At 64.1% G+C, this 55,708-nt stretch carries 57 protein-coding genes and 1 tRNA gene (1 of these 58 only partly in view); 12 read left to right on the forward strand and 46 right to left on the reverse strand.

From position 1 onward, the window contains the following. The 7 genes from prsR to HHL08_RS07745 form a co-directional block, all read right to left on the reverse strand. Positions 1-767, reverse strand: partial view of a PEP-CTERM-box response regulator transcription factor gene (gene prsR, locus HHL08_RS07720; RefSeq protein WP_169572066.1) — the 5' portion only. The gene continues 598 nt to the left of window position 1, outside the view; 767 of the gene's 1,365 nt are visible here — the first part of the coding sequence; it begins with the start codon at positions 765-767; the stop codon falls past the left edge of the window. Next, positions 767-2,839, reverse strand: a complete 2,073-nt coding sequence (prsK, locus tag HHL08_RS07725; protein WP_169572068.1) for an XrtA/PEP-CTERM system histidine kinase PrsK — start codon at positions 2,837-2,839, stop codon at positions 767-769. Before prsK ends, prsR begins: the two co-directional genes overlap by 1 nt. Positions 2,840-2,852: 13 nt before the next feature. Beyond that, complete coding sequence (locus HHL08_RS07730) at positions 2,853-4,241, reverse strand: TIGR03013 family XrtA/PEP-CTERM system glycosyltransferase (protein ID WP_169572070.1); 1,389 nt, start codon at positions 4,239-4,241, stop codon at positions 2,853-2,855. Between the two features lie 334 nt (positions 4,242-4,575). Beyond that, a complete protein-coding gene (locus tag HHL08_RS07735) occupies positions 4,576-4,839 on the reverse strand; it encodes a hypothetical protein (protein ID WP_169572072.1) in 264 nt (87 codons plus the stop codon). 52 nt (positions 4,840-4,891) lie between these two features. Next, positions 4,892-5,536 carry a sigma-70 family RNA polymerase sigma factor gene (locus HHL08_RS07740; RefSeq protein ID WP_169572074.1) on the reverse strand — a complete coding sequence of 215 codons (645 nt, stop codon included), beginning with the start codon at positions 5,534-5,536 and terminating at the stop codon, positions 4,892-4,894. A 117-nt stretch (positions 5,537-5,653) separates the two neighbouring features. Continuing rightward, entirely contained in the window at positions 5,654-5,785 is a 132-nt protein-coding gene (locus tag HHL08_RS25915; protein WP_268932690.1) for a hypothetical protein, read from the reverse strand. A gap of 76 nt (positions 5,786-5,861) precedes the next feature. After that, entirely contained in the window at positions 5,862-6,650 is a 789-nt protein-coding gene (locus tag HHL08_RS07745; RefSeq protein WP_169572296.1) for a response regulator, read from the reverse strand. A gap of 276 nt (positions 6,651-6,926) precedes the next feature. On the opposite strand from HHL08_RS07745, the gene HHL08_RS25540 reads away from it, so the two are divergent. Both HHL08_RS25540 and HHL08_RS07755 read left to right on the forward strand, forming a co-directional pair. Next, positions 6,927-7,181 carry a NepR family anti-sigma factor gene (locus tag HHL08_RS25540; RefSeq protein ID WP_235954978.1) on the forward strand — a complete coding sequence of 85 codons (255 nt, stop codon included), beginning with the start codon at positions 6,927-6,929 and terminating at the stop codon, positions 7,179-7,181. 88 nt (positions 7,182-7,269) lie between these two features. Further along, positions 7,270-8,772 (forward strand): sensor histidine kinase, encoded by a 1,503-nt coding sequence (locus HHL08_RS07755; RefSeq protein ID WP_169572300.1) that lies wholly within the window; start codon positions 7,270-7,272, stop codon positions 8,770-8,772. 8 nt (positions 8,773-8,780) lie between these two features. Here HHL08_RS07755 and tgt read toward each other — a convergent pair whose 3' ends face one another. Next, complete coding sequence (tgt, locus tag HHL08_RS07760; RefSeq protein ID WP_169572076.1) at positions 8,781-9,911, reverse strand: tRNA guanosine(34) transglycosylase Tgt; 1,131 nt, start codon at positions 9,909-9,911, stop codon at positions 8,781-8,783. A 56-nt stretch (positions 9,912-9,967) separates the two neighbouring features. Beyond that, positions 9,968-10,147 (reverse strand): hypothetical protein, encoded by a 180-nt coding sequence (locus tag HHL08_RS07765; protein ID WP_169572078.1) that lies wholly within the window; start codon positions 10,145-10,147, stop codon positions 9,968-9,970. Between the two features lie 238 nt (positions 10,148-10,385). Between HHL08_RS07765 and HHL08_RS07770 the strand changes: the two genes are divergently transcribed. Continuing rightward, positions 10,386-11,354, forward strand: coding sequence for a crotonase/enoyl-CoA hydratase family protein (locus HHL08_RS07770; protein WP_169572080.1), 969 nt, complete (start codon positions 10,386-10,388; stop codon positions 11,352-11,354). A 23-nt stretch (positions 11,355-11,377) separates the two neighbouring features. Here the strand turns inward: HHL08_RS07770 and HHL08_RS07775 are convergent, their stop codons facing one another. Both HHL08_RS07775 and HHL08_RS07780 read right to left on the reverse strand, forming a co-directional pair. Continuing rightward, positions 11,378-13,357, reverse strand: coding sequence for a putative bifunctional diguanylate cyclase/phosphodiesterase (locus HHL08_RS07775; RefSeq protein WP_206377767.1), 1,980 nt, complete (start codon positions 13,355-13,357; stop codon positions 11,378-11,380). A 56-nt stretch (positions 13,358-13,413) separates the two neighbouring features. Further along, positions 13,414-14,385, reverse strand: a complete 972-nt coding sequence (locus HHL08_RS07780; RefSeq protein ID WP_169572082.1) for a bifunctional helix-turn-helix transcriptional regulator/GNAT family N-acetyltransferase — start codon at positions 14,383-14,385, stop codon at positions 13,414-13,416. Positions 14,386-14,443: 58 nt separating this feature from the next. Here HHL08_RS07780 and HHL08_RS07785 point away from each other — a divergent pair, with 58 nt between their 5' ends. Beyond that, a complete protein-coding gene (locus tag HHL08_RS07785) occupies positions 14,444-15,136 on the forward strand; it encodes a GNAT family N-acetyltransferase (RefSeq protein WP_169572085.1) in 693 nt (230 codons plus the stop codon). A gap of 3 nt (positions 15,137-15,139) precedes the next feature. Here the strand turns inward: HHL08_RS07785 and HHL08_RS25545 are convergent, their stop codons facing one another. The 3 genes from HHL08_RS25545 to groES form a co-directional block, all read right to left on the reverse strand. Beyond that, positions 15,140-15,535, reverse strand: coding sequence for an excalibur calcium-binding domain-containing protein (locus HHL08_RS25545; RefSeq protein WP_235954979.1), 396 nt, complete (start codon positions 15,533-15,535; stop codon positions 15,140-15,142). A gap of 245 nt (positions 15,536-15,780) precedes the next feature. After that, a complete protein-coding gene (gene groL, locus HHL08_RS07795) occupies positions 15,781-17,427 on the reverse strand; it encodes a chaperonin GroEL (RefSeq protein ID WP_169572087.1) in 1,647 nt (548 codons plus the stop codon). A 50-nt stretch (positions 17,428-17,477) separates the two neighbouring features. Further along, complete coding sequence (groES, locus tag HHL08_RS07800) at positions 17,478-17,765, reverse strand: co-chaperone GroES (protein WP_007704439.1); 288 nt, start codon at positions 17,763-17,765, stop codon at positions 17,478-17,480. Between the two features lie 475 nt (positions 17,766-18,240). Here groES and yghU point away from each other — a divergent pair, with 475 nt between their 5' ends. After that, positions 18,241-19,110: a glutathione-dependent disulfide-bond oxidoreductase gene (yghU, locus tag HHL08_RS07805; RefSeq protein ID WP_169572088.1), complete on the forward strand. Its 870-nt coding sequence runs from the start codon at positions 18,241-18,243 to the stop codon at positions 19,108-19,110. A gap of 133 nt (positions 19,111-19,243) precedes the next feature. Here the strand turns inward: yghU and HHL08_RS07810 are convergent, their stop codons facing one another. Then, the gene (locus tag HHL08_RS07810; RefSeq protein ID WP_169572090.1) at positions 19,244-19,855 is read right to left on the reverse strand and encodes an NAD(P)-dependent oxidoreductase; all 612 of its coding nucleotides are present in this window, start codon (positions 19,853-19,855) and stop codon (positions 19,244-19,246) included. A gap of 108 nt (positions 19,856-19,963) precedes the next feature. Between HHL08_RS07810 and HHL08_RS07815 the strand changes: the two genes are divergently transcribed. Next, positions 19,964-20,359, forward strand: a complete 396-nt coding sequence (locus HHL08_RS07815) for a winged helix-turn-helix transcriptional regulator (RefSeq protein ID WP_169572092.1) — start codon at positions 19,964-19,966, stop codon at positions 20,357-20,359. Here the strand turns inward: HHL08_RS07815 and ligA are convergent. The 20 genes from ligA to rimP all read right to left on the reverse strand — a co-directional run bounded on the left by ligA (position 20,356) and on the right by rimP (position 40,039). After that, a complete protein-coding gene (ligA, locus tag HHL08_RS07820; protein WP_235954984.1) occupies positions 20,356-22,425 on the reverse strand; it encodes an NAD-dependent DNA ligase LigA in 2,070 nt (689 codons plus the stop codon). The two genes, HHL08_RS07815 and ligA, sit on opposite strands and share 4 nt — an antisense overlap. A gap of 393 nt (positions 22,426-22,818) precedes the next feature. Then, positions 22,819-23,193 carry a putative quinol monooxygenase gene (locus tag HHL08_RS07825; protein WP_169572096.1) on the reverse strand — a complete coding sequence of 125 codons (375 nt, stop codon included), beginning with the start codon at positions 23,191-23,193 and terminating at the stop codon, positions 22,819-22,821. A 148-nt stretch (positions 23,194-23,341) separates the two neighbouring features. After that, a complete protein-coding gene (recN, locus tag HHL08_RS07830) occupies positions 23,342-25,006 on the reverse strand; it encodes a DNA repair protein RecN (protein WP_169572098.1) in 1,665 nt (554 codons plus the stop codon). Between the two features lie 50 nt (positions 25,007-25,056). Then, positions 25,057-25,845: an outer membrane protein assembly factor BamD gene (locus HHL08_RS07835; RefSeq protein WP_169572100.1), complete on the reverse strand. Its 789-nt coding sequence runs from the start codon at positions 25,843-25,845 to the stop codon at positions 25,057-25,059. Between the two features lie 54 nt (positions 25,846-25,899). Continuing rightward, on the reverse strand, positions 25,900-26,922 hold the full coding sequence (locus tag HHL08_RS07840; RefSeq protein WP_169572102.1) for a sensor histidine kinase: 1,023 nt from the start codon (positions 26,920-26,922) through the stop codon (positions 25,900-25,902). Between the two features lie 160 nt (positions 26,923-27,082). Beyond that, complete coding sequence (pnp, locus tag HHL08_RS07845; protein ID WP_169572104.1) at positions 27,083-29,416, reverse strand: polyribonucleotide nucleotidyltransferase; 2,334 nt, start codon at positions 29,414-29,416, stop codon at positions 27,083-27,085. A 238-nt stretch (positions 29,417-29,654) separates the two neighbouring features. After that, positions 29,655-29,924, reverse strand: a complete 270-nt coding sequence (rpsO, locus tag HHL08_RS07850) for a 30S ribosomal protein S15 (protein WP_169572106.1) — start codon at positions 29,922-29,924, stop codon at positions 29,655-29,657. Continuing rightward, complete coding sequence (truB, locus tag HHL08_RS07855) at positions 29,925-30,962, reverse strand: tRNA pseudouridine(55) synthase TruB (protein WP_169572108.1); 1,038 nt, start codon at positions 30,960-30,962, stop codon at positions 29,925-29,927. Between the two features lie 31 nt (positions 30,963-30,993). After that, positions 30,994-31,572, reverse strand: a complete 579-nt coding sequence (locus HHL08_RS07860; RefSeq protein ID WP_169572109.1) for a thymidine kinase — start codon at positions 31,570-31,572, stop codon at positions 30,994-30,996. 10 nt (positions 31,573-31,582) lie between these two features. Beyond that, on the reverse strand, positions 31,583-32,485 hold the full coding sequence (locus HHL08_RS07865; RefSeq protein WP_408021761.1) for an alpha/beta hydrolase family protein: 903 nt from the start codon (positions 32,483-32,485) through the stop codon (positions 31,583-31,585). Beyond that, complete coding sequence (locus HHL08_RS07870; RefSeq protein ID WP_169572113.1) at positions 32,485-32,871, reverse strand: type II toxin-antitoxin system VapC family toxin; 387 nt, start codon at positions 32,869-32,871, stop codon at positions 32,485-32,487. Before HHL08_RS07870 ends, HHL08_RS07865 begins: the two co-directional genes overlap by 1 nt. Then, the gene (locus HHL08_RS07875) at positions 32,868-33,149 is read right to left on the reverse strand and encodes an AbrB/MazE/SpoVT family DNA-binding domain-containing protein (RefSeq protein ID WP_169572115.1); all 282 of its coding nucleotides are present in this window, start codon (positions 33,147-33,149) and stop codon (positions 32,868-32,870) included. Before HHL08_RS07875 ends, HHL08_RS07870 begins: the two co-directional genes overlap by 4 nt. A 31-nt stretch (positions 33,150-33,180) precedes the next feature. Then, positions 33,181-33,582 (reverse strand): 30S ribosome-binding factor RbfA, encoded by a 402-nt coding sequence (gene rbfA, locus HHL08_RS07880; protein WP_169572306.1) that lies wholly within the window; start codon positions 33,580-33,582, stop codon positions 33,181-33,183. A gap of 4 nt (positions 33,583-33,586) precedes the next feature. Continuing rightward, positions 33,587-33,961: a helix-turn-helix domain-containing protein gene (locus tag HHL08_RS07885; protein WP_169572117.1), complete on the reverse strand. Its 375-nt coding sequence runs from the start codon at positions 33,959-33,961 to the stop codon at positions 33,587-33,589. Further along, entirely contained in the window at positions 33,958-34,209 is a 252-nt protein-coding gene (locus HHL08_RS07890) for a type II toxin-antitoxin system RelE family toxin (protein WP_169572118.1), read from the reverse strand. The genes HHL08_RS07885 and HHL08_RS07890 overlap by 4 nt, the downstream gene beginning before the upstream one ends. A 77-nt stretch (positions 34,210-34,286) precedes the next feature. Then, a complete protein-coding gene (gene infB / locus HHL08_RS07895; RefSeq protein ID WP_169572120.1) occupies positions 34,287-36,875 on the reverse strand; it encodes a translation initiation factor IF-2 in 2,589 nt (862 codons plus the stop codon). 81 nt (positions 36,876-36,956) lie between these two features. Further along, on the reverse strand, positions 36,957-37,619 hold the full coding sequence (locus tag HHL08_RS07900; protein WP_169572122.1) for a DUF448 domain-containing protein: 663 nt from the start codon (positions 37,617-37,619) through the stop codon (positions 36,957-36,959). 63 nt (positions 37,620-37,682) lie between these two features. Then, complete coding sequence (locus tag HHL08_RS07905) at positions 37,683-37,919, reverse strand: tautomerase family protein (RefSeq protein WP_169572124.1); 237 nt, start codon at positions 37,917-37,919, stop codon at positions 37,683-37,685. A 6-nt stretch (positions 37,920-37,925) separates the two neighbouring features. Beyond that, positions 37,926-39,500, reverse strand: a complete 1,575-nt coding sequence (gene nusA, locus HHL08_RS07910) for a transcription termination factor NusA (RefSeq protein ID WP_169572126.1) — start codon at positions 39,498-39,500, stop codon at positions 37,926-37,928. Positions 39,501-39,514: 14 nt separating this feature from the next. After that, on the reverse strand, positions 39,515-40,039 hold the full coding sequence (rimP, locus tag HHL08_RS07915) for a ribosome maturation protein RimP (protein ID WP_169572128.1): 525 nt from the start codon (positions 40,037-40,039) through the stop codon (positions 39,515-39,517). A gap of 207 nt (positions 40,040-40,246) precedes the next feature. On the opposite strand from rimP, the gene HHL08_RS07920 reads away from it, so the two are divergent. Together HHL08_RS07920 and HHL08_RS07925 are read left to right on the forward strand one after the other, a co-directional pair. After that, complete coding sequence (locus HHL08_RS07920) at positions 40,247-41,380, forward strand: PQQ-dependent sugar dehydrogenase (RefSeq protein ID WP_169572130.1); 1,134 nt, start codon at positions 40,247-40,249, stop codon at positions 41,378-41,380. Positions 41,381-41,522: 142 nt separating this feature from the next. Next, positions 41,523-42,641, forward strand: a complete 1,119-nt coding sequence (locus HHL08_RS07925) for an NADH:flavin oxidoreductase/NADH oxidase (RefSeq protein ID WP_169572132.1) — start codon at positions 41,523-41,525, stop codon at positions 42,639-42,641. 34 nt (positions 42,642-42,675) lie between these two features. On the opposite strand, the gene HHL08_RS07930 is transcribed toward HHL08_RS07925, so the two are convergent. The 3 genes from HHL08_RS07930 to tpiA all read right to left on the reverse strand — a co-directional run bounded on the left by HHL08_RS07930 (position 42,676) and on the right by tpiA (position 45,784). Beyond that, positions 42,676-44,307 carry a CTP synthase gene (locus tag HHL08_RS07930; protein WP_169572134.1) on the reverse strand — a complete coding sequence of 544 codons (1,632 nt, stop codon included), beginning with the start codon at positions 44,305-44,307 and terminating at the stop codon, positions 42,676-42,678. A gap of 90 nt (positions 44,308-44,397) precedes the next feature. Beyond that, positions 44,398-44,775, reverse strand: coding sequence for a preprotein translocase subunit SecG (secG, locus tag HHL08_RS07935; protein ID WP_169572136.1), 378 nt, complete (start codon positions 44,773-44,775; stop codon positions 44,398-44,400). A 247-nt stretch (positions 44,776-45,022) separates the two neighbouring features. Beyond that, positions 45,023-45,784: a triose-phosphate isomerase gene (gene tpiA, locus HHL08_RS07940; protein WP_169572138.1), complete on the reverse strand. Its 762-nt coding sequence runs from the start codon at positions 45,782-45,784 to the stop codon at positions 45,023-45,025. A 199-nt stretch (positions 45,785-45,983) separates the two neighbouring features. Between tpiA and HHL08_RS07945 the strand changes: the two genes are divergently transcribed. Together HHL08_RS07945 and trpE are read left to right on the forward strand one after the other, a co-directional pair. Continuing rightward, complete coding sequence (locus HHL08_RS07945; protein WP_169572140.1) at positions 45,984-47,933, forward strand: SurA N-terminal domain-containing protein; 1,950 nt, start codon at positions 45,984-45,986, stop codon at positions 47,931-47,933. 1 nt (position 47,934) lies between these two features. Then, entirely contained in the window at positions 47,935-49,458 is a 1,524-nt protein-coding gene (gene trpE / locus HHL08_RS07950; RefSeq protein ID WP_169572142.1) for an anthranilate synthase component I, read from the forward strand. Between the two features lie 4 nt (positions 49,459-49,462). On the opposite strand, the gene HHL08_RS07955 is transcribed toward trpE, so the two are convergent. The 3 genes from HHL08_RS07955 to HHL08_RS07965 form a co-directional block, all read right to left on the reverse strand. Continuing rightward, positions 49,463-50,188, reverse strand: coding sequence for an extensin-like domain-containing protein (locus HHL08_RS07955; RefSeq protein WP_169572144.1), 726 nt, complete (start codon positions 50,186-50,188; stop codon positions 49,463-49,465). A 3-nt stretch (positions 50,189-50,191) separates the two neighbouring features. After that, a complete protein-coding gene (locus tag HHL08_RS07960; RefSeq protein WP_169572145.1) occupies positions 50,192-50,977 on the reverse strand; it encodes an NUDIX hydrolase in 786 nt (261 codons plus the stop codon). A gap of 64 nt (positions 50,978-51,041) precedes the next feature. Further along, positions 51,042-51,117, reverse strand: a tRNA-Ala gene (locus tag HHL08_RS07965). A 248-nt stretch (positions 51,118-51,365) separates the two neighbouring features. Here HHL08_RS07965 and HHL08_RS07970 point away from each other — a divergent pair. Both HHL08_RS07970 and HHL08_RS07975 read left to right on the forward strand, forming a co-directional pair. Further along, on the forward strand, positions 51,366-51,704 hold the full coding sequence (locus HHL08_RS07970; protein ID WP_169572147.1) for a DMT family protein: 339 nt from the start codon (positions 51,366-51,368) through the stop codon (positions 51,702-51,704). Between the two features lie 64 nt (positions 51,705-51,768). After that, positions 51,769-51,951, forward strand: coding sequence for a hypothetical protein (locus tag HHL08_RS07975; protein ID WP_169572149.1), 183 nt, complete (start codon positions 51,769-51,771; stop codon positions 51,949-51,951). Here the strand turns inward: HHL08_RS07975 and queA are convergent. The 5 genes from queA to HHL08_RS08000 form a co-directional block, all read right to left on the reverse strand. Further along, on the reverse strand, positions 51,948-52,988 hold the full coding sequence (queA, locus tag HHL08_RS07980; protein ID WP_169572151.1) for a tRNA preQ1(34) S-adenosylmethionine ribosyltransferase-isomerase QueA: 1,041 nt from the start codon (positions 52,986-52,988) through the stop codon (positions 51,948-51,950). The genes HHL08_RS07975 and queA overlap by 4 nt on opposite strands. A 29-nt stretch (positions 52,989-53,017) precedes the next feature. Next, a complete protein-coding gene (locus tag HHL08_RS07985; protein ID WP_169572153.1) occupies positions 53,018-53,749 on the reverse strand; it encodes a peptidylprolyl isomerase in 732 nt (243 codons plus the stop codon). Between the two features lie 229 nt (positions 53,750-53,978). Then, positions 53,979-54,491, reverse strand: coding sequence for a pantetheine-phosphate adenylyltransferase (coaD, locus tag HHL08_RS07990; protein WP_169572155.1), 513 nt, complete (start codon positions 54,489-54,491; stop codon positions 53,979-53,981). Between the two features lie 4 nt (positions 54,492-54,495). Next, positions 54,496-55,410 (reverse strand): polyprenyl synthetase family protein, encoded by a 915-nt coding sequence (locus HHL08_RS07995; protein ID WP_169572157.1) that lies wholly within the window; start codon positions 55,408-55,410, stop codon positions 54,496-54,498. 5 nt (positions 55,411-55,415) lie between these two features. Beyond that, the gene (locus HHL08_RS08000) at positions 55,416-55,670 is read right to left on the reverse strand and encodes an exodeoxyribonuclease VII small subunit (protein WP_169572159.1); all 255 of its coding nucleotides are present in this window, start codon (positions 55,668-55,670) and stop codon (positions 55,416-55,418) included. Positions 55,671-55,708: the final 38 nt, after the last annotated feature.

Consider the following 55,708-nt stretch of genomic DNA (forward strand, 5'->3'; position numbering starts at 1 on the left):
AGCGGAATGTCACCCACTTCGTCCAAAAACAATGTGCCGCCCTGCGCCTGCTCGATCTTGCCGGGCGTCGTCTTGATCGCACCGGTGAAGGCGCCCTTTTCATGGCCGAATAGTTCGGATTCCAGCAGCGTCTCGGGAATAGCCGCGCAATTGATCGCCACGAACGCCCCGCCCCGCCGCGGGCTGGCGTCATGCAGGCCCTGCGCCAGCAACTCCTTGCCGGTCCCGCTCGCACCCAGCAACAGCACCGACACCTGCGCAGCGGCAACCCGCTCGATCGTCCGGGCCACCTTCATCATCTCCGGCGCGCCGGAAATGAGGCGGCCCAGCACCCTCCCGTCCTCCGGCGCAGTTTCGGCCAGCCGTGCATTCTCCCGCTCCAGCGCATGAACGTGGAAGGCGCGGCGGACGATCAGGCCCAGTTCGTCGATATCGACCGGCTTCTGGTAGAAATCATAAGCGCCGCCGGAAATCGCATCCAGTGCGCTTTCGCGCGCGCCATGGCCGGACGCGACAATGATCTTCGTGTCCGGCTTGATCTTCAGCATCTCGGCCAGCGTCGCAAAGCCTTCGCTGGTGCCGTCCGGGTCTGGCGGCAGGCCCAGGTCCAGCGTCACCACATCGGGCGTTTCCGCCCGCAACATCTCGATCGCTTCCTGTCGGTCGCCCGCGATGAACAGCTGATAATCCTCATAGGCCCAGCGGAGTTGCCGCTGGAGGCCCGGATCATCCTCGACGATCAGCAATTTGGGACGGGTGTCGCTCATCAGGCGGCCTTCTCTTGTCTATCTGTCCGGGGCGCCAGCGGCAGGCGCAGCGTGAAACGGCTGCCCGCGCCGGGCTTGCTCTCGACCTCGATCCGCCCGCCCATGGCCTGCGCCAGGCTGCGGGCCTCGAACGCGCCCAGGCCAAAACCCGCCGCCTTGCTGGACGAAAAGGGCTTGAACAGGTCGCGGCGGACATATTCGGCGCTCATGCCCCTGCCGCGATCGATGATCTCCACCACCGCCTCGCCGCCGTCAGAGGACAGGCGCAACTCGACCGGACTGTCGGGCGCGCTGGCGTCGATCGCATTTTGCAGCAAATGGGTGACGATCTGCTCCACCCGCGCCGGATCGGCCAGCGCCATGGGCGCGTCACCCGCGACATGGACCGGATGCAGGCGCGCGCGGGTGCGGGCGACCTGCTGCAACAGGTCGATTAGCGCCATCGGCCGCGGCTCTTCCGCCCGCCCCTTATTATGCTGCGACAACCGGGCGAGCATATCGTTCATCTTGCCCACCGATTCCTTGAGCGTCAGCACCATGTCGGCGCGGAAATCGGGGTTGTCGGCATGGCGCTCGGCGTTGCGCGACAGCAGCGACAACTGGCTGACCAGATTCTTGACGTCATGAATGATGAAGGCAAAGCGGCGGTTGAATTCCTCGAACCGCTGCGCGTCGTCCAGCGCCTGCTGGCCCTGCGCCTCGCTGATATGGGTCGCTGCCTGCCGCCCGGCGGCGCGCAGCATGTCGAAATCCTCCCAGTCCAGCCGCCGGTCGATCGGCGGGCGCGCCAGCAGCAGCGCGCCGATCAGCCGGCCATAATGGATCAGCGGCACCAACGCCCATGCGCGGCGATCCTGCGTCATCCAGGCGGGCAGGTCCAGCGCGCCGTCCCCGGTCTTCAGCCGCGCCAGATCGACGATCCAGCCGCTCTTCTCGATTTGCAGCACCGTGGCCGGCGCGACCGCATCCACGTCGCTCAGGTCGCCGGTCCAGTTCCAATGCGTCTCGAACGACAGCGCATCCCGTTCGTCGCGCAGCAGCAGCATGGCGGCGGGCGAATCGGTGATGTCGGCCATCGCCTTGGCCACCCGCTCGCCCAGCGGCGCGGCGTCTTCGCCGGGCCGTCCGATCGTGTCGCCAAAGCGCATCCATTCGGTGCGATAATCATAGCGATGCTGGAAGAAATGCTTGGCGACCTGCACCTTCCACAGCGCCCGCACCTGCGGCGATGGCAGCAGCACCAGCGCGGTGACGGCGGTGAAGAACACCGCGCCGATCTCCACCACCCGCGCATAGGGACCGGCAATCAGTTCGATCAGCACCGCAGCGGCAGTCAGCACCGCGACATAGAGTCCCACCGCAACGATCGAGAGCGACTGGAAGGTGATGGCGCGCGACAATTGCAAACGCCCCGCCATCCCCTTGCGCATGCCCACCGCGATCACCGGCGCGATCAGCGCCATCAGCAGGCCGCGCAACGCATAAAGTTCACTCACCCGGTCCGACGCGAAATAGCAGATCACATAGAGGTTGAGGTCATAGGTCCACATAGCCGCCAGTGCGCCCAGCAGCAGCGCCACCCCGCCCCGCTCGCGCGACGGCCAGGCGGTGTAGAGATGATGGACCAGCAGCAAACTGCCGATCGCGGTCATCATCCGCAGGATCAGCGAGCAGGTGACGAGCGCGCGATGCAGGTCGCTGGCCGGCACCATCTGCCGCCAGGCCAGGTCGGTGAAGGTCTGGAGCAGGATCAGCCCGGCGACCGCTGCATAGACGGCGCAGATCGCCACGGTCGGCCCCGCGCGCCCCACCGGCCCGCGCCGCAGCATGACGAACATCGCCAGCAGCCAGGCGGCGTTGCGGATGCTTTCGCCGATCCCCGACAACGGCTTCGACACCCCGCCGAACGACACATAGAGCGCCCAGCAGGATGTCATCAACAGCGCGGCCGACAGCAGGCGCGGCTCTGGCGCCTCGTCGCGGCGGCGCAACAGGAAAATGCCCAGCGCCGCGAACAGCACCGCGGCGAGCGCATGCCCCCAGTCGCCGACAAATTGCAGGAGCGCGCCCATGCCCGCTATCGCCTCAGCGCGCGCCGTCGGGCCACAGCACGACCCGCAACGTCTGGATCAGGATCAACAGGTCCAGAAAGGGCGTGTAATTCTTGGCGTAGTATAGATCATATTCCAGCTTGTGCCGGCTATCCTCGATCGACGCGCCATAGGGATAGTTGATCTGCGCCCAGCCGGTGATCCCGGGCTTTACCATATGCCGCTCGGCATAATAGCGCAGATGCTGCTCCAGATCCTCGACGAACTGGCGCCGTTCGGGGCGCGGACCGACGAAGCTCATTTCGCCCTTCAACACCGTCCAGGTCTGCGGCAGTTCATCGATCCGCAGCTTGCGCAGCCAATAGCCCAGGCGCGTGATACGCGGATCGTCCTTTTCCGCCCATTGCGCCTTGCCGTTGACTTCCGCGTCCAGCCGCATGGTGCGCAGCTTCACGATCCAGAATTCCTGGCCGAAAAGGCCAACGCGCTGCTGGCGATAGAAGGCCGGCCCCTTGCTGTCCATCTTCACCAAAATCGCGGCGAGCAGGATGATCGGACCGGTCAGCGCCAGCAATATCGCGCTGGCGATGATGTCGAACAGGCGTTTTGCAAAACTCGATATGCGGCGACCGGCGGAAAAGCCGTCTGAAAAAATCAACCAACTGGGATTGACGCTGGCCAGGTCGACGCGCCCCGTCTCGCGCTCCAGAAAGCTGGACAGGTCGTTGACATGCACGCCGGTCGTCTTAATCCGCAGCAGGTCGGACATGGGGATGGCGTTGCGCCGCTCCTCCAGCGCCAGCACGACTTCGCTGGCGTTCAGCCGCACCACGAAATCGGACAGGTTGAAAATGGCGTCGCGGTTGATCGCTTCGGGGATCACCTGCGGCCCGTCATTCATGGCGATGAAGCCCACCACCAGGAAACCCGCGCCGCGCTTCTGCTCCAGATCCTTGATCCGGTTGGCGCGATTACCCGCGCCCAGGATGACCAGCCGCCGTTTGAACGCTTCACCGCCCAGCATCGACCCTAGCAACAACCGCACCGCCACCAGCAAGGCCATGGCCAGGCCCATGGCGTAGAGCGAATTGGACCGCCACAGCGTCATACCGGGCATCAGGAAATAGATCACCGACAGGAAGATCACGCCCAGCGACACCGCCACCAGCAGCCGCGCGAAGGCGAAACGAATCGATTGCAGCGATTCGACGCCATATACGCCGACCGCGATCATCCCGGTCTGGATCGCGAAGGCGAAGCTGAGCAGCGGCCCCATCCGCGTCATCACATGATCGACATCCATGCCGATCTGCCGCGCCCGCAATATCCAGCCGCCTTCGGCCGCGCACAGCAGCAGCACGAAATCGAGCAGCCCCAGCAACAGCACCGCATGCGGTACATAATGTTTGAACAGCCTGATCATCGTCGCGCATATCCTGCTGGCCGCCATGATGGCGCGCCTTCCGGGTTCGGAGTTTCTTACAATGGCTGTAAGATAATCCGACAGTGCGCGCACCCTGCCGGAAAATGGCAAAGAAATGCTGAATATCGGTCCAACCTTTTATCGGGTTAGGACCGGGGACCGGGTCGCAACCGCTTTGCGGCGCAAGTTGATTATGGCGGTTAACGATGAGCCAAACCGCTTCCTGCCCAATCGCATGGCACCAGCATCTAATGGTGCGCAACGATTCTGGGCCATGCCCCCGAATATGCGGCACCGCCTGGCCTAGACCGCGCCGAGGCTGGATGGACAGCGACTAATTATTATCGCGCAATGTGTCGGCTGCGTTCTTGGCGGCATCGCCCACGACGCGCGCGGCGTCATCCACCGTCCCGGCGGCGCGCGTGATCTTGTCGGCTTGGCGGTCTACCCGTCGTTCATTGGTCAGGTAAAAAAAGCCGATCGCCAGGATCAGCGCCAGCGCGACAAGAGCGAATACCACGCCGCTGCCGCGCGACCGTTCGACAGTGGCTATAGGCGGTGGCCGGTCATCCTCGCGGCCGGAGGGTGCGTCACCCATAATCCGTCTCCTCTGTCCGCCAACAACGGACGGGGCGACGCGATCGTTCCGGTTATTTATCCGTGCTGTCTATCGATCGTCCGCGGCTCAGGCGATCGACGTCCTCCATGATCTCATCGAGCACGGCGGTTTCGGTCGTTTCCTGGGTCCGGCGCGATGGCAGGTCTCCGCTCTCCAATATCTGTTCCAGCGCCGCGCGGCCGCGCGCGACCCGACTCTTGATCGTACCGACCGCCACGCCGCAGATTTCCGCCGCTTCCTCATAGGCAAAACCGCCTGCCCCAACCAGGATCAGCGCCTCGCGCTGGGGCTGGGGCAATTGCAGCAAGGCACGCTGCATGTCGGACAATTCGACATGCTTGTCCTGCCCGGCCGGGGCCGCCAGGATGCGGTCCGCCGTCAGGTCGTCCCAATCGCCGCGGAAGCGCGAACGGCGCATCTGCGAAAGATAATGGTTGCGCAATATGATGAAGGTCCAGGCACGCATGTTCGTCCCGGCCTGGAAGCGATTACGCGCCGCCCAAGCCTTCAACAGCGTTTCCTGCACAAGATCATCGGCAAGATCGCGATTGCCCGACAACGACCGGCCAAAGGCGCGGAGGTGCGGAATGACAGCAGCCAGTTCGCGCTTGAAATCCGAATCGGATAGCGCGGCACGCTCCTCGATCCCGTTGATTTCGCCAACGTCATTATCCATGGGAACAACCCCCGTGCCCGAAACCGCACTCGCCGCATGAACCGACGTCGTCAAAGCCATATGAACTTCCGTACTCTAAACCGATCAGTGTCAAAGACCAAACTTTCCACATGCACCTTAACGCCAGATCACCAGCAACATGGCGATGACTGCCAGCGCTAGCGAAATCGCGAGCACATACCGCACCACATTGGGCGTGGCACCGGCGCGCGCATCATCGGTGGCGATATGCTGTTCCTGCTCGACCATGACGGATCTCCCGATCGTTACGCATCATTAACGCAGCGCTCCGATCGGGGTTCCGTGACTTTCTGGTCGCCCGCGTTCAGGCAGGGGCAGTCGCCTCGTCAAAGAACAGCGCCTGGGAAATGGCGGCCTTGACCGTAGCGCGCTGGAACGGCTTGGTGATGAGGAAGGTCGGCTCGGGCCGCTCGCCCGTCAGCAACCGTTCGGGGAAGGCGGTGATGAAGATCACCGGCACCGAAAATTCGGCCAGGATGTCCTTGACCGCGTCGATGCCGCTACTGTCGTCGGCCAATTGAATATCGGCCAGCACCAGGCCGGGACGGTCGGCCAGCGCTTCGCGCACCGCGTCTTCGGCCGTCACCGCGATGGCGGTCACGTCATGGCCCAGGTCGCGGACGATCGTCTCGATATCCATCGCGATGATCGGCTCGTCTTCGATGATCAGCACCTTGGCACGGGTCTGCGCCTCGATCTCGCTCAACGCTTCCTCGACCAGCGCTTCGACATCGCTGCTGTCCATGTCGATCAGATAGGCTACGTCATCGACGGTAAAGCCTTCCAGAGCGGTCAGCAGCAGCGCCTGGCGCGGCAGCGGCGTCAGCCGGGCAAGACGCGCCTGGGCGATCGCCTCGCGGCCGCTCCCGCTCACCGGCACATCTTCCAGATGGGCGGACGACCAGATGGCATGAAAAGTCTTGTAGAGGCCAAGACGCGGATCGACGTCGCTGGGGAACTCCTCCGGCGCAGCGACGATCGCTTCCAACGCGGCGCGGACATAGGCGTCGCCATGATTCTGACTGCCGGTCAGCGCCCGCGCATAGCGCCGCAGGAACGGAAGGTGGGGGTGTAGTTGCTGTCCAAGCGACATCGTCAAGTCTTCTCCCTGCCCGTCAGGGCTACATTGTCCCGAAGCGCGGGGACATGGTGGAAGGATGGAATGTCCATGTCAGGATGACAACCCCCCGCCGCCCCATAGCTACGCAAAGTTGCGCAGCGTAAAAAATGCTTCGTGGGGCGGAACCATCGACAACCGAATTTGTTTCGCTCCCACATGGATTTTTAGACGATATCGTGAATTTCCCATGAATTGCATGATTGTGCGAATTGACGTCATGGCGCAAACCGGCGAAACGGGCGTGCCTATATGGCGGAAATGGCTGCAGAGGGGCTGATTTTGGTTTCTTCAACGACGGAGCGGGGCGTGGCCGATGACGACAAGAGTGCCGACGCCGCAACCCGGAAAGCAAAGATGACGGGTGCCGCCGAAAAGCAGAAAGGTCCGCCGCCCGCGGGTAAGGAGGACGCGCATGTGTCCCAGGCCCTGCGCACCGTCTATCAGCGCGCCGTGGATGAGGATATTCCGTCCGAAATGCTGGACCTGCTGAGCAAATTGGACTGACGCACAGATGAATGGGGGCAGCCTTCCTCCGGCAGCCCGCTCCTTGATCGAGCCATTGCTGCATTTTTTCCGCTCCACCGGCGTCAAGATGTTCCTCATCCTGACGCTGGCTCTGTTGCCGCTGGGGCTGATCGCGCTCGTCGCATCGCTTCAGGCGATCCGTACTGCCGACCTGGAAAAGGAAGCGCTGCTGCGCGTCGCCGTGACGCAGAGCGCGCGCAAGCTGACCGCCGACCTGCAATCCGACCGCACAGCGCTCGAACTCGTCGTCAACGCGCTGGCCAATAATGCCGCGGACAAGGGCATGTGCCGGCGGCTCGCCTTCTTCTTGACGTCCCACGATGCCGAAGGCGGGCATTTCTACATCTACGATCGTGCAGGCAACCGCTTGTGCAATTCGCCCAAACCCGAACCGGCAGGTGTCGTGCCCGCCGACCGTTTCGCCCGCCCGATGGCGCAATTGCTGCCGACCCATCTGGTCAGCCGCGTGCGCAGCGGCAATCGCCGACTGGTCGCGCTATCCTATTATTCGCGCGGCCATCTCGAAAGCATCGCCGACCCTGCCACCGCCTTGCAGAATCGCCAACTCAGCCTGCGCCAGGGCGCCAGGCAGTTGATCGTCAGCCGTCCGGGCGTTGGCATCCGTGGCGACAGCAACAGCTTGTCCGCCCGGCTCGACCCGCCCGACATATTGCTGACCATGACGGTGCGCGAACCGCCCGCCACGCTGGCGCGGATGCTGTCGCTGTTCCTGCCGCTGGTGATGTGGTTCGCCGCCGCGGCGATCGGCTGGTTCGTGGTCAACCGCCTGCTCATTCGCCCGCTGGTGCTGTTGCAACGGGTCGTGGCGGATTATCAGCCCGGCGAAGTGCTCCAACCCTTGCAGCGGATTCGCACGCCCGCGCTGGAAATCGTGGCGCTGGGCGAAACCTTCCACGAAATCAGCATGGACGTCGCCACCCATGAGGCGGAAATTTCGGAAAGCCTGGAAACCCAGCGCAAACTGACGCGCGAAGTCCATCACCGGGTCAAGAACAACCTCCAAATCATCGCCAGCCTCATCAATCTTCACGCTCGCGCGGCCCATGATCCTGAAGCAGTCGAGGCCTATGCCTCGATCCAGCGCCGGGTCGATGCCCTGTCCGTCGTCCACCGCAATCATTTTGCGGAGCTGGAGGAAAATCGCGGCGTCGGCGTCCGCCCGCTCATCAGCGAATTGTCGGCCAGCCTGCGCGGCACCGCCCCGGCCGCCGCGCGCCGCTTCGCGATCCAGATCGACAGCGACAATCTGCACATCAGCCAGGATGTCGCCGTGCCGATAGCCTTCCTGCTGACCGAACTGGTCGAACTGGCGATGATGCTCGCGCCGCAGGCGACGATGCAGATCAGCGTGCAGGTGGAGCCGGACCGCGACGATCGCGCCCGGCTGATGGTGCGATCGCCCGGCCTTCAGGCGTCGGAGGCCATGACCGGCCGGCTGGACGAACGCTATGGTCGCGTTCTGACCGGTCTGTCGCGCCAGTTGCGCGCGCCGCTGGATTATGACGGCGAAGCGGGCAGCTACGCCATCACCATCACCGTCATTCCCTAAGCATCTGCTCAGACCCGCTGGTAATCGCGGCGGAAATCGGCGGTGAAGCTGGCCAGCGTGCCGGCCGCGATATTGTCGCGCAGCCCCTGCATCAGTTCCTGGTAGAAATGGATATTATGCTGGGTCATCAGCATCGCCCCCAGCATTTCGCCCGCCTTCACCAGATGGTGCAGATAGGCGCGGCTCCAGGTCGCGCAGACCGGACAGCCGCAGCGCGGATCGATCGGCCCTATATCCTCGTTGAACTTGGCGTTGCGGATATTGAGCGGCCCGGCCCAGGTGAAGGCTTGGCCATTGCGACCCGATCGCGTCGGCAGCACGCAATCGAACATGTCGATGCCGCGTTCCACCGCGCCGACGATGTCGTCGGGCTTGCCCACCCCCATCAGGTAGCGTGGCTTGTCCTGCGGCAGCATGTCCGGCGCGAAATCGAGCGTGGCGAACATCGCCGCCTGCCCCTCGCCCACCGCCAATCCGCCCACGGCATAGCCATCGAAGCCGATCTCGGTCAGCTTTTCCGCTGAAATCCGGCGCAACCCTTCGTCGAGCGAACCCTGCTGGATGCCAAACAGCGCGGCCCGCTCGGCATGCTCGCCACCCGCGTCGAATCCGTCGCGCGATCGCTTGGCCCAGCGCATTGACCGCTCCATCGACCGCCCCGCCTCGTCATGGGTACAGCCATTTTTCGTACATTCGTCAAAGGCCATGACGATGTCGCTGTCCAGCAGCCGCTGAATCTCCATCGACCGCTCCGGCGTCAGCATATGCTTCGACCCGTCGATATGGCTGGAAAAGGCCACCCCCTCTTCGCTCATCTTGGTGAGCGCGGACAGGCTCATGACCTGATAACCGCCGCTGTCGGTCAGGATCGGCCGGTCCCAGCCCATGAAGCCGTGCAAACCGCCCAGGCGCGCCATGCGCTCGGCGCCGGGACGCAGCATCAGATGATAGGTATTGCCCAGGATAATGTCGGCACCAGCCGCGCGCACTTCGGCTGGACGCATCGCCTTGACGGTCGCGGCCGTGCCCACGGGCATGAAGGCGGGGGTGCGGATTTCGCCGCGGCGCATCTGGATCGCGCCGGTGCGGGCCTTGCCGTCGGTGGCGCTGATCGCGAAGGAGAAACGAGGCTTGGTCATCGCCGCGCTTTAAGAGCGAACAGCCGCGCACACAAGGATGCGGCGATTCAGCCCGATCAACCCGCCTTGCGGACCCCGTCGAACAGCGCCATCGCGTCGATATTGAATCCATCGACCCGCCGATAGGCACCGATGAAGCGCAGGCAGTCGGCCGACAGGCGCAACGGCCATGGCGTGCCGTCCGCATCATGCAGGGCCAGGGTGACACAAGGGGTGGCGGGACGCGCGTCGTTCATGCCAGTCGGGATAATTAATAAAGGTTAACAAAGCCCTGACCCCATAATCTTACTGCCGTGCAACAACGGCTTTTGTGGCATTCGCGCCACATGTGGGCCGGTTCCGGGCGGTTTGGGGCGACCTCCTTGCAACAGTCGGGGGCAAAAATGGTTAACAGCCTGTCAATGAATGACCTGTCGATTGCATGCTGCTGTCCAGCCTGATCTTTTCAATCAATATAGAAAAACGGGGTCGCATATGATTGATTCAGGACGGTTTAATCCCACCAGAGACGAGGCTGAACATGCCTCCGAGGACCATTTTTCAAATGCCGGCGACCATCCGCCGCTCGCCGCTACGGAAAGCGCGCTCGACGCGGCTTTTCGCCAATCGACGCTGTTCGATCTGGGCCAGATCGACGTGCGCTGGGACGCAGATCTGGCGACTCTCTGGGCGTTCATGACGCCGCTGGAACGACCCAACAGCAATCTGGGCCTGATTCGCGACACCATGGCCTGGCAGCGCGAAAGCCGCCGCGTGTTTGGCGGCACAGACGGGAACGGCCGGGACGGCCCGCTCAAATTCATGGTGCTCGGATCGCGCTTTCCCGGCGTGTTCAACCTGGGCGGCGACTTGGAGATGTTCGCCGAATGTATCCAGCGGCGCGACCGCGAAACATTGTTGAAATATGGCATCGCCTGCTGCGAGATCGTCGACCGCATCTGGCACTGCAATGACATGAACGTCATCAATATCGGCCTGGCCCAGGGTGATGCGCTGGGTGGCGGACTGGAAGCGCTGATGTGCTTCGACGTCATTATCGCCGAGCGGCAGGCGCGCTTTGGCCTGCCCGAAGTGCTGTTTGGGCTGTTCCCTGGCATGGGTGCCTATTCCATCCTCTCGCGCCGGGTCGGCCCGGTGCTGGCGCGCCAGATGCTGACAGAGGGTCACATCTACACCGCTGAGGAAATGTGCGAAATGGGCATCGTCACCCAGGTCGTCGACACCGGAGAGGGTGAGGACGCGACCGCCCAGTGGATCAAGGACCATAGCGCCCATCATGCCGGCTATGTCGGCATCAACCGGGCGGGCCGCCGGGTCAATCCGATGATGCTGGAAGAATTGATCGACATCGTCGAAACCTGGACCGACACCGCGCTGGCGCTGTCGGACCGGGATTTGCGGATGATGCGCCGGCTGGCCGCGGCGCAAACACGGTTGCGCTGATGATATGATGCAGGCCGCCGCGTTCAGGCGCGGCGGCGGCGGCGCACAGGATCGGGCCGCTCGCTGCCATCCAGCGGACCGGCGGCGATCAGTTCGGCGATCCGCTCGCGCGGCACCGGGCGGCTAAACAAATAGCCCTGGACGTTGGTGAAACCGGCTTCACGGGCATGCGCCAGCTGATCCGCCGTCTCGATCCCCTCCGCTACCGTATCCATGCTCAGGTCACGCGCCAGATTGCCGATCGCGCGCACGATCGCGCGGTCCTCGGCATTGGCGCTGACCCCCGCCATGAAACTTTGGTCGATCTTGAGCGTGTCGAACCGGTAGGACCGCAGATAGGACAGTGCGCTGTAACCCGTACCGAAATCATCGAGCGCCAGCCTCAGCCCGATCCGCTGCAACTCGCGCAGGATCGCATTGGTCTGCCCGCTATTGTCGAGGAAGATCGATTCGGTGACTTCCAGCTCCAGCCTGCGCGCCGGCAGCCCGGTTTCCAACAGCGCGGCGATGACATTGCCGGGCAGTTCGGAACATTTGAGCGATGCTGGCGAGATGTTGATCGCGATGCGGACATCGCCCGGCCAGGATACGGCCGCGGCGCACGCTTCGCGCAACACCCATCCGGTCATCGCCTCGATCATGCCCATCCCCTCTGCGATGGGAATGAATTCGGACGGCGGGATCGGCCCCAACACCGGATGATCCCAGCGCAGCAGCGCTTCGCAGGCGTCGATATGGCCCCCATCCAGATTGACGATAGGCTGGAAAAGCAGCTTCAATTCGCCGCCATCCAGCGCCCGGCGCAGGCCCGTCTCGATCTCATGGACGCGGTTGAACCGCTCCTTCAGCGACCAGTTGAAACTGGCCGCACGGTTGCGCCCTTCCCGCTTGGCTTCGTACAGCGCCAGGTCGGCATGCAGCATCAATTCGTCCATGTCGCGCCCGTCCTGCGGCGCGACGGCGTAACCGATGGAGGCGGTGACGGAGAGGTGATTGTCGCTCAGGTCGAAACCATGGGCGAAATAGGCGATGATTTCCTGCGACAGGGCGGCCGCCGTCACCCGGTCCATGTCGGGGCAGATGACGACGAATTCGTCGCCGCCGAACCGGGCGATGCGCCCGCGCCCCTGCACCACGTCGTTCAGTCGCTCCGCAACGCTGCGCAACAACTGGTCGCCGACCATATGGCCCAGCGAATCATTGATTTCCTTGAACCGGTCGATGTCCATCCACAGGATCGTGACGGCGTCGTTCCGCTTGTGGTTCGTCTCGAATATCTCGCGCAGGCGCATCTGCATCGCCATGCGGTTTTCCAGACCGGTCAGGCTGTCGAACCGCGCCAGCCGCTCGAACTTGTCGGCCAGCAACGACTTGTCGCGCTTGCCGACCAGCGCCTGCACGACGATGCGGTGGATGGTGGAGCTGATTTCGGCCAAGCCCAGAACCATCATCACCATCGCCACCGACAACACGCGATAGCCGGTCGATCCTTCCAGCCACAGCCCGGTCGCTGTCGGCAGCAGCGTCAGGCATACCTGCCCGATGGCGATCTGCACGCGGCCCGCATTGCGGCCGGAAATGCCGCCTGCATAGCCGGTCGCCATCGACACGCTCAACATATGGGTGACCGGATCGGCCGATCCGATCAGGGTGACGAAGGCCATTAATCCAAGCAGCCCGGCATAGCCCCAGGCGCCCAGTTCATAGGCCAGTTCCCAGTTGCGCGATGCGACCGCAGCGCCGCGCACCAACTGGCGATGAAAGAAAATAGCGGACACGACCCGCAACGTCGCCACCAGGCACAGCACCGACACGACGATCTGGATCGGCCCCGGCGCGGACAATGTGCTGATGACGATGCCGACGGCAACGCCGGTGACGGCGCCGATGGTCAGCGAAGCTGGGGACGCATAAAGTGATTCGACCAGGCTACGCCGCACCTCGGCATCCTGCCCCGGTTCCTGCGCTTTGCGCCGTTCCAGCAATGTTTTCAGCAGGCGCAAAATGGCGGGTCTCCGGTTCCCGCTCAGGTGATCGCATTTCTTCCTTTATTATTCGGTTAATGCAGCAACAATATCCAGCGTTCGCCCATCATTTCGGCCCCGAAAAGATTGTGCGCCTCGCGATCGGCTGGCATAAATCCCGCCGATTCATACAGGCGGCGGGCATGGGTCAGGACATCCTGAGTCCACAACATCACCCGCCGATAGCCCGCATCACGCGCGAAACCGATGCACTGATCAACCAGCGCCCGGCCGATGCCCATCCCCCGCGCGGCGCGCTCCACATGCAACAGCCGCAATTGCCCGACATCGTCGCCCGCATCGACCAGCAATACCGCACCCAGCATCGCGCCGTCGCGCTCGGCGATCCAGGCCTGTTCCCGGCCCGGCTTGAAATCGCGCAGGAAGGCGGTCGTGATCTCCCCCTGCATCACCTCCATCGTCCGCCCCCAGCCATATTCTGCTTCATATAGCCGCGCCTGGCGTGACGCGACCAGCGCCAGGTCGCCGATGCGGAAGGGACGGATCGACCAGTCGTCCGCCGTCCCCTCGCCCATCATCGGATCGCCCAGCAGCGCGCGGACCTGGCCCAATGCCGCGACCAGGTCGTCCTGCTGCGCCCGGTCCAGCCCGGCGATCCGCGCGGCGGTATCGGCGCGGGTGCGCGCATCGATCGCCGCAAAGGCCGCGCGCCCTTGCGCGGTCAGCGCGATCGGCCGCTGCCGCGCGTCGCTCCCCCGCCCACGCGCGATCCATCCGCGCTTCTCGAAGCCGGCGATGATGCGGCTGGCATGGCCGGCGTCCAGCCCCATCTGCTCGCGCAAACTGCTGGCCAGCACGCCCGCCTCGGCCTGCGCGATTTCATACAGCAGCCGCGCGGCCGTCACGCCCATGCCGCTGTCCATATAGCTGGGCTGCAACACGCCCGCGAACCGGGTGTGGAAACGGTTGAAGGCGCGCAGCGCCGCCACGGTTTCGGGTGCGGCGCGCGCGGGGGAGATATCGGCGGGGGGTCGATCATCGGTCATTGCGGGGCAGGCTAAGCCATGATAGTTGCTATCGTCAACTAATAATCGAAAGCCTCTAATGGTGTCCAACTCCCTGTCTCATCCGCTCGATCACCCCGTCTGGCACAGCCTGTCGACCGGCTGGTCCGCGCTGGCGCAGGGCGACGCTCGCGCGCGCCGGATCGACCCGCTTTATGGCCCTTTCGCCGCCGCAGCGGACGACAGCGCCGACAGCCGGGCGGCGCTTGCGGCGCTGGTGCCGGACGCTGGCGAACTCTGGCTGGTCGGCCCTGATGCGGTGACGCCGCCGCCGGGCGTCACCGTCCTGCGCACCGCAACGCTGGCGCAAATGGTCGCGCCGTCGATCACCCCCGCCTCCTCCGCCCCGCCCGCCTGGGTGACATTGGACGAAAGTGACGCCGCGAACATGCGCGCCCTCGCCCTGCTCACCCGGCCGGGACCGTTCGCGCCCCTGACCCATAGGCTGGGCCGCTTCATCGGTGTGCGCGACAAGGGCCAGTTGATCGCGATGGCGGGGGAGCGCATGGCGATGCCCGGCTTCACCGAAGTCAGCGGCGTCTGCACCCACCCCGACTGGCGCGGTCGCGGGCTGGCCGGCGCGCTGATGCGGATCGTCGCGCAAGCGATGCTGGACCGGGGCGACACCCCCTGCCTCCATGCCTATGCCGCGCACGACCGCACGATCGCGCTCTACCGGACGCTAGGGTTCAATGTCCGGGCGGAATTGCCAATGATGGTGGTGACGCTCTAGCGGCTATTGGCGGATCGGCTCGCAGGCGATGCCGTCAAGGTCGCCATCCATATGCACGCCATAGCCGGGCTGCCCGCGATAGAGCGGTGCCGCGCCCGCGGCCCGTACTTCATCGCAGCCGCGATAGGACCATGCTCCGGCAGACGCCCTCACCTGCTGCGCTGATATGTGCTGGACCGTCGGCGCGCGCTGGGCAATTGCCCCACCGGACGGCTGCTGCGCATCTAGGTCCGCCGCGCTCATCGGCCGCTCCCGCACGACAGGAACAGTCGTCACCATGGTCGCAATCGCCTTGTCTGCCGCCACCACAGGCGCATCGACCGGCCGCGTCAGATAACCGACCGCGCCGCCAGCCAGACACAGCGCCACCACGCCAGCTGCATATTTTACCATATTCATGCGCCTGCTCCGCAATTGCCGGGCTTGGTAATGCGCGCCCAATCTTACGGGGACGGCCTGGAATGGCTTTTTGAAGGTCATGCCGGACGGTTAGTCATAACCAGTAAACGGCCGGTTTCCGGGCAAAAAAAGAAAAGGGCCGGTGGATTGCTCCACCAGCCCCTTCTTTTGCGTCAGGAAAGCAGGAAACTTCATTCCCGCGATCGAACCGCAGACGGAGCCAAGCCCCGCCCGCTACGATCGCTTTAGAAGTCCATGCCGCCCATGCCGCCCATGCCACCGCCGGGCATGCCCATCGGCGACTTGTCGTCGGAGGGCAGCTCGGACACGGCGGCTTCCGTCGTGATGAGCAGGCCGGCCACCGAAGCAGCGTTCTGCAGCGCGGTGCGGACGACCTTGGTCGGGTCGATCACGCCGGCGGCAACCAGGTTTTCATACACGTCGGTCGACGCATTGAAGCCGAACGAGGTGTCGTCCTGGTCGAGCAGCTTGCCCGACACGACAGCGCCGTCATGGCCCGCATTGCTGGCGATCTGGCGAACCAGAGCGGTCAGCGACTTGCGAACGATGTCGATGCCGCGGGTCTGGTCGTCATTGACGCCGGCCAGGCCGTTCAGAGCCTTGGTTGCGTACAACAGAGCCGTACCGCCGCCGGGGACGATGCCTTCTTCGACAGCTGCGCGGGTTGCATGGAGAGCGTCGTCGACGCGATCCTTCCGCTCCTTGACTTCGACTTCCGTCGCGCCGCCAACCTTGATGACGGCAACGCCGCCAGCCAGCTTCGCCAGGCGTTCCTGCAGCTTTTCCTTATCATAGTCCGAGCTGGTGTGCTCGATCTGCTGACGGATCTGCTCGGTACGGCCCTTGATCGAGTCATGGTCGCCAGCGCCATCGACGATGACGGTATTGTCCTTGTCGATGGTGACGCGCTTGGCGGTGCCCAGCATGGACAGCGTGACGCTTTCCAGCTTGATGCCCAGGTCTTCGGAGATGACTTCGCCCTTGGTCAGGACGGCGATGTCTTCCAGCATCGCCTTGCGACGATCGCCAAAGCCAGGTGCCTTGACCGCAGCAACCTTCAGGCCGCCACGCAGCTTGTTGACGACCAGGGTCGCCAGCGCTTCGCCTTCAATGTCTTCCGCGATGATCAGCAGGGGACGGCCCGACTGAACGACGGCTTCCAGAATGGGAAGGATCGACTGAAGGTTCGACAGCTTCTTTTCGTGGATCAGGATGTACGGATCAGCCAGTTCGACCGACATCTTTTCCGGGTTGGTGATGAAGTAGGGCGACAGGTAACCGCGGTCGAACTGCATGCCTTCCACGACGTCCAGTTCGAAGTCGAGACCCTTGGCCTCTTCCACGGTGATGACGCCTTCCTTGCCGACCTTTTCCATGGCTTCGGCGATCTTCTCGCCGACTTCACGGTCACCGTTGGCGGAAATGATGCCAACCTGAGCGATTTCGGCGGTGCCGGAAACCGGCTTCGAACGCGCCTTGAGGTCTTCGACAACCTTGATCACGGCGAGGTCGATGCCACGCTTCAGGTCCATCGGGTTCATGCCGGCGGCAACCGACTTCATGCCTTCGCGCACGATGGCCTGGGCCAGCACGGTCGCGGTGGTGGTGCCGTCACCGGCGATGTCGTTGGTCTTCGAAGCAACTTCGCGGACCATCTGGGCGCCCATATTCTCGAACTTGTCTTTCAGTTCGATTTCCTTGGCGACGCTGACGCCGTCCTTGGTGATGCGGGGCGCACCAAAGCTCTTGTCGATGACGACGTTGCGGCCCTTCGGCCCCAGGGTCACCTTGACCGCGTCGGCCAGGATATCGACGCCGCGCAGAATGCGCTCACGGGCGTCACGCGAAAACTTTACGTCCTTCGCTGCCATGATCTTTTACCTTCTTTGATAGGAGAAACAGAGAAAACAGGAATGGAAATTTAGGCAACGACGCCCAAAATGTCCGATTCCTTCATGATCAGCAGGTCTTCACCGTCGACCTTGACTTCGGTGCCCGACCATTTGCCGAACAGCACGCGATCGCCGGCCTTGACGTCCAGCGGGGTCACCTTGCCATCTTCGGCCTTGCTGCCGGTGCCGACGGAGACGATCTCGCCTTCCTGCGGCTTTTCCTTGGCGGTGTCGGGGATGATGATGCCGCCGGCGGTCTTCGCTTCCGCTTCGATGCGGCGGACGAGAACACGGTCGTGCAATGGACGAAATGCCATGTTGATTGCCTTTCCCTAACTTTGGGGAGGGGGCAGCGCACAGGATCGGGGGACGATCTCCCCCGCAAATGCCCTGTCCGCTTGTCCGTCTCCCGATGAACTTCGCGTTGTTAGCACTCGTTGAACAAGAGTGCCAGCGGCATGCATATGGAAAACATGTTTCGTTGGTCAAGGGCGACGGCGGTAAAATTTCTGGCGTCCCAAACGGCCAACATCGTGTCGCCGCCGATAGGACATGGCCCACCAACCGTCATCCCCAACGCGATGGATTGCGCGGATAGTGCGCCGATTCCTTATGCATGTCGTTTTGGGAATATTTGATGACAGGTGCACCGCCCGCACGCGCCGCCCTCGTTCGCGCACCGGTGGTCAGGACCGATGCGAAATAATCATGGATAGTTGAGACGCGCTTGGTTGCGGGCGGCGGGGCCGCTTCCTACTTGCGGGCCATATCCCCTTATCGGAGCCTGCCCGCATGACCGAGACATATACCCCTCCTAAAGTCTGGACCTGGGACAAGGAAAATGGCGGCCCGTTTGCGTCCATCAATCGCCCGATCGCAGGCGCAACCCATGACAAGGCGCTGCCTGTGGGCGACCATGCGCTCCAGCTCTATTCGCTCGCCACGCCCAATGGGCAGAAGGTGACGATCCTGCTGGAGGAACTGCTGGCAGCGGGCGTCACCGACGCGGAATATGACGCCTGGCTGATCCGCATCGGTGATGGCGACCAGTTCGGCAGCGATTTCGTCGGCATCAACCCCAACAGCAAGATCCCCGCCCTGCTCGATCATAGCGTGTCGCCGCCGCAGCGCGTGTTCGAATCCGGCTCGATCCTGCTCTATCTGGCCGAAAAATTCGGCAAGTTCCTGCCCGCCGATCCCGCGGGAAGGACCGAGGCGCGCAACTGGCTGTTCTGGCAAATGGGCGCCGGACCGCTGCTGGGCGGCGGCTTCGGCCATTTCTTCGCCTATGCGCCGGAAAAGTTCGAATATCCGATCAACCGCTACACGATGGAAGTGAAGCGGCAGCTGGACGTTCTCGACCGCCAACTGGCCAATAACGACTATATTGCGGGTGCCGAATATAGCATCGCCGACATTGCGATCTGGCCCTGGTATGGCGGGCTGGTGCTCGGCCGCGCCTATGATGCGGCGGAATTTCTGGACGTGGCGAGCTACAAGAATGTGGTTCGCTGGGCGCAGCAGATCGACGCCCGCCCGGCGGTGAAACGCGGCCGCATGGTCAACAAGGTGAACGGGCCGCTGGAAGAGCAGTTGCACGAACGCCATGATGCCGGCGATTTCGACACGAAGACCCAGGACAAGCTGGAAGGGGCGGCTTAAGCGCGGCCGCCCTCCCCAACGCTATTCGCTTCGAGCGAAGTCGAGAAGCGGATTGCGCAAGGCGTCGCCAGTTTCGCTGAACGCGGCCTTGCCTCGTTTCTCGACTTCGCTCGAAACGAACCGATGTCTTGGATTAATAGCCCACCGTAAACCGCCCTCGGCTATGCTGCGGCGTTTCGATCTCATCCACCAGCGCAATGGCATAGTCGGCGTAGGATATGCTGCTCTTGCCCTCGCCATCGACCACCAGTGCGTCCCTGCCGAGCCGGAAGCTCCCCTTGCGATCACCCACGAAGAAATAGGCCGATGGTGACAGGAAGGTCCAGTCGATGTCCTCGACCCCGCGGAGATAGTCGAGAAACACCGTGCCCTTGCCCGCTTCGACCTTGGCGACTTCGGGAAAGTCGGGCGTGGTGATGAACGCCACGCCGGGCGCGACCTCCAGGCTTCCCGCACCGCCGACCACCAAGTAACGCGGCACGCCCGAATCGCGCACCACGCCGACAAGCGATTGGGGATCGGTATCGGCAAACATCACCGCGCTCACCACGACATCATGGCCGCGAATCGCCTCGACCAGCGCCGCGGGTTGCGCCACGTCGCCGGCCACCGCCGTGACGCCGTCAGCATCGATCGCATTGTCGGGATGACGCGATATCGCTGTCACCCGATGCCCGCGCCGCGCCAGTTCCGCGCTGATTTCCGTGCCCGCACGGCCCGTGCCGCCGATGATCGCTACCTTCATATGCCCGTCTCCATGGTGGTTACTGATGGAAACCAGATAGCGATTGCGATATCATCCCCGCAAGAAGGCACTTCGCCTTCACCAGGTTACGCCCAGGATACCGCCTTCATGACCATGCCCCAGCCGCTGCGCATCGGCGACGCTTATAATCCCGACTGCCCGACCCGTCATATTCTCGACCGGATCGGCGACAAATGGGCGGTATTGGTGCTGTTGACGTTGAAGGACGGCCCGGCGCGCTTCAACGATCTGCGGCGGCGGATCGGCGCCATCTCGCAAAAGATGCTCTCGCAAACATTGAAGAGCCTGGAGCGCGACGGCCTGGTCAGTCGCGCCGCCTTCCCCACCGTACCGGTGACGGTGGAATATCGGCTGACCCCGCTGGCGGGCGGCCTGATCCGCATATTGGACCAGGTCACCCAATGGGCCGAATCCCATGTCGGCGCCATCATGGCGGCGCGGCGCGCGCATGACGGCGCGCTGGCCGATGCGATGGCTGCCTAACCCGCCGCCTGCACGATCGCCGCCCATTCGGCCTCGCTAATCACTGTGATCTCCAGCGCGGCCGCCTGTTTCAGCTTCGATCCCGCCCCCGGCCCCGCCACCACCAGATCGGTCTTGGCGCTGACCGATCCGGCCGCTTTCGCGCCCAGCCGTTCGGCCTGCGCCTTGGCCTCGTCGCGGCTCATGGTTTCCAGCTTGCCGGTGAAGACGACGGTCTTGCCGGTCACCGCGCTGGCGGTGGTTTCCACGACATAGTCGGGCGGCGATACTTCGCGCAGCAGATCGTCCCACGCCTCCACATTATGCGGTTCGTGGAAAAAGTCGGCGATCGCATGGCCCACCGCCGCACCGACATTTTCGACGCCGATATGTTCGGCAATCGCCTTGTCGCGCTTGGCCTGTGTTTCCGCCGGGTCGGCCGCATCGCGCAGCGCAATGATCTCTTGCGCCAACGCACGCACGCCCGGCAGCGTGGTATAGCGTTTGAGCAGATCGCGCGCCGTCACCGCACCGACATGACGGATGCCCAAGCCAAACAGCAGCCGCGCCGCGTCCGGCTGGCGCTTCGCCTCGATCGCGGCGAGCAGATTGTCGACCGACTTCTCCTTCCACCCTTCCCGGCCGATCAGGTCCGGGCGATGCTTTTTCAGGCGGAAAATCTCAGCCGGTTCGGCGATCCAGCCCAGGTCGAGAAACTCCTGAATGGACTTCTCCCCCAGCCCTTCGATATCGAGCGCGCCGCGGCTGACAAAATGGCGCAGCCGTTCGAACCGCTGCGCCGGACAGATCAGCCCGCCGGTGCAGCGATAATCGACCTCTTCCTCTTCCCGCACCGCTTCGGAGCCGCAGACGGGGCAATGGGTCGGGAACGGGAAAGGCGCGCGCTCTTCGTCGCGGGTCAGATTCTCGACCACCTGCGGGATGACGTCGCCCGCGCGCTGCACGACGATGCGGTCGCCGGGACGGACGCCCAGCCGTGCGATCTCGTCGGCATTATGCAGCGTCACGTTGGACACGACCACGCCGCCCACGGTGACGGGGGTCAGGCGGCCGACCGGGGTCAGCTTGCCGGTGCGACCGACCTGAATGTCGATCGCCTCCAGCGTGGTTTGCGCCCGTTCGGCGGGGAATTTATGCGCGATGGCCCAGCGCGGCGCCTTCGCCACGAAGCCCAGCCGCTGCTGCCAGTCGAGCCGGTCGACCTTATAGACTACCCCGTCGATATCGAACGGCAGGTCCGCCCGTGCCGCTTCGATCGCGCGATAATGGGCGATCAGCGCGTCCAGCCTATCGACGCAGGCGAGCATGTCGGACACCGGCAGGCCCCATGACGCGATCGCCTGCATCACGCCCGATTGCGTGTCGGCGGGCACGGCGCTGTGCGCGCCCCAGCCATGGGCGAGGAAGCGCAGCGGACGGCTGGCGGTGACGGCGGCGTCCTTCTGGCGCAGCGAACCGGCGGCAGCGTTGCGCGGATTGGCGAATTGCCGCGCCTTGTCCGGGTCGTCGGCTTGCTTGAGCAGCCGCTGGTTGAGCGCCACGAAGTCGCCCTTGGCCATATAGACCTCGCCCCGCACCTCGAACAGGTCGGGGATGTTCGGACCGGCCAGCGTATGCGGAATGTCGGCGATGGTGCGGACGTTCGCGGTCACATCCTCCCCCGTCGCACCGTCGCCGCGCGTCGCGGCCAGCACCAGTTCGCCTTTCTCGTAGCGCAACGAGCAGGACAGGCCATCGATCTTCGGCTCGGCGGTCAGCGCCAGCGGCGCGTCGTCCGGCAGCGCCAGGAAACGGCGGACGCGGGCCAGGAATTCGCCGATATCCTCATCGGAAAAGCCATTGTCGAGGCTCATCATGCGGACGGCGTGCGGCACCTTTTTCAGCGCGGAAGTAGCGGCGGCCCCCACCTGCGCATTGGGCGAATCGGCTCGGATCAACTGCGGAAAAGCCGCCTCCAGCGCGTTATTCTCGGCGATCAGCGCGTCATAGGCCGCGTCGCTGATCTCCGGCGCATCCTGATCATGATAAAGCCGGTTATGCTTCGCTACTTCGCGCGCCAGGCGCATCAGGCGGTTGGCGGCTTCGGCTTCATTCACGAGTGGAAGCCCCAGTTAGATGGACAGGCAATGACAATAGAAGTCGATAGGGCCACGAACAAAGCGGCAGCCCTCCCACTGCTAGCATCCAATATTTTCACGTTGCATAACCAGATGTGAAAAACGGCCAGAATGATCGCAAGTGCCGTCCATGCAGACCAATATTTGTCCCCTATCGGATCTAGCCGATGCCGCATACCCAGAGCGCCCCACCATAGCGAACCATATAGCAACAAGGGCGGAATAACTGCGATCGATGCGAGCATTCCCAAACGGCCTGTCATCCCTATGATGACAGGCAAAAACCGCGTAGGCTGGTCCTTCATTGACCGCAGTTTCAGTTCCGAATGATCGCTCACAATACTATAATCCCGCCACCGGCACCGTCTCGAACCGCTGCCCGAAGCCCGCGATGATCGGCCGCGCCTTGGCGATGGCGGTTTGCACGGCGGGCAGCTTGAGCGAGGCGGCATGGCTTTGCTGGCCGTCCCAGACTTCGGTGATCCAGATCGCGTCCGGGTTCGCGCTGTCCAGCGCGATAATATAAGAAAGGCAACCGGGCATCGCGCCGGTCGCATCACTCAGATAGCCGACCAGTTCATCGCGCTTACCCGGCTGGCTCAGCATCTGGCCGATCAGGCCATAGCGCGGCGCGGCATCCTGCGCAGCGGCGGGGATAGCGCTGGCGGCGATCGCGGCGGCGGTGAGGCCGATCATGTCTCTACGGTTATGGGTCATATGTCACTTTCCCCTGCATATCGACTTACCGTTCCCCGGCGAAGGCCGGGGTCCAGTCCGGCGTTGGAACTGGACCCGGCCTTCGCCGGGGAACGGCCAATGCTGGGCCTACGCCAGCAAATGTCTCGCCTGCGCGGGAACACCGGCATCAAACCCGTTCCAGCAACCGATCCGCCTGCGCCCGCGCCTCTGCGGTAATCTCCGCGCCAGACAGCATCCGCGCGATTTCCTCGCGCCGTTCCGCATCGTCCAGCGCATGAACGCCGGTGCGCGTCACCGTGCCGTCGCTCGATTTCGCGATCAGCAAATGCCCCGCCCCCCGCGCCGCGACCTGCGGGCTGTGGGTGACGACCAGTATCTGGTTGCTCTTCGCCAGCCGCGACAGCCGTTCGCCGATCGCATCGGCCACCGCCCCGCCCACGCCCCGGTCGATCTCGTCGAAGATCAGCGTGTCCGCCCCGCCCCGCTCGGCCAGCGCGACCTTGAGCGCCAGGATGAAGCGCGACAATTCGCCGCCCGACGCGATCTTGGCCAGCGGTGCGAAGGGCGCACCCGGATTGGTCGAGATTTCGAACTCCACCCGGTCCATCCCCTGCGGGCTCCATTGCCCCTCGTCCATCTGCGCGACCACGGTGCGAAAGCGCGCCGCGTCCAGCTTGAGCGGCGACAATTCCGCCGCCACCGCAGCATCCAGCCGCCCGGCCGCCATTTGCCGCTCACCCGACAGCGCCTCAGCAGCGGCACGATAAGCAGCAGCCTTCCCCGCGACGTCCTTTTCCAGCGCCGCGATATGCTCCTCGCCGCCCTCGATCGCGGCCAGCTTCGCATCCATCTCGTCGCGCAGCGCGGCCAGATCGTCGGGCTGCACCTGATGCTTGCGCGCCAGCCCGCGCAGGTCGAACAGCCGGGTTTCAATCATGTCGAGACGCGCAGGATCGAAACTCAACGCCTCAGCCGCTTCCGCCAGCCGATCCTCGGCCTCGCCCGCCTCCACCATGGCCCGATCCAGTGCCTCCAACACCGCGGCCAGCAGCGGCTCTTCCGACGCGATCCGGTCCAGCCGACGCGCGGCCTGCCGCAACTGGGCCAGGCCACCATCCGACCCGGTCAGGCAATCGCCGACGGCGGACAGGTCGTCGGTCAGGCGCGCGCCCTTCTGCATGGTGGCGCGTTCCTCCGCCAGCGTCGCCTCCTCGCCCGGCTCTGGCGCGAACTTGCGCAATTCCTCGACCGCGTGTGTCAGATAATCGCGGTCGCGCGCGGCATTGTCCACGGTCGCCCGCGCCTCCGCCAGCGCCTTGGCGGCAGCCCGCCAGCCGACATGCGCCGACGCCACCGTGCCCGCATCGCACCGACCATAGCTGTCGAGCAGCGCGCGATGGCCGCGCGGGTTGAGCAGGCCGCGATCGTCATGCTGTCCGTGGATCTCGACCAGCGATCCGCCCAACTCGCGCAGCAGCGCCGCCGAACAGGGCTGGTCGTTAACGAAAGCGCGGCTGCCGCCATCGGCCTTCACCAGACGGCGGATCAACAATGGTTCGCCCGGTTCGATCTCGATGCCATTGTCCGCCAGCAGCAGAGCGACGCGGGTGGCGGCGGCCGGCGGTTCGAAGGTGGCGATGACGCTGGCCTGCGCCTCGCCATTGCGCACCAGGCCGCTGTCGGCGCGCGCGCCCAGCGCTAGGCCAAGCGAATCGAGCAGGATCGACTTGCCCGCCCCCGTTTCGCCGGTCAGCACCGAAAGGCCCGCGCCGAACTCCAGGTCCAGCGCCTCGATCAGCACGACATTGCGGATGGCGAGCGAGATCAGCATGGCGCGCTTCTACCTGTCACCGCACAAAAGGGGAACAGGCAAAAAGGCCGTCAGGCCTTGACGCCATGTTCCTGCATCAGCTTATAGCTGCGCTCATACCATTTGGTGCCCGGATAGTTGCGGCCCAGCACGGCGGCGGCCTTCTGCGCTTCGGCCGGGATGCCGAGCGAGAGATAGGATTCGACCAGCCGCTCCAGCGCTTCGGGCGTATGCGTCGTGGTCTGGTACTTGTCGACCACCGATCGGAAACGCAGCGTGGCGGCCAGCCACTGGCCACGCCGCTGATAGAAACGGCCGACTTCCATTTCCTTGCCGGCCAGATGATCGTTGACCAGATCGACCTTCAACCGCGCGTCGGCGGCGTATCGGGTTTCCGGGTAGCGGCGAATGAGTTCGCCCAGCGCGTCCAGCCCCTGCTGCGTGATCTTCTGGTCGCGGGTGACGTCGGCAATCTGCTCATAATAGCAAAGCGCGATCAGATAATAGGCGTAGGGCGCGTCCTTGTTGCCCGTATGAATCGACAGGAAACGCTGCGACGCCGAGATCGATTCTGCATAGTCCTGGTTCATATAATAGCTGAAGGCCGACATCAGCTGCGCCCGGCGCGCCCATGGCGAATAGGGATGCTGGCGCTCGACCTCGTCAAACAGGGCGGCGGCCAGCTTATACTGGCCCCGATCCAGCCGGTCCTTGCCGCTGTTATACAGGGTGGACACGTCGCGCGCGACATATTGGGTGTCGGCCTTGTTCTTCGACGTGGAACAGCCTGTCAGAACAAGCGAAGCGGTCAGGACCAGGGCGGTGGCCGCGCCGATGCGCGTCGTGGTTTTCGTCAGCATGGGCGGGTCATAGCCGAGGGATGCGCCGTCGCCAAGCGGCAGAATGCGTGTCGTTCAACAGGCGGCGCGCGCAGGGATGTCTAGCCGGGCGACAGCCCCGCCCGATGCCCCCGCTTCCAGCGCGAAACGCCCGCCCAATTGCCCCGCCAGCGCATGCGCGATGCGCAGGCCCAGCGACCCGGCGGCACCGCCCGACGGCATATCCGTGACGATGCCATGGCCATCATCGGCGATACGCAGGCCGATCGCGCCGTCCTGCGTCGCAAGGGCGACGTCGATCCGACCCGGCCGGTCGGGCAATCCATGTTCGACGGCGTTGCTGACCGCTTCGGCCACGATCAGCGCCAATGGCACGCTGATGGTCGCGTCCAGCCTCATCGCGTGGGGCGCCCGGACCGTCAGGGCGATATCCTGCCGACCATTGGCGTCCAGCACATCCTTGGCCAGCGTGGTGAGGAATGTCTCCACATCCTGCCCCACCCCCGACGGATCGTAGAGCGCGCGACTGATCCGGCCGACCAGCGCCACCCGGCCCGATGCGTCGTCCAGCGCGCGGCGGGCATCCTCATGATCGACATGGCGGCGCTGGAGCGCCAGCATCGCGGCGACAACCTGGAGATTGTTCGACACCCGATGCTGGAGTTCGTGGAACAGCAATTCGCGATTTTCCGCCAGCGCGCGGCTACGCTCCCGCTCGACAGCCAAGTTGAAATTGGCCCGCTGCATCAGATGGATCAGGGCGATATCGACCACCACGACCCCCATATAGAAGGTCATCGCCACCGCGACCGCCGGGTTCATCTCCAACCGGCCAAGCGGCGGGATGAAGAAATACCAGGACAACAGACCGCACAGCAGCGCGGCAAAGATGCCGGGGCGGATGCCGAACAGAAACGACGATAGAATGACCGCGGGGAAGAAGGTGACGAAGGGATAGCCCACCGGCAGCAGCTGTTCGGCCGCAAACCGCAACAAAAGCGCCGCGCCGCAGAATAGCAACGTCAAGACATAGCCATAGACCGGCCGATCGAGGACGAGCGGCAGGCGTTCAACGAACCGCTCATTGCTACGCTGCATGATGATCCCCAAAAGACGTATCGCTACAGTAACAGAAGTTTCAGCCCCTGCCTTGATCGAAATCAGTCTGCGGGTTGACGGACACAAAAACGGGGTGCCCGGCAACCGGACACCCCGCCTTTATCTGTTGGGACGCCGATCCGGGGATCGGCGCGCCCGCTTAGTCCTGGGTCAGGAAGTCGGGCAGGCCACCCGGCGCCGGGCCGTCGTCCTTGCTGCCTTCGCGGCGCGGACCACGGTCACCGCCGTCGCGGCGCGGGCCACGACCACGATCGCCACGGCCTTCGCCACCTTCACGACGCGGACCACGGCCTTCGCCGCCGCCGCCATCACGGCGCGGGCCGCGATCGCTACGGGGTTCGCGCGCTTCACGGGCAGGACGGGTGTCCTCCAATTCTTCGCCGGTTTCCTGATCAACGACGCGCATCGACAGGCGAACCTTGCCGCGCGGATCGATTTCCAGAACCTTGACCTTCACGTCCTGGCCTTCCGACACGACGTCGGTGGGCTTTTCCACGCGCTCGTTCTTCATTTCGGAAACGTGGACGAGGCCGTCCTTGCCACCCATGAAGTTCACGAACGCACCGAAATCGACGATGTTGACGACCTTGCCGTCATAGACCTTGCCGACTTCCGCTTCCTGGGTGATGCCCAGGATCCACTTGCGGGCCGCTTCGATCTGCGCGGGATCGGACGAGCTGATCTTGATCAGGCCTTCGTCGTCGATGTCGACCTTCGCGCCGGTTTCGGCGACGATTTCGCGGATGACCTTACCACCGGTGCCGATGACTTCGCGGATCTTCGACTTGTCGATCTGCAAGGTTTCGATGCGCGGGGCATGGGCCGACAATTCGCTGCGCGTGCTGTCCAGAGCCTTCGCCATTTCGCCCAGGATGTGCGCACGGCCTTCCTTGGCCTGCGTCAGCGCCGCTTCGAAGATTTCGCGCGTGATGCCCGCAATCTTGATGTCCATCTGCATCGTGGTGATGCCTTCGGACGTGCCGGCGACCTTGAAGTCCATGTCGCCCAGATGATCTTCGTCACCCAGGATGTCGGACAGGACGGCGAAGTCCTTGCCTTCCAGAATCAGGCCCATGGCGATGCCGGACACGGGGCGCTTCAGGGGCACACCGGCGTCCATCATCGAGAGCGAACCGCCGCAGACGGTCGCCATTGAGGACGAACCGTTCGACTCGGTGATGTCCGAGAGGACGCGGATCGTGTAGGGGAACTCGTCCTTGCTAGGCAGAACGGGGTGCAGCGCACGCCATGCCAGCTTGCCATGGCCCACTTCACGACGACCCGGCGCGCCGAAGCGGCCCACTTCACCGACCGAATAGGGAGGGAAGTTATAGTGCAGCATGAAGTTTTCATAATGCAGGCCGGTCAGGCCGTCGATCATCTGCTCGGCGTCCTTGGTGCCCAGCGTCGTGGTGCAGATCGACTGGGTTTCGCCGCGCGTGAACAGGGCAGAACCGTGGGTGCGGGGCAGGAAGCCGACCATCGCTTCGATCGGGCGGATCTGCGTGGTGGTGCGGCCGTCGATACGCTTGCCGTCCTTGAGGATGGCGCCGCGCACGATTTCCGCTTCCAGCTTCTTGGTCAGCTTGATGCCGGCCATGACGGTCTGGGCGTCCAGGCCTTCGGCGGTGAAGCTTGCCTTCGCCTTGGCGCGGGCTTCGTTCAGCGCGTTGGAGCGGGCCGACTTGTCGGTCAGCTTGTAGGCGGCGGCGATGTCCTTGCCGATCAGCTTCTTCAGCTTCTTCTTCAGGTCGTCCAGATTATCGCCCTTGGCCATATCCCAAGGGTCCTTGGCGGCCTTTTCCGCAAGGGCAATGATCGCATCGACGATCTTCTTGCTCGCGTCATGCGCGAACAGGACGGCGCCCAGCATGATCTCTTCCGACAGCTCTTTCGCTTCGGATTCGACCATCATCACCGCGTCGTAGGTGGCGGCAACGACCAGGTCGAGTTCGCCGGTCTTTACTTCGTCCAGCGACGGGTTGAGCTGATATTCGCCATCCTTGTAGCCGACGCGCGCCGCGCCGATCGGACCCATGAAGGGCACGCCCGACAGGGTAAGAGCAGCCGATGCGGCGATCATCGCCACCATGTCCGGCTCGCTTTCGCCATCGAACGACAGCACCTGGGCGATGACGTTGATTTCGTTGTAGAAGCCTTCGGGGAAAAGCGGACGGAGCGGACGGTCGATCAGGCGGGAAACCAGCGTTTCCTTTTCGGTCGCGCCGCGCTCACGCTTGAAGAAGCCACCGGGGATGCGGCCGGCGGCGGAATATTTTTCCTGATAGTGAACGGTCAGCGGGAAGAAATCCTGGCCTTCCTTCACGCTCTTGGCGGCGGTCACGGCGCATAGCACCACGGTTTCGCCATAGGTCGCCAGCACGGCGGCGTCAGCCTGGCGCGCGATACGACCGGTTTCGAGGGTCAGCGTCTTGCCGGCCAGCTCGATGGATACTTTCTTGACGTCGAACATAGATTTTTTCCTTCGCCCACCTGGCCCTATTGCCGGGCGGGGCCTTTGGAGGGTCGCGTGGACCCATGAGTGAGGAGCGAACTCCTCAAATCCGTTCGCCCTGAGCCTGTTGACGGGCTTTGCCGAGCGAACAGCGTGGGGGACACTCCCCCAAAAATTCCATCGCCGTGCCGAATTGCCAGACGATGGATGTCAGAATCAGAAACGGCCCCGAATGGGGCCGTCCCTTTTAGCAGGCTTACTTACGCAGGCCCAGCTTACCGATCAGGTCGACATAGCGCGCCTGATCCTTCTTCTTGAGATAGTCCAGCAGCGAACGACGCTTGTTGACCATCATCAGCAGACCACGGCGGCTATGATTGTCCTTGTGGTGACCCTTGAAATGCTCGGTCAGGTTCTGGATACGCTCGGTCAGGATAGACACCTGAACTTCGGGCGAACCCGTATCACCCTCGGCGCGGGCATATTCCTTGATCAGCGCTTCCTTGCGCTCGGCAGTAATCGTCATCTAATCGTCTTCCCTCGACATCAGGTTGAAACCGCGCACCACGACGATCTGATGATCGTCCGACCGCACCAGCGCCACGGGGATATCGCCCAATGTCGCCAGATACTGGCCGTCGGTGGCAGCGATCCCGGTCAGTATCTTCCCCTGGCGGAGAGCGATTGCCTGATCGGGAGAGACGGGGAGAGCCGGGATGTCGTCCAGCCCCGCCGTCAACGGCAGCATAAGCCCACCGATGCCGCCGCCCCTAGCAGCTTCGTCCAATTTGTCCAGCGAAATTGCCGCTTCCAGCGTGAACGGCCCGGCCTTCACCCGGCGCAGCATCGTGACATGGCCGACCGTCCCCAGCGCCAGCGCGATGTCGCGGGCGAGGGAGCGGATATAGGTGCCCTTGGAGACATGTGCTGTAAGAGTTACCGCGTCGATCCTCTCCCCCTGGGGGAGAGGATAGCAAGGCTCGGCAGCTTGCTGCCTAGCCGCGCTTGGAGAGGGGCTTTGCGCACCCTCCCCCTCTCCAGGCTCCGCTAACCCGCTTCGCGGGCAAGCTGCGCCATCCTCTCCCCCTTGGGGAAAGGATATTTCAAGCCCATGGATCGTCACCGATCGCAGCTTCATCTCGACCTCTTCTCCCTTGCGGGCGAGGTCGTAGGCGCGCTGGCCGTCGATCAGGATCGCGCTATAGGCTGGCGGCACCTGCTCGATCGGCCCGGTAAAGCGCGGCAATATCGCCTCCACCTGCGCCAGCGTCGGGCGCAGGTCGCTCTCCGCGATCGTCTTGCCTTCCAGATCCAGCGTGTCGGTCTGGACACCGAAAGCGACAGTAAAATCGTAAATCTTGTCGCTGTCGAGCATCCGTCCGGCCAGCTTGGTCGCCTCGCCGATCGCGATCGGCAGCACGCCGGTCGCCAGCGGATCGAGCGTGCCGCCATGGCCGACCTTCCACTTGCCCGCCTCGCTGATCCGCAGCGCGCGCTTGACTGCGCTGACCGCCTGGGTCGAACCAAGGCCATGGGGTTTGTCGAGGATGATCCAGCCGTGCATGGCGCGCCTGTATAGCGCGCGGCCGCCGCTGTCAGCCCTGCATCTGCTCCACGAAATGCCGGCGACACAGCGCCACATAGCGGTCATTGCCGCCAATCTGCGTCTGCGCGCCGTGCTGAATCGGCCGGCCGCCCGCATCGACGCGCAGGTTCATCGTCGCCTTGCGCCCGCAATCGCACACCGTCTTGATCTCGGTCAGCGTGTCGGCCAGCCCCAGCAGCGCGGCGCTGCCGGCGAAAAGCTGGCCCTGAAAATCGGTGCGAATGCCATAACAGAGGACCGGGATGCCCAGCCGGTCGCAGACCGTGCCCAGCTGCCACACCTGCGCCTCGGTCAGGAACTGCGCTTCGTCCAGCAGCACGCAGGACAGCGGCGTCGCCTGATGCTGGGCCGCAATGGCGGCGAAGATGTCGACCTGCGGATCGAACAGAGCGGCATGCGCCTCCAGCCCGATGCGCGACACGATCCGCCCCCGGCCGTAGCGATCGTCGAGCGCGGCGGTCCACAGCATCGTGTCCATGCCGCGTTCGCGATAGTTGAAGTCCGATTGCAGCAGGGTGGTCGATTTCCCCGCATTCATCGAACTATAGTAGAAATAGAGCTTCGCCATCGATCCCCGATTAGCGGATCGTCGGCGCGACGCCAGCCAGGAAACGCACCAGTGCGTCAGCCAATGCGATGCGGCTGTCGGAAAAACTGTGGTCGGTCGGCCATACCATCAACCGCGCGGATGGATTGGCCCCCTGCGCATCGGCCGCCGCCTTGCGCGCCATGGCGCCGATCCCCTTTTCCGCGCCCAATAATGTCAGCGGACGGCGGCCAAAGCCGGCCAGCCGACGCCCCAGGTCGAACTTCTGCCCGTCCGCCTTAATCTCGCCGGTCAGCCCCTCATAGGTCGCACCATGGAGCGGCGGCAGGTCGCTCGCCACTTCGGCCTTCCACCCCGCCTCGCCTTCCGGCGTGGCCAGCGCCGCCACGGTCTGCGCCGGGTCCCAGGGGTCGATCAGGAACAGCCCGGCGACGCGCGGGTCGGCGGCGGCGGCATCGGCGGCCATGAAACCGCCCATGCTGTGCCCGGCCACCACGATCGCGCTGGTGTCGATGCGATATTTGGCGACGACTGAGGGCTGCTGGAGATATTGCAGCGCGGTGAAGGCGTCTTCGGACGCATTGGCGAAGGAGAAGGTGCCGGGGCTGCCCCAACTGCCGCGATAATGGAGCGTCAGCACATTCCACCCGGCCCGGCGCACGGCCTGAGCCAAGTCCAGATTCTGCTCGTTACCGGGAAAACCATGCAGCAACAGCAGCGTCGGATGAATGCCCGCCCCCGCGGCGGTGTAGAGCACCGCGTTCATCGCCCCGTCCTGCGCCGGAATGACGAAAGCGCTCATCCCCGCCGGATAGGCCGCGTCCGGCCTGGGATCGGCAATGACGGCGGAATGGATTGCTGGCTCCTTGGCGATGGCGGGGGCTGACGCAGCTGCCACTCCACAAGACAGTAAGCAGGCCAATATCACGCGCATCATTTCAAAACCTCGATTGGCAGAGGAGAATCGCCAAGCTTCCTGAGCACTCCGCGATCGAACGTAACGAAGCTGTCCGCACGAATCGAAGCGACAATATGCAGCGCGTCAGCGATGTCGCCGCCATGCCGATATCGTTCGATCGCCCATTGGACCACATCGCCCTCTTCGACGGAGACATTGGGCAAATCCAGTATGTCGATCAGCGTATCGGCAACAACCGATCGCGACAGTTGATAACGGCTGGATAGCAGCCACGCCGTTTCAAGGAACACTGTCAGCGGCACATATGCGCCGCTCGCCAGCACCGAATCCGCAAGGCCCGCCTGGTTGGCGTCATCTCGGATCATCGCTCTGGCAAGAATATTGGTATCGACCGCTTTCACCAGTCGCCCTGCTCTCCGCTTTTTGCCCAATGCTCTGCGATGGTCAAATTCATGTCTTCTATGCTGACGGGCGGCCCCTTATAGTCCATACGCGCCTTGATACCCGCCATGATTTCTTCAAAGCTGCGGCCCGACTTTTTATGCTGGGGTTTCAGCAACACGCCGCCGCCCATCAGGACGACATCCAGCACCTGACCGGGCGCAAGGCCGAGTTGGTCGCGCACATCCTTGGGGATGACGACCTGGCCTTTGGCCGATAGGGTGGTCTTAGCGTTCATGACGGTAAGATGCGTCTTACCGTGCGCCAAGTCAATCCTCGCCCTCGTCCTTCACCAGATCCTGCGCCACCTTGGGCTGGCGCAGCAGCTTGTCGATATGACTGCCTTCGTCGAAGCTGTCGTCCGCCAGGAATTTCAGCTTGGCGGCATATTTGAGCGTCATGCGGCCGGCGACCGCACGTTGCAAATAGGCGGTGTTGGTGCGCAACGCCTTGAGCACCGCAGCCTCATCCTGCCCCAGCAGCGATTTGATGAAGATGGTGGCATGGCGCAGGTCGGGCGACATGCGCACTTCGGTCACGCTGACGACATGCTTGGCTAGCACATCGTCATGCACATCGTCACGCTGGAGGATGTCGGACAGGATATGACGCACCTGCTCGCCCACACGGAGCAGGCGGACGGTTGAGCCTTCGGGTTGTTGTGAAACCATCAATCTAACTTTCAGGTGCTATGTCGCTAAGCGAAAGAGTGAGACTCTCAGCAAGTCTGATCCAAGTGCCGATGGAACCTTGGTTATTACCTCTTTCAAGGTCGCTCAAATAAGCAGACGTAATGCCTGCTTTAAGCCCTAACTGCTGCAATGTCAGATTTCTATATTTTCGCCATGCACGCAATGGACTGTCGCCAGCCATGATCTTGTCGATTACTTCTACAGGAACATATTCCTCGCCTTCTACGCGACGATGTTCCGCATCGACAGCGGCCATTCCATCCGCCCTGTCCTCGGCAATATCGACCAGCCGCTGATAATCCTCGATCGGCAACATGGCGATCTTTTGACCGGCGATCTCGACAATTTGGACAGTCATGGGTTCACCTCATAAGCCGATCCGCGTGGCGCTATATCGTCGATCCAGAGAATATCCTGATCGATGCGAAAAATCACGCGCCAGTCCTGAACCCTCAAGCGATATTCAGGTCGACCCTGCAAGCGTTTCACATTCGCTTCCAACGACGCCGGATCACCCGCCAATTCGTCGATTTTCTGCCGGATAAGCATCCGCTTATTCGACCGCAGCAATGCCCTCATCGCCGTTTTCGAAAAACGAATATCCATCCATATAAACTATATGGATGGGAAAATCCGGTCAAGAAATTTAGCTCATAGCTAATTTCCTGACCGGATTTTGTAACTTACAGCGTGCGGACGCGCTCTTCGACCTCGAACAGTTCCAGCGTATCGCCAGCCTTGATGTCGTTCGTATCCTGCAAGACCGCACCGCACTCCATGCCTGCGCGGACTTCGGACACATCGTCCTTGAACCGGCGCAGCGAGTGGATGACCGTCTTGGACACGATGACGTCGGACCGGGTGAGGCGCGCATTGAGCCCCTTGCGGATAATGCCGTCCAGGACGAGGAGGCCTGCCGCCTTGTCCTTCTTGCCCGCCGGGAACACCTGCAACACTTCGGCGCGACCCACGATCGTTTCGATGCGTTCGGGCGCCAGCTGGCCCGCCATTTCGCCACGCACTTCCTCAAGAAGGTCGTAGATCACGTCATAATAGCGCAACGAGATCTTCTCGCGCACGGCCAGCGGACGCGCCTTGGCGTTGGGACGGACGTTAAAGCCGATCAGCGGCGCGCGGCTGGCGGCTGCCAGCGTAACATCGCTTTCGGTGATCGCACCCACGCCGGAGCTGAGGATACGCACCTTGATCTCGTCGGTCGAAATGCGGTTGAGCGCGGTGACGATCGCTTCGACCGAACCCTGCACGTCGCCCCGGATCACGACCGGATATTCGATCATGGTCGTGCTGAGCGCAGAGAACATGCTTTCGAAGTTGGTCGGAATCGATGCCGTCCGCTTGAGCGTGATCTGCTCCTGGCGGTAGGCCGCGACTTCGCGGGCGCGCGCTTCGTTCTCGACGACGGTGAGCTGGTCGCCCGCCTTGGGAACGCCGGACAGGCCCAGCACTTCAACCGGGGTCGATGGACCGGCGGACTTCACCTGCTGGCCCTTGTCATTGACCAGCGCACGGACCTTGCCGCTCTCTGCGCCGATGACGAAGGTGTCGCCGACCTTGAGCGTGCCCTTGCGCACCAGCACGGTGGCGACCGCGCCGCGGCCCTTGTCCAGCTGCGCCTCGATCACATTGCCTTCGGCAGCGCGATCGGGGTTGGCGGTCAGTTCCATGACTTCGGCCTGGAGCAGGATCTTCTCGATCAGTTCGTCAAGGCCGGTCTTCTTGAGAGCCGAAACCTCCACATCCTGAACGTCGCCGCCCATATCCTCGACCACGATCTCCTCGCTCAACAGGCGCTCACGCACCTTTTGCGGATTGGCGTCGGGCTTGTCGCACTTGTTGATCGCCACGATCATCGGCACGCCAGCGGCCTTGGTATGATTGATCGCCTCGATCGTCTGCGGCATCAGCCCGTCGTCGGCCGCCACCACCAGGATGACGATGTCGGTGACGTTGGCACCGCGGGCGCGCATTTCCGAGAAGGCTTCATGGCCCGGCGTGTCGAGGAAAGTGATGACGTCGCCACCCTTGGTCGTCACCTGATAGGCGCCGATATGCTGGGTGATGCCGCCGCTTTCGCCCGCGACCACATCGGTCCCGCGCAAGGCGTCCAGCAGCGAGGTCTTGCCGTGATCGACATGGCCCATGATCGTCACGACCGGCGCGCGAGTCTTCAGGGTTTCGACCGCATCGGCTTCGCCCGTGATACCGATTTCCACGTCGGCGTCGGACACGCGCTGGATACGGTGGCCGAATTCTTCGACCAGCAGTTCTGCCGTATCCTGATCGATCGGCTGGTTCAGCGTAACCGCCTGCCCCATCTTGAACAGCGACTTGACCAGGTCCGCGCCCTTTTCGGCCATACGGTTGGCCAGTTCCTGAACGGTGATGACTTCAGGCACCACGACGTCGCGCGACTGCTTCTCACGCGTCTTGGAACCGCCTGCATAATGCGCACGGCGTTCCTTTTCACGGGCGCGCTTGAGCGCGGCAAGGCTGCGAGCGCGGGCGCTGTCGTCGTCGGCCAGGGCCTTGGTGACGGTCAGCTTGCCAGCCTGGCGACGATTATCCTCGCCCTTCTTCGCGCGTTCCGGCTTGGCCGGTTCCGGGCGCTTGATCGGCGACACCGGGGTAAAGCGACGCGGGGGCGGCGCGGGGGCGGCCACCGCGCCGGCAACGGGCTGCTCCTGTTCGGCAGGTGCAGCGGGCGCTGCCTCCGCCTGCGTCGGCTGCGCGGGCGCTGCAACTTCGGCGACAGGGTCCGGGCTTGCCGGTGCGACAGGCGCAGGCGTCACATCGGCCGTTTCGGCGACGTTGCGACTTTCTTCGGCGCGGCGCTTCTGTTCCTCGATGGCGGCCAGACGCGCGGCATCCTCACGACGGCGCGCATCTTCTTGCGCGGTCATGCGGGCTTCTTCGGCCTCGCGCAGCAGCTTGGCCTGCAATTCCTGACGCGACATCAGGCTCTGCGGCGGCGACTGACGCACCGGCGCGGGCTGCGGCGCGCGGGCCTGCTGCGGCGCAGGCGCGGCGGGGCGCGGCGCGGCCGGCGTGGGATCGGCCTGGGGCGCAGCCGCAGGGGCAGCACCGGTCGTCTCACCCGGCTTGCCCAGGACGCGGCGCCGCTTCACTTCAACCACGACCGTATTCTTGCGGCCATGGCTAAACTGCTGCTGCACCTGACCGGATTCCACGGTCCGCTTGATGCCCAGTGGCTTGCGGCCCAGAACCGGCTTGTCTTCCTTGCTGTCACTCATACGACTGAACTTAACCCTTCACTTCCGCTCCGACCGGAAAGGCCCGTCGGCGCCCTTAACATATTCACATCCGAAATTGACCTAAGCGACCACGCCCGGCACATCGGTGGAGTCAGGCTCCCCATGCACAGGCGCCCCGTTAGCGCAACCCAGATAGCTTTCCAAGCGGCCTATGGCCGCACGCAGACGCGACGCCGCACGCGAGTCGGTTACTGCGATATGGACGACATTGTCGCGCCCCATTGCCATAGATAGGGCCTCTCGGTCCACAGGCAAGACGACACCTGCCAAATCCGTGCCTTCGGCTTCCTGTCCCACGCGCAGCGCCTGGTCCAGTTTCCGGTTTCCATCGGCCGCCGCATCGGCGGCATGGAGCAGCAACCGCACCTGGCCCTTGCGGCAGGCGACGTCGATCTTTTCGGACCCCGTCAGCAGCATCGACGCGCGCGATTCCAGCCCCAACCGGTCGAGCAGCGTCTTGCGCAGCCCGGACTCGATCATCGCCGGCAGGTCGCCGGGAATCTGAAGGTCGCTATCCTTGAACGCGCGAGCGAGCGCGCCCTTGAGCTTGCCCTTGGCCAGCGCGACTTCCAGTTCGGCGCGCGATATGCCGATCCAGGCACCCCGCCCCGCCGCCTTGGCGCGGATGTCGGGCAGCACCTGACCCTCCGGCCCCACCGCCAGGCGAACCAGCGTTTCGGGGTCGGCGCGGTCGCCGCTCAATATGCATTTGCGTTCGGTCATGCGCGCCCCTCCGCCAAAACGGATGAAAGGGCAAGTCCAACGCTGTCGAGAGGCGCTATTCTCTCATCGGGGAGTGTCCGCAACATGGGCGTCCTCCCTTATAAGAGGGGCAGGCGCACGATCGGCCAGCAACAGGCCGCCAGCGCCATAATTTTCGAGGCTCAGTTCGGTGATATTGATCTGCACGGCAGACGCCGGCTTCCCCAGTCGCTCAACGAGCGACCGGGTGACGTCGGCAACCAGCGCGGCTTTCTGCTCGCGGGTCACCGCACCAGCCAGACGGATATCAACGAAAGGCATCTGCGCTCAGGCTTCCTCGTCTTCGAACCAATGGGCGCGGGCGGCCATGATGATCTCATTGCCCTGCTCGTCCGACAGGCCATAGGCAGCCAGGATGCCGCCCTTGTCCTCGGCACCGCTATCCGATTTGCGGCGACGCTGGTCGACGCGCTTCTTCTGCACCAGTTCGTCGGTGGCCAGGTCGGCCAGGTCGTCCAGCGTCTTGATACTCGCCTTGCCCAGCGTGACCAGCATCGCTTCGGTCAAGTGCGGAATCTCCGCCAGCGCGTCCTCGACGCCCATAGCCTTGCGTTCCTCACGGGCAGCAGCCTCGCGGCGCTCCAGCGCTTCGAGCGCACGGTTCTGCAATTCGCCGGCCAGTTCGTCGTCGAACCCTTCGATCGCCGCCAGTTCGTCGATCTCGACATAGGCGACCTCTTCCAGTTCGCCAAAGCCCTCGGCAACCAGCAGCTGCGACAGCGTCTCGTCCACGTCCAGTTCGTTCTGGAACAGTTCGGAACGGCTGACAAATTCCTTCTGGCGCTTCTCGCTGGCGTCGGCTTCGGTCATGATGTCGATCGCCTTGCCGGTCAGCTGGCTGGCGAGGCGGACATTCTGGCCGCGGCGACCGATGGCGAGCGACAGCTGATCGTCAGGGACGACCACTTCGATACGCTCTTCTTCTTCATCGATGACGACGCGGCTGACCTGGGCCGGCTGCAACGCATTGACGACGAAGGTGGCGGTATCTTCCGACCAGGGGATGATGTCGATCTTTTCGCCCTGCATTTCCTGCACGACGGCCTGCACGCGGCTGCCCTTCATGCCGACGCAGGCGCCGACCGGATCGATGCTCGAATCGCGGCTGATGACGCCGATCTTGGCGCGGCTGCCCGGATCGCGGGCGGCGGCCATGATGGTGATGACGCCGTCGTAGATTTCCGGCACTTCCTGCGCAAACAGCTTCTTCATGAATTCAGGATGCGCGCGGCTGAGGAAAATCTGCGGCCCGCGATTTTCGCGGCGCACGTTCAGCACGACCGAACGGATGCGATCGCCGACGCGAACGACTTCGCGCGGGATTTGCTGGTCGCGGCGGATGACGCCTTCGGCGCGGCCCAGATTGACGACCACATGGCCGAATTCAACTGACTTGACGACGCCGGTGATGATTTCACCCACGCGGTCCTTGAACTCTTCATGCTGGCGCTCGCGCTCGGCATCGCGGACCTTCTGGAAGATCACCTGCTTGGCGGACTGGGCGTCGATGCGGCCCAGGTCGATCGCGGGCAGCGGATCGACGATGAAGTCGCCGACCACGGCATCCTTCTTCAGCTTCTGCCCGGCCTTCAGGTCGACCTGCTTGAAATAATCCTCGACCAGCTCGACCACTTCGACCACGCGCCACAGGCGCAGGTCGCCGGTTTCCGGGTCCAGCTTCGCGCGGATGTCGTTTTCAGCGCCGTAGCGCGCGCGGGCGGCGCGCTGGATCGCATCTTCCATCGCTTCGATGACGATCGCCTTGTCGATCATCTTTTCGGATGCGACGCTGTTGGCGATCGCGATCAGTTCGGCCCGATTGGCGGAAATGGCGTTGGCCATGGTCTTATGAACCCTTATTCTTCGGTTTCAAAATCATCCGCCCCATCGGAGGACAGCGGCATTGTAGCAGAAAGGAGCGCGTCGGTCAGCAGCAGCTTCGCGTCGCTGACCAGCGCGAAGGGAATGACGACGTCGCCACTCTTCACGTCGGTAAACAGGATATCGTCGCCTTCGACCCCGTTCAGGACGCCGCGGAAGCTTTTGCGTCCGTCGACGATTTCCGTCGCGGTGATCTTGGCCTCGTGCCCCGCCCATTCGATGAAGTCGTGCAGCCGGGTCAGCGGCCGGTCGATGCCCGGCGAACTGACTTCCAGTCGATAGGCCTCCTCGATCGGATCGGCCTCGTCCATCACGTCCGAAATGCGGCGGGAGATGGCGGCGCAATCCTCGATGACCAATTGCTTGGTCCTGGGATTTTCGGCCATGATCTGCAACGTATGCTCGTCGCCCGACCCGAACAGCTTGATCCGCACGAGGTCGAAGCCCAGGGCCTTCACCTCGGGTTCGATCAGCGCGGTCAATAGGGCGATGTCCGCCATGCAATCTCCAGAAACTCATATGCGCGCTTCCCGCACCGCAAACCTAAAAGCGCCGCAAGCGTTTCGCTTGCGACCCTGACATGTGTAACGATGTAAGGAAGCAAGAGCGATATAGGCGCAACATAGGAAATCTGCAACATTATTCGTTGTCGCTCATTCTAGCAGCCAAGATACACGCCCCGACCGCCTGAACCGCCGGAGACATAGATGCGCCACCCGATCGCCTTCGCCCTTCCCCTCATCCTGATCGCCTGTTCGGGCGAAGGGGCCAACAGTCAGACGACTGCGGCAGCGGACAAGCCCTTCAAGACCTCCGTCATCGCCGATTTCGATTCGCCCTGGGCGATGACCTTCCTGCCCGACGGCCGCGCCCTGGTGACGGAGAAGAAGGGCGAGATGATCCTGTTCGATCCCAAGAACGGCACAAAAATCCCGATCGGCGGCATCCCGGCGGTCGACAGCGCAGGTCAGGGCGCCTTGATGGACGTCGTCCCCTCGCCCGCCTTCGCGAAGGACCAGGCGGTCTATTTCAGCTTCTCCGAAGAGCGCGACGGCGTGAAGGGCGTGGCGTTGGCGAAGGGCATGTTCGCCCAGGCCAGCGACGGCACGACAAAGCTGGACGGCGTGACCGTCATCTTCCGCGCCAGCCCCTATGTCGAAGGCAACGGCCATTATTCCGGCCGAATCGCCTTCTCGTCCGACGGCAAATATCTTTTCTTCACCAATGGCGAGCGGCAGAAGTTCGATCCCGCGCAAGACCCGAAGGCAACGCTGGGCAAGGTGCTGCGCCTGAACCTCGACGGCACCCCTGCCGCGAACAATCCCCTTGCCGCCAAGGGATTCGACCCCGCCATCTGGTCCTACGGCCATCGCAATCTGCTGGGAATCGCCTTCGACAAGGACGGCCGCCTGTGGGAACAGGAAATGGGGCCGAAGGGCGGCGACGAGGTGAACCTCATCAAGCCCGGCCTCAACTATGGCTGGCCCAAAGCGTCGAACGGTAGCCATTATGATGGCCGCGACATCCCCGATCACAAGGCCGGCGATGGCTATGAAGCGCCCAAGGTCAGCTGGAACCCCGTCATTTCGCCCGGCGGCCTGCTCTATTATTCCGGCACGCTGTTCCCCCAATGGCAGGGATCGCTGTTCATCGGCGGCCTGTCGAGCCAGAGCCTCGTCCGGGTGAAGCTGAACGGCGACAAGGCGGAAAAGGCCGACCAGTGGGACATGGGCGCCCGCATCCGCGAGGTCGAGCAGGGGCCGGACGGCGCACTCTGGCTGCTGGAGGATGGCGGCGACGGATCGCAGGGTCGGCTGCTGAAGCTGACGCCGGCGGGTTGACCGCTACTCCGTAAGAATGAATAGCACCTATATGGGAGTTATCGTTCCCCGGCGAAGGCCGGGGTCCAGTTGAAGCCTTGGATCTGGACCCCGGCCTTCGCCGGGGAATAGTAATCCAAGTCTGACCCTTATTGGAGAACCCATGAGCGGACCCAAGCTGTTCGAGCCCTTTCATGTCGGCAATCTGACGCTCGACAATCGGATCGTCATTGCCCCGATGTGCCAATATTCCGCCGTCGATGGGGCAATGACCGACTGGCACCTCATCCATCTGGGCCAACTTGCCCTGTCCGGCGCGGCATTGCTGACGATCGAGGCCAGCGCCGTCCTGCCGGAGGGGCGCATTTCCCATGCCGATGTCGGCCTGTGGGATGATGTAACCGAAGCGGCGATGCGGCGGGTGCTGGACGGCGTTCGCGCCCATAGCGACATGCCCATCGCCATTCAGCTCGGCCATGCCGGGCGCAAGGCATCGACTCATGTGCCATGGCAGGGCGGCGCGCAGATCGCGCCCGACGCGCCTAATGGCTGGCAGACGGTCGCTCCATCTGCCCTGCCCTTCACGCCGGGCACCAATGCGCTCATGGCGCTCGACCGCGCCGGCATCGAGCGCGTGCGTGACGCTTTCGTCGCGGCCGCCCGCCGCGCCGACAATCTGGGGCTGGACGCGATCCAACTCCATGGCGCGCACGGCTATCTGCTGCATCAGTTCCTCTCACCCCTCTCCAACCGGCGCGACGATGATTATGGTGGCAACCTCGAAAACCGGATGCGCCTGCCGCTGGAGATTTTCGACGCGGTGCGCGCGGCCTTCCCGGCGCAGAAGCCAGTGACGATGCGCGTGTCGGGCACCGACTGGGTGGAGGGCGGCTGGGATATCGACCAGACGATCGCCTTTGCGCAGGCGCTGGAAGCGCGTGGCTGCGACGCCATCCATGTGTCGAGCGGCGGCAACGACCCGCGCCAGGCTATCCCGGTCGGCCCCAGCTATCAGGTGCCACTGGCCCGCGCCGTGAAGCAGGCGGTAACGGTCCCGGTGATCGCGGTCGGCCTCATCACCGATTTTGAGCAGGCCGAAGCGATCATTGGCACCGGCGATGCGGACCTGATCGCCATCGCCCGCACCATCCTCTACGACCCGCGCTGGCCCTGGCACGCGGCCGCCCATCTTGGCGCATCGGTGAAGGCCGCGCCGCAATATCTACGCTGCCAGCCGCGCCAATATCGGCATCTGTTCGATTCAGCCAAGAACGGCGACTGAAACGAAAAACGGGGCCACCCGGCCCCGTTTTTGTTTACACCAACCGGCTCTGCTTGACCGCCGCTTCGATGAAGCTGGCGAAGAGCGGGTGCGGGTCGAACGGCTTGGATTTCAATTCCGGGTGGAACTGCACGCCCACGAACCAGGGATGGTCGGGCCGCTCGACGATTTCAGGCAGCGTGCCGTCGGGCGACATGCCGGAGAAGATCAGGCCGCCCTTTTCCAAAGGCTCGCGATAGCCAGCATTCACTTCATAGCGATGGCGATGCCGCTCGCTAATGTCGTTGGTGCCGTAAATGCCCGCTACGACGCTGTTGCCGGTCAGCTTGGCGGGATAGGCACCCAGCCGCATCGTGCCGCCCAGGTCGGTGTCCGCGGTGCGCTTCTGCAGGCCTTCGGTGCTCATCCATTCGGTGATGAGGCCGACGACCGGCTCGGACGTCTCGCCAAATTCCGTGGTGGAGGCCGCCGCGATGCCCGCGGTGTTCCGTGCGCCCTCGATACAGGCCATCTGCATCCCCAGGCATATGCCGAAGAAGGGCACATTACGTTCGCGCGCGAATTTGACGCTGGCGATCTTGCCTTCCGACCCGCGCACACCGAACCCGCCCGGCACCAGAATGCCGTGCATCGGCTCCAGGCTGGCGATGATATCATCGCCCTTCTCGAACAATTCGGCGTCGATCCACTTGACCTTCACCTTCACCCGGTTGGCCAGGCCACCATGGCTGAGCGCTTCGTAGAGCGACTTATAGGCGTCGAGCAGGCCGACATATTTGCCGACTACGCCGATCGTCACTTCGCCTTCGGGGTTTTGCTGGCGATCCATGATGTCGTCCCAGCGGGCGAGCTGGGGCGTCGGCGCATCCTTGATGCCAAAGGCGCGCAGCACTTCTTCATCCAGCCCTTCGGCATGATATTGATGCGGCACGGCGTAGATGCTGCGGGCGTCGAGCGCGGGAATGACCGCTTCGGGGCGCACGTTGCAGAACAGCGCGATCTTCTGGCGCTCGCTGTCGGGCAGCGGATGTTCGCAGCGGCACAGCAATATGTCGGGCTGAATGCCGAGCGAGGTCAGGTCGCGCACGCTGCGCTGGGTCGGCTTGGTCTTCAGCTCGCCGGCCGCCGCGATATAGGGCACCAGCGTTACATGGACGAAGATCGACTGGCCGCGATCCAGGTCGTTATGCAGCTGGCGAATCGCTTCCATGAAGGGCAGCGATTCGATGTCGCCCACCGTGCCGCCAATCTCGCACAGGACGAAATCGATATCGTCGGTGTCGGCCAGCGCGAACGCCTTGATCTCGTCGGTGACGTGCGGAATGACCTGCACCGTCGCGCCCAGATAATCGCCGCGCCGCTCGCGCTGGATGATCGTCTGATAGACGCGACCCTGCGTCACATTGTCGCTCTGGCGCGCGGACACGCCGGTAAAGCGCTCATAATGGCCCAGGTCCAGGTCGGTTTCGGCCCCGTCGTCGGTTACATAGACTTCGCCATGCTGATAGGGCGACATCGTGCCCGGATCGACGTTGAGATAGGGGTCGAATTTCCGGATTCGCACACGGAAACCTCGCGCTTGCAACAAAGCTGCAAGCGAAGCAGCCATCAGGCCCTTGCCAAGCGAGGAGACCACGCCGCCGGTGATGAAAATATACCGCGTCATGGGAGGAGTGGGTTAGCCTTTCAGGACAGCAAAGGGCAAGCGCGCGAATCCACGCACGCTTAAAAAAAGATCGAAAGATCGATGAAGGGATTAGTTGGCGAGCGGAACCGCGCCATTGGCCGCGGGCGCGGACGCCGCATTGCTGGCGACGCCCGCCAGCGGATCGGCGTTACCGGCGGGCGCCGGGGCACCCTGCGTGGCCGGGGCCTGCTTCACCAGTGACGTGTCGATATCGCTCGGCGCATGACGCACCGACGCGATCACCGCCATCACGATCGACAAGGTGACGAAGATGGTCGCCAGTACCGTGGTCGATCGCGTCAGGAAATCCGCCGCGCCGCGCGCCGACATCAGGCCCGCCGGGCTGCCGCCTACGCCCAAACCGCCGCCTTCCGACTTCTGCATCAGGATGACGGCGACCAGCAGGGCTGCGATGATGGCCTGCACGACGAGAAGGAAGGTGAACATGCGACGGGGTCCGGTACTTTAGGATGCGTTGGCGCGCACATAGCGACGAAGCGCCGTGGGGGCAACCGTTGCGGAGGCTGCGGCAGATATCCAGATTTCCAACATTCCGTTCGTGCTGAGTAGAGGCTGAGCGAAGTCGAAGCCTCATATCGAAGCATCCGAGCAGGCCCAATCCTTCGATACACCACTTCGACAAACTCAGTGGTTACTCAGGACGAACGGATATTTTATCGCGAACTCCAGCGAATCAAGCCGCCACCGCCAGCTTGCCGTCCGCCGCTTCCACGATCGGCGCGAATTTCGCCGCGGTCAGGCTCGCACCGCCGATCAGGCCGCCGTCGACGTCTGCAATGGCCAGCAATTCGGCCGCATTGGCGCCATTCATCGACCCGCCATAGAGGATGCGCACCTTGTCCGCTTCGCCGCCGATACGGGTGGCCAGCGCAGCGCGCAGCGCGCCATGCATGGTCGCGACCGCCTCCATGGTGGGGATGCGCCCGGTGCCGATCGCCCAGATCGGTTCATAGGCGACCGCCAGCCAGTCGGCCGACGCGCCGTCGGGCAAGGATGCCAGCAATTGCGCGGACACCACCGCTTCGGCATCGCCCGCGTCCCGCACGTCCAGGCTTTCGCCCACGCATAATATGACATTAAGGCCCGCCGCCTTCGCCGCGATCGACTTGGCCGCGATATCCGCATTGGTTTCGCCGCGCGCCTCGCGCCGCTCGCTATGGCCAGTAATGACCCAGCTTGCCCCGGCTTCGGCCAGCATCTCGGCCGACAGCGACCCGGTATAGGCGCCGGTCATGTCCATATGGCAATTTTGCGCGCCGATGAACGCCGCGCCGCGCCGTTCCGACCCCGCCATGATCAGCGTCGCGGGCAGGCACAGCCCAACCTCGACCGCCGGATGCGCAGCGGCAAGCTTCCCGATCGCCTCCACTTCGTTCAGATGCGCGCGCATCCCGTTCATTTTCCAATTGCCGACAACCAGCTTGCGCCTGCCCATCGATGCATTCCCTTTATTATTGCTGCACGTCGCCCCCCGCCCCTTCGCCGCCGGGCCTTGCCCTGGCGTCTCCCCGAACGAACCGGATGCTGCAAAAGGCGATGAACGGCGCTCGCGCATTTGTCCAGTCCAAGCCTTGCCGCCGCGCGCATCCGCGCTTAAAGCGGGCCGCCATAACGCCCGGAGTTCTGGAACACCCATGCTTTCTGTCTTTCGCAGCTTCATCCGATCCAAATTCGGCGCGCTTTTCGCCATCCTCTTCCTGGGGGTGATCGCCGCGGCCTTCATCCTGGGGGACGTCACCAGCGGCAATTATGGCAGCGCACTGGGCGGCGGCGGGACCGCGGCCAAGGCGGACGGCTACAATCTCACGGAAACGGAATTACAGGACAGGGTCCAGCGCGTGTTCGAAAATGCACGCCGCACCAACCCCGGCCTCCAGATCGGCGATTTCTTCGCGCAGGGCGGCGCGGCCCAGGTGTTCGACCAACTGGTAGCGTCCCTGACGCTCAAGGCGTTCGCTGACGATCAGGGCGTGCATATCTCCAAACGGCTGGTCGATGCGCAAATCGCGCAGATCCCCGCGTTTCAGGATGCCGCCGGTAATTTCAGCAATGATAATTTCCGCGCGCTGCTGGTGCGCGAACGGCTGACCGAACAGGCGCTGCGCGATGATATCAGCCGCGAAATCCTCCAGCGCCACCTGCTCGCCCCGGTGGGCCTTGGCGTCAAGCTGACCGACAGCATGGTCCTGCCCTATGCCTCGCTGCTGCTCGAAGCGCGCCAGGGCACGGTCGCGGCGATCCCGGCGGTCGCCTTCCTCGACGACAAGAACCCGACCGACGCACAACTGGCCGACTATTATAAGAAGAACGCCAGCCGCTTCACCATCCCCGAACAGCGCCGCATCCGCTACGCCCTGATCGACGCCGAACGCTTCGCCCAGGCGGCCCAGCCGACCGAGGCGGAGATCAGCGCCAGCTACAATCAGAACAAGGCCGCCTATGCCGCGAAGCAAAGCCGGACCGTCGAGCAACTGGTGCTGCCGACAGAGGCCGGCGCCAAGGCGATCGCCGATCAGGTGAAGGGCGGCAAGTCGCTCGCCGCCGCCGCGCAGGGCGCGGGCCTTGCCGTCGCGACGCTGGCGGACCAGAGCCGCGAGGCGCTGACCGCTACGGCGGGCAAGGCCGTCGCCGATACCGTGTTCGCGGGCAAGCAGGGTGACCTGATCGGTCCGGTGCGCGGATCGCTCGGCTGGCTGCTGCTGCGCGTCACCGCGACGAAGGAAACCCCCGCCCGTCCGCTCGACGCGGTGCGGGGCGAGATCGTCACGACGCTGCGCGCGCAGAAGGAAAAGCAACTGCTGTCCGACTTCACCGGCAAGATCGAGGATGCGATCGGCAATGGCGACAGTTTCGAGGAAGTGGTGAAAGATAACGGCCTGAAGCTGGAGACCAGCCCGCCCCTGCTCGCCACCGGCAAGCAGGTGAAGGACCAGGCCTATGCCGCCCCGGCCGACATCCAGCCGCTGCTCGCCCCGGTCTTTGCGATGAGCGCCGACGACGATGCGCAGCTGATCCCGATCACCCCGGACAAACGCTATGCCCTGGCCGCGCCGGGCGACATCGTCGCCGCCGCGCCGCCACCGCTGGCCGAAGTCAAGCAGCTGGTGTTGGCCCAATATAAGCTGAACGCCGGCAATCTGAAGGCAAAGGCGCTGGCCGAGCAGATCCAGGCGAAGGTCGCCAAGGGCGCTAAGCTGGCCGACGCCATCGCCCAGGCCGGCGTTAAGCTGCCCGCGCCGCAGATGCTGGGCGGCCGCCGCGCCGACATCATGCGCGGTGAACAGCGTCCTCCTGCCGAAGTCGCCATCCTCTTTGCGATGGCGGCGAACACGGTCAAGACGCTGCCGATCGGCCAGGATCGCGGCTATTTCGTCGTGCAACTCAACGCGATCGAGCGCGGCGACGCCAAGAACCAGCCCGCCTTGCTGAACCAGGTCCGCACCCAGCTCGCCGATGTGGTCGGTCAGGAATATGGCCAGCAATTCGAACGCGCGATCGAAAAGGAACTGGGCGTCACCCGCAACGCCAAGGCCGTGGAGCAGGTCCGCAGCGCCCTCGCCGCTACCAACAGCGGCGATCAGTAAGATGGCGGCGATCGGCGGGACGGCAGACGGCGTAGAGACTGCGCGCGCGGCGCTTTTGCGTGGCGAATCGGCGCTGGTGTGGCGGCGGCAGATCGCCGACACCGACACGCCGATCTCCGCCGCGCTCAAACTGTTCGAACCCGATCGCGGCGATTATCTGCTGGAATCGGTGGAGGGCGGCGCGGTGCGCGGCCGCCACAGCCTGATCGGCCTTGCCCCCGACCTCGTCTTCCGCGCCAATGGCCAGGATGCCGAAATCAACCGCCATTGGGCGACCGATCGCGACGCCTTCGTCCCCGAAAGTGCCGGCGCGCTCGATGCGTTGCGCGCGCTGGTGGCTGAATGTCGCGCCGCGATGGACCCCGCTTTGCCCGCCGCGCTCGCCTGCCTCGTCGGCTATTTCGGTTATGAGACGGTCGGGCTGGTCGAAAAACTGCCCCGCCCCGCCGCCAACCCCATCGGCGTGCCCGACATGCTGTTTGTGCGGCCGACCGTGATCCTCGTTTTCGATCGCCTTGCCGACGCGCTCTATCTGGTCGCCCCGGTCTGGAAGGGCAGCTTCATCGACGCGGATCGGGCTATCGAGGAAGCGCTGGAGCGGATCGACGCCACCGCCGCCCGCCTCGCCGCCCCCCTGCCCGCCGTCCCCGTCCCGGCCACCATCGCCGACGTCGCCGTTACCCCGGTGCTGGAGCCGGGCCGCTATGCGCAGATGGTCGACAAGGCGAAGGACTATATCGTCGCGGGCGATATCTTTCAGGTGGTGCTGGCCCAGCGCTTCACCAGCCCCTTTACCCTGCCGCCGATCGCCCTTTATCGCGCGCTGCGGCGGATCAATCCGTCGCCCTTCCTTTATTATCTGGACCTGCCCGGTTTCGCGCTGATCGGCTCGTCACCCGAAATCCTGGTTCGCGCTCGCGACGGCGAAGTCACCATCCGCCCGATCGCCGGCACCCGCCCTCGCGGCAAGAACGCGGTCGAGGACGCCGACAACCGGACAAGCCTGCTCGCCGATCCCAAGGAGCGGGCCGAACATCTGATGCTGCTGGACCTGGGCCGCAACGATGTCGGCCGCGTGGCGACCGCCGGCAGCGTCACCGTGACCGACAGCTACACCGTCGAATTTTACAGCCATGTGATGCACATCGTCTCCAACGTCGTGGGCCGCCTGTCCCTGGAGAAAGACGCTATCGACGCGCTGTTCGCGGGCTTCCCGGCGGGCACCGTGTCGGGCGCGCCCAAGGTCCGCGCCTGCGAGATCATTGCCGAACTGGAGCCGGAAACGCGCGGTGCCTATGCCGGCGGCGTCGGCTATTTCGGCCCGGACGGCAATATGGACAGCTGCATCGTGCTGCGCACCGCGGTCCTCAAGGACGGCATCATGCATGTTCAGGCGGGCGCGGGCATCGTCGCTGATTCGACCGCCGAATATGAACAGCGCGAATGCGAAGCCAAGAGCGGCGCATTGCTGGCCGCCGCGCGCGAAGCGGTGACGCTGGCGCGGGAAGCCGGCTTCGGGCAGTAAAGGCTCACCTGCACGCTCGCCCGCCCATCGCGCCCCGCTCCGCCTGGTCCAGATGGAAATGGTCGCGATGCGCGGCGTTATAGTCGGGCGACAGCACGGTCGAAAACAGCCCGCACGCCCCGTCGCGCACCGCGCGCAGAAATTCCGCGTCTTTTCCCTCGCCCTTCCAGTCGTTCAGCACGCTGACCTGCCGCCCGTCCTTCAGCACGAAAGCCGCGACGTCGATCGCATCGGCGGTGGCATGTTCGCTATAATCGCCCTGGCTGCGGCCATAGATGCGCCGACAACTATAGCTGCCGAAATGGCGGATACTGCGCACCGGCGCGCCATAGATGCGCTGCGCGGCCGGTTGCACCACCTGCCATTCCCACAGCTTGAGCGCGGCTACCACCGGACAGGATGGCGCCACCGCGGCCGGCACTAATGCAATAGCATCCCTGTCGGCCCGCAACCGCACCGCATCGGCATAGCGGCACTGGTCCGCCCCGCCCGGCTGCACCGCGACATAGTCCACCCCGGCCCGGTCGAGCAGCGCCCGGCACGCCGCACCGTCGCCGGTCAGCGCCGCCAGCTTGCGCCCGGTGAACAGGCCGACCGGCTGCGCCAGGTCCAGATCGGTCCAGGGCAGATCCTGCGGCCGCTGCCGCAACCAAGCATAAGCCAGCAGGATCAGGGCAAGGGATGCAGCCAGCCAGAGCAGGCGGCGCAGGGTCAGATGAAGTCGTCGCATCCCCTAAGCACGCCGGACCTGCCGCATCGGTTCCGACGTGACGGGATAACCCAGATGGGTCGGGATGCAGAGATGGGTTTCCCCCTCACGCTCCTCCCGCCATGGCCGCACCTTGTCTACCGGATAGGACAGGGCATGGGCGACCAAGGCATCATGATCCGCATGGAGCGCCAGCCGCTCCAGATTGCGCCGCGTGGGAAAGATCACCTGCGCCTCGCCCGCATCCGCCTTCGCCAGCGTGTCCGCCGCGCTGCTCCAGAACAGGCGCACATTCTCGGTCGTGTCGACGCTCGCCACCTGTCCTTGCGGCGCGCGCGCCAGATAGAATCGCGTGTCGAATACCCGCCGCGCCCGCTCGAACGGCGCGGGGTGCCAGCGTGCAAACGGCGTCAGCGCATCCAGCGCGATCCCCAGCCCCAGCCGCTCCAGCATCGCGCCCATCGTCCGCCCGTCATGCAACCCGTCGCGCAGCCGCAGCACCGCAGCCGCGTCCACCGCGCCGGTCAGGCCGATCCCCAGCCCGCTTTCCTCGATCGTTTCGCGGATGGCGGCGATCCGCCCGGCCGCCTCGTCCGGCTCCAGCCCGTGGTCGATTGCGCGCGCCAGCGCATGATCGCCCTCATCCACCGCGCCGCCGGGAAAGACCAGCGCGCCCGCGGCAAAGGCCATGGTCGATGCGCGCTCCACCATCAGCAAATCAGGCGGGCCATCATGCCGGTCGCGCACGATGACCACCGTGGCGGCCGGGCGGCCCCTATCCGTTTCACCGGCATCTGTTTCGATTGTCATGGAAACCGCTCTACGCATGTCATGCGCCAGCGGTAAAGTCTTCGGTTCAACCCTGGGAAGGGGTTGGTGGAGCCTAGCGGGATCGAACCGCTGACCTCGTCATTGCGAACGACGCGCTCTCCCAGCTGAGCTAAGGCCCCCGAAGGAGCGCTGCCTATAAGCGAGCGATTTGGCCCATGCAACCGTCTTTTGCACAAAAAGTCGCAAGCGCGGCTGATCTGGATCAAGCCGCTGGGAAAGCGCGGCTTTCTGGCGCGACGGAGCGCCCGGCAGGGAGGACATTACCCCTGCGTAACTGCCCGGTCGCCCGACCGCGCGTTCCCATGCCCGCTTGCGCCGACCCTATGGACAATGCCAAGGCTGCGGCTCTATCCTGATCGAGGCCGCCATGCCCACTATACTGCTGCTGATCGTCTCCAACCTGTTCATGACCGTCGCCTGGTACTGGCATCTCAAAGGCGGGATGGATAAACCGATCCTGCTGGTGATCATGATCAGCTGGGGCATCGCCTTCTTCGAATATTGCCTGGCCGTCCCCGCCAATCGCATCGGCTTCGCCCATGGGTGGAGCGCGGGCCAGCTAAAAGTCGCGCAGGAAGCGATCGCCCTTGTCATTTTCGGCGGCTTCATGGTGACGGTGCTGGGCGAGCCGCTGCACTGGCGCCACCTCGCCGCCTTCGCCTGCATCATGGGCGCGGTGGGATTCCTGTTCGTCGGGCGCAGTTGACGCAGCGTCAGGGAACTTCGGTCGCGCCTGCGCGCTGAGAGACGACCATGAAGAAGGAGTTCCCATGAAGAACGTAATTGGCACGGTCATTGGCGCGGCGATCGATCGCAAGGACGGCGACAGCGGCGTCAAGGGCGCTGTTCTGGGTTATATGGCATCGGGCGCGGCTAAGACCGTCGGCAAGCTCGGCGTGCTGGCCGCGATCGGCTACGGCGTGGTCAATCTGGTCCGTCGTCGGCGCGCCTAAACGCTGCGCTGCGGCAACAGCAGCGAGCTATCCCCATAGGAATAGAAGCGGTATCCCGTCTCGATCGCATGATCATAGACGGCCCGCATCCGTTCCGTCCCCATCAACGCCGACACCAGCATGAACAGCGTCGATTTGGGCAGGTGAAAATTGGTCATCAGCCCGTCGACCGCCTTGAAGCGATAGCCCGGCGTGATAAAAATGCGCGTTTCGTCGGCGAAGGGTCGGATCATCCCATCCTCGCCGACGGCGCTTTCCAGCAGGCGCAGCGACGTCGTGCCGACCGCGATCAGCCGCCCGCCAGCGGTCCGCGCCGCGTTCAGCCGATCCGCCGTCGCCGCGTCGATCCGCCCCCATTCGGCGTGCATCCGATGGTCGTCGGTATCGTCCGCCTTCACCGGCAGGAAAGTGCCGGCCCCCACATGCAGCGTCAGTGTTTCGGTCGCGACACCCGCTTCGCGCAGCGCCGCCATCACATCCGGCGTAAAATGCAGCGCAGCGGTGGGCGCGGCGACCGCGCCATCCTCCCGCGCGAACATGGTCTGGTAATCGCTACGGTCGCGTTCGTCGGTCGGGCGCTTGCTGGCGATATAGGGCGGCAACGGCATCCGCCCCGCCCGCTCCAGCAGCACCTCCACCGGCTCGTCGCCCTCGAAATCCAGCGTCACGCCGCCATCCTCGTCGCGCGCCCCGGCGATCGCCGTCACACCCGCGCCGAAATCGATCCGGTCGCCCGCCCGCACCCGCTTGGCGTTGCGCAGGAAGGCCTGCCATTGCCGCAGCCCCTGCCTTTTGTGCAGCGTCGCCCCGATCCGCGCCTCGCCACGCATCCCTTCCAACTGGGCTGGGATGACCCTGGTGTCGTTGAACACCAGCACGTCGCCCGCGCGCAGCAGGCCGGGCAGGTCGCGCACGATCCGGTCCTGCATCGCGCCATCGCCGGGCACCAGCAACATACGCGCGCTGTCGCGCGGCGACGCCGGCCGCAGCGCGATATTCTCCGGCGGCAGGTCGAAATCGAACAGGTCTACGCGCATGGCGTCATCCGGCGCGAACGCCGCCCGCCTTACTGGCCGGGCGTAGCGGGCAGGATCGATGGCACCGCGGGCGTGGGCGCCACCGGGGCCGTCACCGGCGGCTTGCCGTCGCTGTCGATCGATGCTTGCAGGATCACCGTCGGGTTAGCCGGCGGCTCGCCCTGCGCGATCGCATCGACATATTGAATGCCCTCGATCACGCGGCCGAACACCGTATATTTCTTGTCCAGCTGCATCCGCGGCAGCAGCACGATGAAGAACTGGCTGTTGGCGCTGTCCTCGCCCTGCGCGCGCGCCATCGACACGGTGCCGCGCAGATGCGGCATCGGGTTGAACTCGGCCTTGAGGTCAGGCATCGTCGAACCGCCGGTGCCGTCGCCCTTGGGGTCGCCGCCCTGTGCCATGAAGCCGGGAATGACGCGGTGGAATTTCAGCCCGTTATAAAAGCCCTGGCGCGTCAGCTCCTTGATCCGCTCGACATGAACAGGCGCGATGTCGGGTCGCAACTGGATGCGCACGCGGCCACCGCTCGACAGGTCCAGATCCCAGATATTCTGCGGGTCGGCCGGCACCGTGGCGGGCGGCAGTTTGGGGGTCAGGTCGGTGCCCAACGACTTGGCGTTTTCCTGCGCGCGCACGGCGGCTTCCGCCTTCTTCACATCCTCGCCGCCGCCCCCGCCGCCGCCCTGGGCATAGGCCAGGCCGGACGCGGTAAGGGCGACGCCGATCGCAACGGTCTTGAGCGCGCAAGTGAAACGCATGGGGTAGGACTTCCTTGATCTCTTAGGCCGACGGGCAAGCCGCCCTGATAGCGCGCTGATCGCGATTGGCAACTGAACGCAGGCTGAAACCGCAAGAGTCGTATTCAAAATGCGCGAAAGAGCGCATTTTGGTCCGCACCAGCCCTCTCCCCCACCCGGCCTCCCACAGTATATTCTGGATGGGAGGCCGGGTGGGGGAGAGGGCTGGTGCGGCCTACCAACAAAGGCCTTAAATCCCGCCCTTGCGCCCGATCTTCTCGACCCGCGCGGCCACCTCGTCGCGCACCGTGGGGCTGACGAATTTATGGATCGGCCCGCCATAGAGCGCGATTTCCTTGACCAGGCGCGACGCGATCGGCTGCAACGACACGTCCGCCATCAGGAAAACCGTCTCGATCCGGCCGTTGATCTGCTGGTTCATGCCCGCCATCTGATATTCATATTCGAAGTCCGCAACCGCGCGGAGGCCACGGATGATCATGCTGGCATGTTGCGATTCGGCAAAATCCATCAGCAGCGAATTGAAGCCGGTCACGACGATCTCGGTGTCGATGGCCGCACATTCGCGCCGGACCATCTCCAACCGTTCTTCATCGGCGAACATCGGCGACTTGCTGATATTGGTGGTCACGCCGATCACCAGCTTGTCGACCAGCTTCGCGCCGCGCCGGATGATGTCCATATGGCCCAGCGTGATCGGGTCGAACGTGCCCGGATAGACGCCGATACGCTGCTTGCTCATGACGTTAGCGATCCCTCTCCACGATATAATCGGCAATGGCGCGCAGCAGGTCTGCCTCCGCGCCATGTCCGTGCAGGTGCGCCTTGGCCTGATCGACCAGCATCTGCGCCTGTTCGCGCGCGCGCGCCACGCCCAGCAGCGATACGAACGTCTCCTTGCCCGCCGCCGCATCCTTGCCCAGCGCCTTGCCCGCCAGCGCTGCGTCGCCCTCGACGTCCAGCAGGTCGTCGGCGATCTGGAACGCCAGGCCGATGTCGCGGGCATAGCCGTGCAACCCGGTGCGCGCCTCATGCGGCAACCGCGCCATGATCGCCGCGGCCTCCACGCAAAAAGCGATCAGCGCCCCGGTCTTCAGATTCTGGAGCCGCGTGACGGTGGCCAGGTCGAAGCGGGTTTTTTCCGCCTCCAAATCCATCATCTGCCCGCCCGCCATGCCGGCCGGCCCGCTCGAAACCGCCAATGCCCGCACCAGGTCGATCCGCACGAAAGGATCGGGATGCGTCTCCTCGTCGGCCAATATCTCGAACGCCAGGTCGTGCAGGCAATCGCCCGCCAGGATCGCCGCGGCCTCGTCATAGGCTTTATGCACTGTCGGCTTGCCGCGGCGCATATCATCGTCATCCATCGCCGGCAGGTCGTCGTGGATCAGCGAATAGACATGGATGCACTCGATCGCCAGGCCGACGCGCAGCGCCGAATCGCGGGAGATGTTGAACAGGTCGCACGACGCCTGCACCAGCAGCGGGCGCAGCCGCTTGCCACCGCCGATCGCGGCATGGCGCATCGCGTCATACAGGCGGGCGCGGGCGTCGTCGGGCACGGCCAGCAGCCGGTCGAAGGCGGCATCGATATCCTGCGCCACGCTGGCGGCGCGGCTGGTGACCAGCGATGCCGCGGCGGCGCCCCCATCCCCGCTCATCCTAATCAATCCGCGCCGAAGGGTTGCGCGCCGGTCACCGCGCCATTGGCGTCGACCGTCAGCTTGGCGATCCGCGCCTCGGCCGCCTGCAATCGCTCCGCGCACCGCTTGCGCAATTCCTCGCCCTGGGCATAGAGCGAGATCGACTCGTCCAGCGGCACGTCGCCGCTTTCCAGCCGGCGGACGATCGTTTCGAGCGCGCGCAGCGCATCCTCGAAAGACAGGGTTGCGGTATCGGGGGTGGAAATTTCCTCAGCCATGCCCTTGCATTGGCGGCCGCCACGGCCCCGGTCAAGCC

It is taken from the genome of Sphingobium psychrophilum (genome assembly GCF_012927105.1).
Classification (GTDB): Bacteria; Pseudomonadota; Alphaproteobacteria; order Sphingomonadales; family Sphingomonadaceae; genus Sphingobium; species Sphingobium psychrophilum.

Coding starts and splice junctions, on each gene's coding strand:
- HHL08_RS25540 (WP_235954978.1), top strand. CDS start 6,927: ATGGCGGAAATGGCTGCAGAGGGGCTGATTTTGGTTTCTTCAACGACG.
- HHL08_RS07780 (WP_169572082.1), bottom strand. CDS start 14,385: ATGACCGATGATCGACCCCCCGCCGATATCTCCCCCGCGCGCGCCGCA.
- HHL08_RS07960 (WP_169572145.1), bottom strand. CDS start 50,977: ATGACAATCGAAACAGATGCCGGTGAAACGGATAGGGGCCGCCCGGCC.
- rbfA (WP_169572306.1), bottom strand. CDS start 33,582: ATGGTTTCACAACAACCCGAAGGCTCAACCGTCCGCCTGCTCCGTGTG.
- tgt (WP_169572076.1), bottom strand. CDS start 9,911: ATGACCAAGCCTCGTTTCTCCTTCGCGATCAGCGCCACCGACGGCAAG.
- groES (WP_007704439.1), bottom strand. CDS start 17,765: ATGGCATTTCGTCCATTGCACGACCGTGTTCTCGTCCGCCGCATCGAA.
- HHL08_RS08000 (WP_169572159.1), bottom strand. CDS start 55,670: ATGGCTGAGGAAATTTCCACCCCCGATACCGCAACCCTGTCTTTCGAG.
- HHL08_RS07955 (WP_169572144.1), bottom strand. CDS start 50,188: ATGCGACGACTTCATCTGACCCTGCGCCGCCTGCTCTGGCTGGCTGCA.
- yghU (WP_169572088.1), top strand. CDS start 18,241: ATGACCGAGACATATACCCCTCCTAAAGTCTGGACCTGGGACAAGGAA.
- truB (WP_169572108.1), bottom strand. CDS start 30,962: ATGCACGGCTGGATCATCCTCGACAAACCCCATGGCCTTGGTTCGACC.
- groL (WP_169572087.1), bottom strand. CDS start 17,427: ATGGCAGCGAAGGACGTAAAGTTTTCGCGTGACGCCCGTGAGCGCATT.
- HHL08_RS07875 (WP_169572115.1), bottom strand. CDS start 33,149: ATGAACGCTAAGACCACCCTATCGGCCAAAGGCCAGGTCGTCATCCCC.
- coaD (WP_169572155.1), bottom strand. CDS start 54,491: ATGAGCAAGCAGCGTATCGGCGTCTATCCGGGCACGTTCGACCCGATC.
- HHL08_RS07785 (WP_169572085.1), top strand. CDS start 14,444: ATGGTGTCCAACTCCCTGTCTCATCCGCTCGATCACCCCGTCTGGCAC.
- HHL08_RS07890 (WP_169572118.1), bottom strand. CDS start 34,209: ATGGATATTCGTTTTTCGAAAACGGCGATGAGGGCATTGCTGCGGTCG.
- HHL08_RS07770 (WP_169572080.1), top strand. CDS start 10,386: ATGATTGATTCAGGACGGTTTAATCCCACCAGAGACGAGGCTGAACAT.
- secG (WP_169572136.1), bottom strand. CDS start 44,775: ATGTTCACCTTCCTTCTCGTCGTGCAGGCCATCATCGCAGCCCTGCTG.
- HHL08_RS07995 (WP_169572157.1), bottom strand. CDS start 55,410: ATGAGCGGGGATGGGGGCGCCGCCGCGGCATCGCTGGTCACCAGCCGC.
- HHL08_RS07865 (WP_408021761.1), bottom strand. CDS start 32,485: ATGCGCGTGATATTGGCCTGCTTACTGTCTTGTGGAGTGGCAGCTGCG.
- rimP (WP_169572128.1), bottom strand. CDS start 40,039: ATGGCGGACATCGCCCTATTGACCGCGCTGATCGAACCCGAGGTGAAG.
- HHL08_RS07900 (WP_169572122.1), bottom strand. CDS start 37,619: ATGACCGAACGCAAATGCATATTGAGCGGCGACCGCGCCGACCCCGAA.
- HHL08_RS25545 (WP_235954979.1), bottom strand. CDS start 15,535: ATGAATATGGTAAAATATGCAGCTGGCGTGGTGGCGCTGTGTCTGGCT.
- HHL08_RS07945 (WP_169572140.1), top strand. CDS start 45,984: ATGCTTTCTGTCTTTCGCAGCTTCATCCGATCCAAATTCGGCGCGCTT.
- HHL08_RS07975 (WP_169572149.1), top strand. CDS start 51,769: ATGAAGAACGTAATTGGCACGGTCATTGGCGCGGCGATCGATCGCAAG.
- HHL08_RS07925 (WP_169572132.1), top strand. CDS start 41,523: ATGAGCGGACCCAAGCTGTTCGAGCCCTTTCATGTCGGCAATCTGACG.
- HHL08_RS07920 (WP_169572130.1), top strand. CDS start 40,247: ATGCGCCACCCGATCGCCTTCGCCCTTCCCCTCATCCTGATCGCCTGT.
- nusA (WP_169572126.1), bottom strand. CDS start 39,500: ATGGCCAACGCCATTTCCGCCAATCGGGCCGAACTGATCGCGATCGCC.
- prsK (WP_169572068.1), bottom strand. CDS start 2,839: ATGGGCGCGCTCCTGCAATTTGTCGGCGACTGGGGGCATGCGCTCGCC.
- HHL08_RS07740 (WP_169572074.1), bottom strand. CDS start 5,536: ATGGATAATGACGTTGGCGAAATCAACGGGATCGAGGAGCGTGCCGCG.
- HHL08_RS07755 (WP_169572300.1), top strand. CDS start 7,270: ATGTTCCTCATCCTGACGCTGGCTCTGTTGCCGCTGGGGCTGATCGCG.
- ligA (WP_235954984.1), bottom strand. CDS start 22,425: ATGCGCCTGGCGCGCGAAGTAGCGAAGCATAACCGGCTTTATCATGAT.
- HHL08_RS07860 (WP_169572109.1), bottom strand. CDS start 31,572: ATGGCGAAGCTCTATTTCTACTATAGTTCGATGAATGCGGGGAAATCG.
- HHL08_RS07840 (WP_169572102.1), bottom strand. CDS start 26,922: ATGCAGCGTAGCAATGAGCGGTTCGTTGAACGCCTGCCGCTCGTCCTC.
- tpiA (WP_169572138.1), bottom strand. CDS start 45,784: ATGGGCAGGCGCAAGCTGGTTGTCGGCAATTGGAAAATGAACGGGATG.
- HHL08_RS07970 (WP_169572147.1), top strand. CDS start 51,366: ATGCCCACTATACTGCTGCTGATCGTCTCCAACCTGTTCATGACCGTC.
- rpsO (WP_169572106.1), bottom strand. CDS start 29,924: ATGACGATTACTGCCGAGCGCAAGGAAGCGCTGATCAAGGAATATGCC.
- HHL08_RS07985 (WP_169572153.1), bottom strand. CDS start 53,749: ATGCGTTTCACTTGCGCGCTCAAGACCGTTGCGATCGGCGTCGCCCTT.
- HHL08_RS07885 (WP_169572117.1), bottom strand. CDS start 33,961: ATGACTGTCCAAATTGTCGAGATCGCCGGTCAAAAGATCGCCATGTTG.
- HHL08_RS07730 (WP_169572070.1), bottom strand. CDS start 4,241: ATGATCAGGCTGTTCAAACATTATGTACCGCATGCGGTGCTGTTGCTG.
- HHL08_RS07735 (WP_169572072.1), bottom strand. CDS start 4,839: ATGGGTGACGCACCCTCCGGCCGCGAGGATGACCGGCCACCGCCTATA.
- HHL08_RS07765 (WP_169572078.1), bottom strand. CDS start 10,147: ATGAACGACGCGCGTCCCGCCACCCCTTGTGTCACCCTGGCCCTGCAT.
- HHL08_RS07835 (WP_169572100.1), bottom strand. CDS start 25,845: ATGCTGACGAAAACCACGACGCGCATCGGCGCGGCCACCGCCCTGGTC.
- HHL08_RS07905 (WP_169572124.1), bottom strand. CDS start 37,919: ATGCCTTTCGTTGATATCCGTCTGGCTGGTGCGGTGACCCGCGAGCAG.
- infB (WP_169572120.1), bottom strand. CDS start 36,875: ATGAGTGACAGCAAGGAAGACAAGCCGGTTCTGGGCCGCAAGCCACTG.
- HHL08_RS07930 (WP_169572134.1), bottom strand. CDS start 44,307: ATGACGCGGTATATTTTCATCACCGGCGGCGTGGTCTCCTCGCTTGGC.
- HHL08_RS07825 (WP_169572096.1), bottom strand. CDS start 23,193: ATGACCCATAACCGTAGAGACATGATCGGCCTCACCGCCGCCGCGATC.
- HHL08_RS07810 (WP_169572090.1), bottom strand. CDS start 19,855: ATGAAGGTAGCGATCATCGGCGGCACGGGCCGTGCGGGCACGGAAATC.
- HHL08_RS07815 (WP_169572092.1), top strand. CDS start 19,964: ATGACCATGCCCCAGCCGCTGCGCATCGGCGACGCTTATAATCCCGAC.
- pnp (WP_169572104.1), bottom strand. CDS start 29,416: ATGTTCGACGTCAAGAAAGTATCCATCGAGCTGGCCGGCAAGACGCTG.
- HHL08_RS07745 (WP_169572296.1), bottom strand. CDS start 6,650: ATGTCGCTTGGACAGCAACTACACCCCCACCTTCCGTTCCTGCGGCGC.
- recN (WP_169572098.1), bottom strand. CDS start 25,006: ATGCTGATCTCGCTCGCCATCCGCAATGTCGTGCTGATCGAGGCGCTG.
- trpE (WP_169572142.1), top strand. CDS start 47,935: ATGGCGGCGATCGGCGGGACGGCAGACGGCGTAGAGACTGCGCGCGCG.
- queA (WP_169572151.1), bottom strand. CDS start 52,988: ATGCGCGTAGACCTGTTCGATTTCGACCTGCCGCCGGAGAATATCGCG.
- HHL08_RS25915 (WP_268932690.1), bottom strand. CDS start 5,785: ATGGTCGAGCAGGAACAGCATATCGCCACCGATGATGCGCGCGCCGGT.